This is a genomic window from Streptomyces sp. NPDC006208, from assembly GCF_040613775.1.
Classification (GTDB): Bacteria; Actinomycetota; Actinomycetes; order Streptomycetales; family Streptomycetaceae; genus Streptomyces.
Map to the genome: position 1 here is coordinate 1 of NZ_JBEXSW010000049.1, position 57,671 is coordinate 57,671.

47 protein-coding genes, 6 pseudogenes and 1 riboswitch are annotated in these 57,671 nt (G+C 69.6%); of the genes and pseudogenes, 23 read left to right on the forward strand and 30 right to left on the reverse strand.

Annotation, left to right across the window (positions count from 1 at the left end; genetic code table 11):
* Positions 1–316: 316 nt before the first annotated feature.
* Positions 317–973, reverse strand: coding sequence for a TetR family transcriptional regulator (locus ABZ208_RS31590; RefSeq protein ID WP_356912881.1), 657 nt, complete (start codon positions 971–973; stop codon positions 317–319).
* A gap of 76 nt (positions 974–1,049) precedes the next feature.
* Between ABZ208_RS31590 and ABZ208_RS31595 the strand changes: the two genes are divergently transcribed.
* The 5 genes and pseudogenes from ABZ208_RS31595 to ABZ208_RS31615 form a co-directional block, all read left to right on the forward strand.
* Positions 1,050–1,742: an NAD(P)H-binding protein gene (locus ABZ208_RS31595; RefSeq protein ID WP_356912882.1), complete on the forward strand. Its 693-nt coding sequence runs from the start codon at positions 1,050–1,052 to the stop codon at positions 1,740–1,742.
* Positions 1,739–2,143, forward strand: coding sequence for a TIGR03618 family F420-dependent PPOX class oxidoreductase (locus ABZ208_RS31600; protein ID WP_356912883.1), 405 nt, complete (start codon positions 1,739–1,741; stop codon positions 2,141–2,143). The genes ABZ208_RS31595 and ABZ208_RS31600 overlap by 4 nt, the downstream gene beginning before the upstream one ends.
* A gap of 31 nt (positions 2,144–2,174) precedes the next feature.
* A complete protein-coding gene (locus ABZ208_RS31605; RefSeq protein ID WP_356912884.1) occupies positions 2,175–3,047 on the forward strand; it encodes a haloalkane dehalogenase in 873 nt (290 codons plus the stop codon).
* 176 nt (positions 3,048–3,223) lie between these two features.
* A pseudogene (locus ABZ208_RS31610) lies at positions 3,224–3,424 on the forward strand (integrase core domain-containing protein); the annotation flags it as partial.
* 244 nt (positions 3,425–3,668) lie between these two features.
* A pseudogene (locus ABZ208_RS31615) lies at positions 3,669–3,782 on the forward strand (ATP-binding cassette domain-containing protein); the annotation flags it as partial.
* An 88-nt stretch (positions 3,783–3,870) separates the two neighbouring features.
* Here the strand turns inward: ABZ208_RS31615 and ABZ208_RS31620 are convergent.
* Positions 3,871–5,082, reverse strand: coding sequence for an aromatic ring-hydroxylating dioxygenase subunit alpha (locus ABZ208_RS31620; RefSeq protein ID WP_356912885.1), 1,212 nt, complete (start codon positions 5,080–5,082; stop codon positions 3,871–3,873).
* Positions 5,083–6,304: 1,222 nt separating this feature from the next.
* Between ABZ208_RS31620 and ABZ208_RS31625 the strand changes: the two genes are divergently transcribed.
* Positions 6,305–7,138 carry a PIG-L family deacetylase gene (locus tag ABZ208_RS31625; RefSeq protein ID WP_356912886.1) on the forward strand — a complete coding sequence of 278 codons (834 nt, stop codon included), beginning with the start codon at positions 6,305–6,307 and terminating at the stop codon, positions 7,136–7,138.
* 1,621 nt (positions 7,139–8,759) lie between these two features.
* On the opposite strand, the gene ABZ208_RS31630 is transcribed toward ABZ208_RS31625, so the two are convergent.
* From ABZ208_RS31630 to ABZ208_RS31660, 7 genes are all read right to left on the reverse strand, one after another.
* Positions 8,760–9,260, reverse strand: coding sequence for an ATP-binding protein (locus ABZ208_RS31630; RefSeq protein WP_356912887.1), 501 nt, complete (start codon positions 9,258–9,260; stop codon positions 8,760–8,762).
* A gap of 266 nt (positions 9,261–9,526) precedes the next feature.
* Positions 9,527–10,519 (reverse strand): hypothetical protein, encoded by a 993-nt coding sequence (locus ABZ208_RS31635; RefSeq protein ID WP_356912888.1) that lies wholly within the window; start codon positions 10,517–10,519, stop codon positions 9,527–9,529.
* 99 nt (positions 10,520–10,618) lie between these two features.
* Positions 10,619–11,542: an ROK family protein gene (locus tag ABZ208_RS31640; protein WP_356912889.1), complete on the reverse strand. Its 924-nt coding sequence runs from the start codon at positions 11,540–11,542 to the stop codon at positions 10,619–10,621.
* Complete coding sequence (gene nagB / locus ABZ208_RS31645) at positions 11,542–12,321, reverse strand: glucosamine-6-phosphate deaminase (RefSeq protein ID WP_356912890.1); 780 nt, start codon at positions 12,319–12,321, stop codon at positions 11,542–11,544. The genes ABZ208_RS31640 and nagB overlap by 1 nt, the downstream gene beginning before the upstream one ends.
* 1 nt (position 12,322) lies before the next feature.
* Positions 12,323–13,996, reverse strand: a complete 1,674-nt coding sequence (ptsP, locus tag ABZ208_RS31650) for a phosphoenolpyruvate--protein phosphotransferase (protein ID WP_356912891.1) — start codon at positions 13,994–13,996, stop codon at positions 12,323–12,325.
* On the reverse strand, positions 13,993–14,259 hold the full coding sequence (locus ABZ208_RS31655) for an HPr family phosphocarrier protein (protein ID WP_356912892.1): 267 nt from the start codon (positions 14,257–14,259) through the stop codon (positions 13,993–13,995). Before ABZ208_RS31655 ends, ptsP begins: the two co-directional genes overlap by 4 nt.
* A 39-nt stretch (positions 14,260–14,298) precedes the next feature.
* Positions 14,299–15,534 (reverse strand): PTS transporter subunit EIIC, encoded by a 1,236-nt coding sequence (locus ABZ208_RS31660; RefSeq protein ID WP_356912893.1) that lies wholly within the window; start codon positions 15,532–15,534, stop codon positions 14,299–14,301.
* Between the two features lie 308 nt (positions 15,535–15,842).
* Here ABZ208_RS31660 and ABZ208_RS31665 point away from each other — a divergent pair, with 308 nt between their 5' ends.
* The 7 genes from ABZ208_RS31665 to ABZ208_RS31695 all read left to right on the forward strand — a co-directional run bounded on the left by ABZ208_RS31665 (position 15,843) and on the right by ABZ208_RS31695 (position 21,475).
* Positions 15,843–16,571, forward strand: coding sequence for a GntR family transcriptional regulator (locus ABZ208_RS31665; RefSeq protein WP_356912894.1), 729 nt, complete (start codon positions 15,843–15,845; stop codon positions 16,569–16,571).
* Positions 16,572–16,731: 160 nt separating this feature from the next.
* On the forward strand, positions 16,732–16,962 hold the full coding sequence (locus tag ABZ208_RS31670) for a glucose PTS transporter subunit EIIB (RefSeq protein WP_328405211.1): 231 nt from the start codon (positions 16,732–16,734) through the stop codon (positions 16,960–16,962).
* Positions 16,959–17,423 carry a PTS glucose transporter subunit IIA gene (locus tag ABZ208_RS31675; protein WP_356912895.1) on the forward strand — a complete coding sequence of 155 codons (465 nt, stop codon included), beginning with the start codon at positions 16,959–16,961 and terminating at the stop codon, positions 17,421–17,423. Before ABZ208_RS31670 ends, ABZ208_RS31675 begins: the two co-directional genes overlap by 4 nt.
* Positions 17,420–18,166, forward strand: a complete 747-nt coding sequence (locus ABZ208_RS31680; protein ID WP_356912896.1) for an HAD family phosphatase — start codon at positions 17,420–17,422, stop codon at positions 18,164–18,166. Before ABZ208_RS31675 ends, ABZ208_RS31680 begins: the two co-directional genes overlap by 4 nt.
* Complete coding sequence (locus ABZ208_RS31685) at positions 18,163–19,185, forward strand: Gfo/Idh/MocA family oxidoreductase (RefSeq protein WP_356912897.1); 1,023 nt, start codon at positions 18,163–18,165, stop codon at positions 19,183–19,185. The genes ABZ208_RS31680 and ABZ208_RS31685 overlap by 4 nt, the downstream gene beginning before the upstream one ends.
* Positions 19,182–20,207 (forward strand): Gfo/Idh/MocA family oxidoreductase, encoded by a 1,026-nt coding sequence (locus ABZ208_RS31690; RefSeq protein WP_356912898.1) that lies wholly within the window; start codon positions 19,182–19,184, stop codon positions 20,205–20,207. The genes ABZ208_RS31685 and ABZ208_RS31690 overlap by 4 nt, the downstream gene beginning before the upstream one ends.
* 410 nt (positions 20,208–20,617) lie before the next feature.
* Positions 20,618–21,475: a hypothetical protein gene (locus ABZ208_RS31695; RefSeq protein WP_356912899.1), complete on the forward strand. Its 858-nt coding sequence runs from the start codon at positions 20,618–20,620 to the stop codon at positions 21,473–21,475.
* A gap of 533 nt (positions 21,476–22,008) precedes the next feature.
* On the opposite strand, the gene ABZ208_RS31700 is transcribed toward ABZ208_RS31695, so the two are convergent.
* The 4 genes from ABZ208_RS31700 to ABZ208_RS31715 form a co-directional block, all read right to left on the reverse strand.
* The gene (locus ABZ208_RS31700; RefSeq protein ID WP_356912900.1) at positions 22,009–22,788 is read right to left on the reverse strand and encodes a sugar nucleotide-binding protein; all 780 of its coding nucleotides are present in this window, start codon (positions 22,786–22,788) and stop codon (positions 22,009–22,011) included.
* Positions 22,789–24,179: 1,391 nt separating this feature from the next.
* Positions 24,180–24,737 (reverse strand): SRPBCC family protein, encoded by a 558-nt coding sequence (locus ABZ208_RS31705; RefSeq protein WP_356912901.1) that lies wholly within the window; start codon positions 24,735–24,737, stop codon positions 24,180–24,182.
* A 410-nt stretch (positions 24,738–25,147) separates the two neighbouring features.
* Complete coding sequence (locus tag ABZ208_RS31710; RefSeq protein ID WP_356912902.1) at positions 25,148–25,645, reverse strand: hypothetical protein; 498 nt, start codon at positions 25,643–25,645, stop codon at positions 25,148–25,150.
* 514 nt (positions 25,646–26,159) lie between these two features.
* Entirely contained in the window at positions 26,160–28,718 is a 2,559-nt protein-coding gene (locus tag ABZ208_RS31715) for a protein kinase (RefSeq protein ID WP_356912903.1), read from the reverse strand.
* 446 nt (positions 28,719–29,164) lie between these two features.
* On the opposite strand from ABZ208_RS31715, the pseudogene ABZ208_RS31720 reads away from it, so the two are divergent.
* A pseudogene (locus ABZ208_RS31720) lies at positions 29,165–29,797 on the forward strand (transposase); the annotation flags it as partial.
* Between the two features lie 146 nt (positions 29,798–29,943).
* Here the strand turns inward: ABZ208_RS31720 and ABZ208_RS31725 are convergent.
* Positions 29,944–30,789 (reverse strand): endonuclease, encoded by an 846-nt coding sequence (locus tag ABZ208_RS31725; RefSeq protein ID WP_356912904.1) that lies wholly within the window; start codon positions 30,787–30,789, stop codon positions 29,944–29,946.
* 454 nt (positions 30,790–31,243) lie between these two features.
* Here ABZ208_RS31725 and ABZ208_RS31730 point away from each other — a divergent pair, with 454 nt between their 5' ends.
* The 4 genes and pseudogenes from ABZ208_RS31730 to ABZ208_RS31745 all read left to right on the forward strand — a co-directional run.
* Positions 31,244–32,053 (forward strand): serine protease, encoded by an 810-nt coding sequence (locus tag ABZ208_RS31730; RefSeq protein ID WP_356912905.1) that lies wholly within the window; start codon positions 31,244–31,246, stop codon positions 32,051–32,053.
* Positions 32,054–32,427: 374 nt separating this feature from the next.
* Positions 32,428–33,063, forward strand: coding sequence for a ParA family protein (locus tag ABZ208_RS31735; RefSeq protein ID WP_356912932.1), 636 nt, complete (start codon positions 32,428–32,430; stop codon positions 33,061–33,063).
* On the forward strand, positions 33,060–33,326 hold the full coding sequence (locus tag ABZ208_RS31740) for a hypothetical protein (RefSeq protein WP_356912906.1): 267 nt from the start codon (positions 33,060–33,062) through the stop codon (positions 33,324–33,326). Before ABZ208_RS31735 ends, ABZ208_RS31740 begins: the two co-directional genes overlap by 4 nt.
* 72 nt (positions 33,327–33,398) lie before the next feature.
* Positions 33,399–33,509 (forward strand): annotated as a pseudogene (locus ABZ208_RS31745) (IS5/IS1182 family transposase); the annotation flags it as partial.
* 503 nt (positions 33,510–34,012) lie between these two features.
* Here the strand turns inward: ABZ208_RS31745 and ABZ208_RS31750 are convergent.
* The 16 genes and pseudogenes from ABZ208_RS31750 to ribB form a co-directional block, all read right to left on the reverse strand.
* A pseudogene (locus ABZ208_RS31750) lies at positions 34,013–34,373 on the reverse strand (3'-5' exonuclease); the annotation flags it as partial.
* A 209-nt stretch (positions 34,374–34,582) separates the two neighbouring features.
* Positions 34,583–35,746 carry an iron-containing alcohol dehydrogenase gene (locus ABZ208_RS31755; RefSeq protein WP_356912907.1) on the reverse strand — a complete coding sequence of 388 codons (1,164 nt, stop codon included), beginning with the start codon at positions 35,744–35,746 and terminating at the stop codon, positions 34,583–34,585.
* Positions 35,736–36,905 carry a phosphoglycerate kinase gene (gene pgk, locus ABZ208_RS31760; protein ID WP_356912908.1) on the reverse strand — a complete coding sequence of 390 codons (1,170 nt, stop codon included), beginning with the start codon at positions 36,903–36,905 and terminating at the stop codon, positions 35,736–35,738. The genes ABZ208_RS31755 and pgk overlap by 11 nt, the downstream gene beginning before the upstream one ends.
* Positions 36,902–37,981 (reverse strand): N-acetyl-gamma-glutamyl-phosphate reductase, encoded by a 1,080-nt coding sequence (gene argC / locus ABZ208_RS31765; RefSeq protein ID WP_356912909.1) that lies wholly within the window; start codon positions 37,979–37,981, stop codon positions 36,902–36,904. The genes pgk and argC overlap by 4 nt, the downstream gene beginning before the upstream one ends.
* 8 nt (positions 37,982–37,989) lie before the next feature.
* On the reverse strand, positions 37,990–39,015 hold the full coding sequence (locus tag ABZ208_RS31770) for an alcohol dehydrogenase catalytic domain-containing protein (RefSeq protein ID WP_356912910.1): 1,026 nt from the start codon (positions 39,013–39,015) through the stop codon (positions 37,990–37,992).
* A complete protein-coding gene (locus ABZ208_RS31775) occupies positions 39,009–41,483 on the reverse strand; it encodes an amino acid adenylation domain-containing protein (protein WP_356912911.1) in 2,475 nt (824 codons plus the stop codon). Before ABZ208_RS31775 ends, ABZ208_RS31770 begins: the two co-directional genes overlap by 7 nt.
* Entirely contained in the window at positions 41,470–42,378 is a 909-nt protein-coding gene (locus ABZ208_RS31780; RefSeq protein ID WP_356912912.1) for a phytanoyl-CoA dioxygenase family protein, read from the reverse strand. Before ABZ208_RS31780 ends, ABZ208_RS31775 begins: the two co-directional genes overlap by 14 nt.
* 14 nt (positions 42,379–42,392) lie before the next feature.
* On the reverse strand, positions 42,393–43,733 hold the full coding sequence (locus ABZ208_RS31785) for a condensation domain-containing protein (protein ID WP_356912913.1): 1,341 nt from the start codon (positions 43,731–43,733) through the stop codon (positions 42,393–42,395).
* A complete protein-coding gene (locus tag ABZ208_RS31790) occupies positions 43,726–45,465 on the reverse strand; it encodes a thiamine pyrophosphate-binding protein (RefSeq protein ID WP_356912914.1) in 1,740 nt (579 codons plus the stop codon). The genes ABZ208_RS31785 and ABZ208_RS31790 overlap by 8 nt, the downstream gene beginning before the upstream one ends.
* Complete coding sequence (locus ABZ208_RS31795) at positions 45,462–46,394, reverse strand: transketolase C-terminal domain-containing protein (protein WP_356912915.1); 933 nt, start codon at positions 46,392–46,394, stop codon at positions 45,462–45,464. Before ABZ208_RS31795 ends, ABZ208_RS31790 begins: the two co-directional genes overlap by 4 nt.
* Positions 46,378–47,199: a transketolase gene (locus ABZ208_RS31800; protein ID WP_356912916.1), complete on the reverse strand. Its 822-nt coding sequence runs from the start codon at positions 47,197–47,199 to the stop codon at positions 46,378–46,380. The genes ABZ208_RS31795 and ABZ208_RS31800 overlap by 17 nt, the downstream gene beginning before the upstream one ends.
* Before the next feature lie 47 nt (positions 47,200–47,246).
* Positions 47,247–48,113 (reverse strand): isocitrate lyase/phosphoenolpyruvate mutase family protein, encoded by an 867-nt coding sequence (locus tag ABZ208_RS31805; protein ID WP_356912917.1) that lies wholly within the window; start codon positions 48,111–48,113, stop codon positions 47,247–47,249.
* 9 nt (positions 48,114–48,122) lie between these two features.
* Positions 48,123–49,385 (reverse strand): MFS transporter, encoded by a 1,263-nt coding sequence (locus tag ABZ208_RS31810; protein WP_356912918.1) that lies wholly within the window; start codon positions 49,383–49,385, stop codon positions 48,123–48,125.
* Positions 49,386–49,506: 121 nt separating this feature from the next.
* Complete coding sequence (locus ABZ208_RS31815; RefSeq protein WP_356912919.1) at positions 49,507–50,763, reverse strand: hypothetical protein; 1,257 nt, start codon at positions 50,761–50,763, stop codon at positions 49,507–49,509.
* Positions 50,764–50,766: 3 nt separating this feature from the next.
* Positions 50,767–51,009, reverse strand: a complete 243-nt coding sequence (locus ABZ208_RS31820; RefSeq protein WP_356912920.1) for a phosphopantetheine-binding protein — start codon at positions 51,007–51,009, stop codon at positions 50,767–50,769.
* A 257-nt stretch (positions 51,010–51,266) separates the two neighbouring features.
* Positions 51,267–51,911: pseudogene (gene ribB, locus ABZ208_RS31825) on the reverse strand (3,4-dihydroxy-2-butanone-4-phosphate synthase); the annotation flags it as partial.
* A 285-nt stretch (positions 51,912–52,196) separates the two neighbouring features.
* Positions 52,197–52,327, reverse strand: a riboswitch (FMN riboswitch).
* 317 nt (positions 52,328–52,644) lie between these two features.
* Between ribB and ABZ208_RS31830 the strand changes: the two are divergent.
* The 5 genes from ABZ208_RS31830 to ABZ208_RS31850 all read left to right on the forward strand — a co-directional run bounded on the left by ABZ208_RS31830 (position 52,645) and on the right by ABZ208_RS31850 (position 57,595).
* Positions 52,645–53,316, forward strand: a complete 672-nt coding sequence (locus ABZ208_RS31830) for a DUF402 domain-containing protein (RefSeq protein WP_356912921.1) — start codon at positions 52,645–52,647, stop codon at positions 53,314–53,316.
* Between the two features lie 193 nt (positions 53,317–53,509).
* Positions 53,510–54,529: an alcohol dehydrogenase catalytic domain-containing protein gene (locus ABZ208_RS31835; RefSeq protein WP_356912922.1), complete on the forward strand. Its 1,020-nt coding sequence runs from the start codon at positions 53,510–53,512 to the stop codon at positions 54,527–54,529.
* A gap of 58 nt (positions 54,530–54,587) precedes the next feature.
* A complete protein-coding gene (locus ABZ208_RS31840; RefSeq protein ID WP_356912923.1) occupies positions 54,588–55,397 on the forward strand; it encodes an LLM class F420-dependent oxidoreductase in 810 nt (269 codons plus the stop codon).
* Positions 55,394–56,668, forward strand: coding sequence for an MFS transporter (locus ABZ208_RS31845; RefSeq protein WP_356912924.1), 1,275 nt, complete (start codon positions 55,394–55,396; stop codon positions 56,666–56,668). Before ABZ208_RS31840 ends, ABZ208_RS31845 begins: the two co-directional genes overlap by 4 nt.
* 342 nt (positions 56,669–57,010) lie before the next feature.
* Complete coding sequence (locus ABZ208_RS31850) at positions 57,011–57,595, forward strand: ABC transporter permease subunit (RefSeq protein ID WP_356912933.1); 585 nt, start codon at positions 57,011–57,013, stop codon at positions 57,593–57,595.
* Positions 57,596–57,671: the final 76 nt, after the last annotated feature.

Sequence of the window (57,671 nt, forward strand, 5' to 3'; positions counted from 1 at the left end):
CCATCGTCCGCGCAAGACCCATGGCTACCGCACTCCGGCAGAGGTCTACGCTGACCTCCTGAACAGCGGTGATGCGCTGACCGCTTGAGCTCGCCATCGATTGACGAGCGTCGCCCTCCGCGGCCCTCACACACCAATAAGCGAGGTGCTTTCGAGTCGTCGCGGTTTCAGGGTGGTCGGGCCCCAGCGCACGCAGTCGCGCCTGCTCAAGGGCCAGGGCATCAGCTACGGGGAGATCGGCGCCAAGACCGGCATCCCGAAAACCTCCCTGCACCGCTACCTACAGGGGGGAGCCGCACCGGATGTGCTGAGTTGGTCAAGGCCGGACGGCGCCTCCGCCGGAGGTCGGCGAGCCCCGACGGCCCGCTCTGGTGGTTGCCGCGGTTCGCGGTCTCGGGGTCAGTGCCGCGCGCAGCGCCGGGGTGAGGATGTGGCGGGTCTCGGAGGGGGTGAGGGCGGCGGGGGTGGGGAGGGGGTTGAGGTAGCGGGTGTAGATGAGGCCGCCGAGGATCGTCACCACGGCCGTGGCGCGGGCGGTTGCGTCCCGGCCGCCGAGAAATTCAACAAGCCGGGCCAGCAGCTCGCGTTCCAGGTATTCGCGGATCACCTCGGCAGCCGCCTCGCCCTGGGTGGTGAGCTGTACGACGTCGGAGTCCTCCCACAGGTCCGTCACCGCGTCGATCAGGCGGTCGGGGAGGGTGGCCGGGTCGCCGCCGAGGACGTCGTCCACCGCCAGCGCATTGGCGCACTGGAACTGCATCACGTCCGCGAACAGGCCCTTCTTCGAGCCGAAGTGGTACGCGATCAGCGCCGTGTCGACCCCGGCGGCCCCGGCCACCGCGCGCAGAGTGGTGCCCCGGTAGCCGCGCTCCAGGAACAGCGACCGGGCCGCAGAGACGATCGACTCGCGGGTCGGCGGGTTGCCGCGGGGGCGGCCTCGGGTGCGGGCGGGGGCAGGGGCGGCGTTATTCATCAGCGTTGAGCCTGCTTTTCGTGATCGGCACAGTCAAGGGCGTTCCGGTAACCACACGAAGGGATGACCCGACGCCATGCGTATCGCAGTCTTCGGTGCCAATGGACCGACCGGCCGCCACCTCGCCGACCAGGCCCTCGCTGCCGGCCACGAGGTCGTCGCCGTGACCCGCCGCCCCGGCTCCCTCCCCACGCGGCCCGGCCTCGCTGTGGCCGTCGCCGACGCCACCGACCCGGCGGCTGTCGACGCCGCGATCGGGGGGACGGACGCCGTCCTCTCCGTGCTGGGCGCGCGCTTCAGCAAGGAGACCATCACCACGTACTCGGCGAGCGCCACGGCCATCACCGGGGCCATGGCCCGCTACGGCATCAAGCGGTTGCTCGCCGTAAGCTCCAGCATCGCCGACCCGAACTGGCGTCCCACGGGCGCGCACTTCTTCAATCATGTGCTCGACCCGCTGGTGAACCGACGCCTCGGCCGCACCCTCCACGAGGACATGCGCCGCATGGAGGCCGTGATCCGTCGGACGGACCTCGACTGGACCTTCGTCCGGCCCTCAGGCCTCTTCGAGCACCCCGTCGTCACGGACTACCACACCGCCGAGACCAGCGCCGACGGCGTCTTCACCGCCCGTGCCGACCTCGCCGCGAGCATGCTGCGCGAGCTGGAGGAGAGGCGGTACGTCCGTACGGCCATGGGTGTCATCACCACGGCCGTGAAGCCGAACATCGCCAAGCTGATCTGGAACGAGGGCGTGAAGAAGAAGTGAGCCGGGCGACCGTCGAACTTCCGGTCGCCACACGGGCGTTCCTCACTCACCCCGACACGGCCACCCTCACCACCCTCCGCCCCGACGGCACCCCGCACGTCACCCCTGTCCGCTTCACCTTCGACGCGGCCACCGGGCTGGTCCGGGTGACCACCCGGGCGGGAGCGCGCAAGGCCCGGAACGTGGTGGCCGGCGGCCCGACGGCCCGTGTCGCGCTCTGCCAGGCGGACGGCTTCCGCTGGGTCACTCTCGAAGGCCGGGCCGCCGTCACCGACGACCCCGCGCGCTTGGCCGAGGCGGTCCGCCGCTACACCGTCCACTACGGCGCGGCCCCGCCCGCCCCGCTGGACCTGGTCGTCGTCGAGATCGCCGTCGACCGTGTCCTGAGCCTCAACCTCTGAATCCCCGTCCTGAAAGCGAAGTGACACCGCCGTGCCCCACCTCCCCGTCCTCGACTCCACCCTCCACTACCGCGAGTACGGCGACCCCGACGGGCTGCCGTTCGTCTTCCTCCACGGCAACCCCACCTCCTCCCACCTGTGGCGGAACGTCCTGCCGGGTGTGGCCGCGCCCGGCCGCCGCCTTCTGGCCCCCGATCTCGTCGGCATGGGCGACTCCGGCAAGCCCGACCTCGCCTACTCCTTCGACGACCACGCCCGCTACCTCGACGCCTGGTTCGACTCCCTCGGCCTTGCCGAGGCCGTCCTCGTCGGCCACGACTGGGGTGGCGCGCTCGCCTTCGACCGCGCCGCCCGCCTCCCGGGCCGCGTCCGCGGCCTCGCCTTCACCGAGACGATCATCAAGCCGCTGGTCGGCGACGAATTCCCGGCGGCCGGACGGAAGTTGTTCATCCTCCTGCGCACCCCCGGGGTGGGCGAGGAGATGATCCTGGAGAAGTCCATGTTCATCGAAGGGCTACCGGACACGCTCGCCACCCCGCTCGACCCTGCCGACCTCGAAGTTTACCGACGCCCCTTCCCGACCCCGCACAGCCGCCGCCCGATACTGGCGTGGACGCGCATGATGCCGCTGGACGCCGAGCCCGCCGACATCGTGGCCCGCATCGAGCACTACGCCGCCTGGCTGGCCGCCAGCCCCGAGGTCCCCAAGCTGCTCGCCGCGTTCGAGCCGGGCCCGGGCGCGATGACCGACCAAAGGGCCGTGGCCTGGTGCGAGGAGAACATCGCCGGCCTGGAGGTCTCCCGCCACGGCCTCGCCGGCCACCACTCCCCGGAGGACCGCCCCGAGGAGCTGGCCGCGGCGATCGACGCCTGGGCCGACCGCCACGGGCTGTCGCGCCAGTAGGTGTCCTCGATCACGATGGTGCCGATCGTCGCGCGGCCGGCTGGGCCGCCGGTGACGGATGTACGCGCCGCGATCGCCGTCACCATCAAACGCCTCAGCGAACGGGACCTCTCGGACGCCGCCTCCCGGCCGGCTCTGGCGGGGCGCCGAGCGGGGTTCCGAGGGCAGCTGCGAGCAAGGTCGAACGCCTCAACCGCACCCTGCTCGACCAATGGGCCTACGCTCGCCCCTACCGCTCAGAGCAGGAACGACGCGACGCCTTCCCACAATGGCTCCACTCCTGCAATCACCACCGCGGACACACCGCGCTCGAAGGCAAACCACCCGCCAGCCGCGTCCCCAACCTCACAGGGCAATTCAACCAGGGCGTTTTCTGATGGCTCTTGGACGGTGTCACGGAGCCAGATGACTATCGCGGCGACGGTCAGGGTTCCGTTGAAGATGTAGTCGCGCATGCCGTACCTACTGGCTACCGCGCGGAACTGCTTCCACTTGCTGACGCACCGTTCGACCGCGCTTCGGCGGCGGTACCGGGCCTTCTCGAAGGCCGGGGGACGGCCTCCGGCCCGGCCCTGCCGCTTGCGGGCGGCCCGCTGGTCCTCGGGCTGCGCGATGGTCGCCTACCCCGGCAGCAACGCCGAACCGTCCCTGTGCGAGGTCGACGTCACGATCCCTACCGGCAAGATCCTGGCGCTGTTGGGAAGCAGTGGCAGCGGGAAGTCAACACTGGTGAAACGGACGCGGTCGCCGAGCTACGGGTGTTCGAGCAGATCCGCAACCTCGCCGGCAAAGGCCAGACGATGATCCTGACCACCCATCGCATTCACCCGCCCGGCTGCGCAGCGGAGGACTCCGGGCCTGCCGGGACGCCCGGTCCTGCGGAGTGGTGGCCGGGTACCGGCGCCGGGCCGTCGCCCAAAGCGGTGCCGCACGCGGCAGCCTGGGGGCGGAGAGGGACGCCGTTGGCGCGCAGCACCTTGCGGACGTCCAGGATCAGTGGGAAGACCTCGTGATTGCGGTCCCCGCCCTGTTCCTCCCACGCCCGCTGCTCGGCTTCGACGGCCATGCGGTCCTCGGCGAACACGCGCTCGGTGAAGCGCCTGATGAGCGGCCAGGCCAGATGAAGAGCACCGGGAATCCCGGGCTTCTCGATCATGAGCAGGCCGTAGGTGTGACACGTGCGCTGCTCGGCGTCCTCGGGCACGTACGCGGCCCAGAGGAAGAAGGCCGGACGCTCGGCGTTCTCCGGGACCAGGTCAAGGGTCTGGTACGGGTATTCGGTGCGGATGGTCATGACGTCGCATGAGTTGCCGCCGATGCCCTCGGCGGCCAGCAGGCTGGCGCCGCGGTTCCGCTTCCCCCCGGCGTGGGTGAACAGGTATCTGGCCTCCACCGACCGCGGGCCGGTCCGGTATCCCAGCAGCTCGGGGTGGAGCCTGCCGACGACGCCCCGGTGCAGGAACTGGTGGTTCATGTCGAGCAGGTTCTCGTGCATGAACGAGTAGTGGCAGCGCACGGTCCGGGAGAAGGTCATGGTCTTGTGCTTCGTTGAGCCGAAGGCCGGCAGCTCGGGCAGCGCAGTGACCGCTGCTTTCTCCCGGTCGCCCGGGAAGACGAACACCAGGCCGTAAGCCTCGCGGACGGGAAAGCCGCGCACGCCGCGCGGCGGCTGGCCATCGCCCTTGGCCAAGTATGGGATCTGCGAGATGCGGCCGTCGCCGCGATAGGCCCACGCGTGATAGCAGCAGCGGAGTGTCTCGCCCTCCACGACGCCCATGCTCAGCGGCACCTGCCGGTGGGCGCACCGGTCCTCCAGCGCGTGGACGGCACCGCTCTCCCCGCGGTAGAGCGCGATGCGCTCCCCGGCGAACGCGGTCGCGAACACCCGCCTGCTGCGTACGCTCCGGGACAGCGCGACCGGGTACCAGAAATCCGGGTTCGCCCCAACGCGCCGGAGGTCAGCCATGCCGGAACTTGCATCGCGGTGCCCCGAGGGCCGACCGCTCCCGGTCCCGTCGGAGGTGGGCTCGGTCATACCTCTCCCTCGTGCGTGGAACAGCATCCTCCATCATGGCGTCCGCCGGCACCCACGCCCTGCCCAGCGTGTCGGACGGGTGAGCCGCCCATCACTGGCACTCGTTCATGCATGGGGGCCGATGTTCCAGACGGTGACCCCTGGCTTCGGCCGTGGTGACGGGTTCGCCCCCGGCGGTGGCGCCGGCGCTGCGGCGCGAAACACCGGTCGGCTCGAACCCGCGGGCGCATCGCCTGAGGTCAGTGCCGTCCGCACCGGGCAAGGACCGCTTCGGCTGTGCCGGTGACGGCAAGCCCCCGGCCTCTTCTCTTCTACGTACTGGACACCGCGAACAGCAATACGGGAAACGCGACGGGCGGGTCCTGCGGCAACACTGCAAGATCTACCAACTGGACGCGTCGGCGCAGGTGCTCACCGCGGCCTGCGAGACGTCTTGGCCCAGCTCTTCGCCTGGACCGGCTCGGCCTGCCCTATGACACGCAGGCCGCCCTCGCAGCCGCCGCCAGGACCGTCATCTTCGGCCCGGACCCCACCACCGAGAGGAGCGCTGCGGACCATGTGGAAACTGCCTGACGCGGACCGCGCCGCAGCCCTCCTGGAAGGGACCGTCCCCGGCGAAACTTGGGAGCAGGCCGTAACAGCGTCCCTCACTGCGCTATGCCATCGCGCTGCCAGGCAGCCAGCTGAACGCCACGCTCACGGGCTGGCGGACATCTACGCCGAGTTGGAGCCTGAGCCAGGCATGGCCGTCTTCGACGCCCGGCTCAAGGCGTACAACTCCGGGTGACCGCGGCAATGGAAATGACACCGCCGGGAGACGAACGCGCTGCCGCCTGGCGGGAGACACCGCGAGAAAGGCCAGGTCACAGCGTCAAGCTGTGCCACGGAATTTGAGACCCTACAGATCGTGTAGGATCTCAAGTTTCGTGTCGGAATCTCACGGCTAATGCCGGATGGAAGTCGGATCCGACGCGGCGCTGAGACATGCAGGGCGCGCCCGTACCTCGTTCGCGTGGAAACGCCGACGTCCGGAAGGCCAAGCGGCCGTCCCGGGAACAGCCGGTCCGGCCGGCACGGTTGCATCGACCGAGAGACCGGCGCCACACGGGAGGAGAACGCGGAGACCACCAGGTCGTCCACCCCACCAGGATCCGGGCCCCAGGATCGCGGTACGCCCGCCGCGCACGGGGACCACGACGTATTTTTGCAGGAGGACTGTCTCATGACTGACCGGCCCTTGACGCTCATGGCAGTACACGCCCACCCCGACGACGAGGCCACCGGAACCGGAGGGGTCCTCGCTCGGTACGCGGCGGAAGGCATCCGCACGGTTCTCGTGACGTGTACCGACGGCGGTTGCGGTGACGGACCGGGAGGTGTCAAGCCGGGCGATCCCGGGCACGATCCGGCCGCCGTCGCTTTGATGCGCCGTCAGGAACTTGAGGCGAGCTGTGACGTCCTGAAGGTCAGCGATCTGGAGATGCTGGATTATGCCGACTCCGGGATGACGGGCTGGCCGAGCAACGACGCCCCCGGGTCCTTCTGGCAGACCCCCGTGCAGGAAGGCGCGGCCCGACTCGGGGAACTCATGCGGTACTACCGACCTGATGTGGTCGTCACCTACGACGAGAACGGCTTCTACGGCCACCCCGACCACATCCAGGCCCACCGCATCACGATGGCGGCGCTGGAGATGACCGCGCTGACACCGAAGGTTTACTGGACCACGATGCCCCGCTCGATGATGCAGCGGTTCGGCGAGGTCATGCGCGAGTTTCATGAGGACATGCCGGAGCCGGATCCTGCCGAGGCCGCCGCGATGGCCGAGATCGGCCTCCCCGATGATGAGATCACCACGTGGGTGGACACCACCGCGTTCAGCGGTCAGAAGTTCGACGCGTTGGCGGCGCACGCCAGTCAGGGCGAGAACATCTTCTTCCTCAAGATGGGCAAGGAGAGGTTCGGCGATTTGATGGGCATGGAGACCTTCGTCCGTGTCCAGGACTTCACCGGCGCGGCCGTACCCGAGAACGATCTCTTCGCCGGACTGCGCTGATCCGGCCGTCCGACCGGCCGGGAAGCTCATCGACCGCACGGCGCGATCGAGCGGGTCACACACCCGGAGGCTTGTCCACGCGAGTTCCGCTCCGGCAGCCCGCATCCACGCTCTCACCGATAGCTTCGACGCGTGCCCGCACTGCCGACCCGACACCGCGCTCGTCCCCGAACCATCTGGCAACCGCACAGGTTGGGAGACCTGCGGGCTGCCGACTCGGAAGGGACGCGACGGCCCGGGTCACAAGCCCGGCGGGCTGCTCCGATCAAGGCAGACCGCCGAGGAAGCGGCACGAAGCTGAGGCTCCGACGTCCGACACACCATGAGGCAACGGAAGAAGCAGCACGTCACGAGGGCGTTCTTCGACACCAACCGCGAGAACCTGCAGAAGCGATCCGCACCGATGCGTCCGTGTCTGTCGACCAGGGAGTCCCAACTCTACGGGTGCCTTCAACCGTTTCCCGGCCTGGGACGTGGCCTCCTCATCCCGGGTGCGAAGAAGGGCAGGCAGCGATCGAATCCGGCGGTCCCTGGGGGCTGCGCCAGGTCCGGTCTTCATCGCTCTGCTGCCCCAGGCGACGTAAGGTCAACTTCCGTACGCCTGGCAAGTTTCGGCAAGTCCAAGTGCTCGATGATCCGCGCGGGCCGAACACCTACCAGGTCCGAACAGTGGACCATCAGCACACCTTGATGTGCCTCGACCATGCGGCCCAGCTGCGAGACGCGTTGATCGTCGCCGACGAGCAGTTGCTGTCCCGCAGTACGTCGGCTGCGGTGGAGATCCGCAGAGGCCGGGTCCACCGTTGCGCAAGCGTGTGGGGGGCGCCGACGCCGGACCAGCAGCTCCTCCGTGACCGTCACACATGCACACCCCAACCCTGAGACTCCTCACTCAGTTGAACACAGGAGCGAGTGGGGCGACGAGCGGCACGGGCCGATTTCAAGGCTGTGACCGCGCTTCCGTGTTGACCACGCCTATGAGGGGACGGGGAGTCGGTGAGCCGTTCGCCCTGGACGACGACGTCGCCCGTCCCAGCAACCTCGCACAAGGTGGGGCACTGGAGAGTCACGGTGAACTCCGTTCTGGCTGGTCGGGGCACCAGTCGGCCAATGGCCGGTCGGTCAACGGCAATTGCGCGAGAGCGCGAGGAGCTGCTCGCCGGGCGGTTGCGCGCAACAGAGCGCCGTGCCCCGCGAAGGCCCACGGGCGTCCCCGTGCTTTGGCAGGAGGCGTCTGGGGCTACCGCCGTCAGTTCAGTACCTTCACCTCTCGGACGTCAACCGTGAACGGCGTTTGCCGTACCTCGGTGAATTGTCCGGCGTCCCGAGAGCCGCAGCGGTCCATTCCACGGTCCATGTGGCCGTGGCCGTCCCGGAGTACTTCCCGCCCGCCCGGCATGCCCCCTTGCCCGGGGTGGCGCTGAGCACGAACGTTTCCGACCTGGTCGGTCAGGTCATCGGCCACGACAGCGGCACGCCAATAGCGGCGGCACTTCTCGGGCTTGGAGGCCTGCATGGACGCCACAGCGGTACTCGCATGGGCAACCGGGGCTACTCCCTACCCGACCAGCCGTCCGGAACAGGGAGAGGTGCCACTCTCGCAAGGCCGGCAGCGTGCTGATCAGGGGTGCAGCTCTGCCCAGCGGGTGGCCCCGCCTGCGTGCGTAACCGTGCCGTGGCGAATCGCCATGGCGGCCACGATCTGCATGCCACGACCATGTTCCCCTTGCTCGTCGGCTTTGGGCGGTGGATCGGCTTGCGGACCGCCGTCAGTGACTTCGATTCGCAGGACTTGTCGCTGGATGCAGCGCACTCGCAGAGCAGTCGGTGGCAGGGCGTGGAGTACCGCATTGGTGACGAGCTCGGAGATGATGAGGAGAGCGTCGTCGCGTGCCGCAGGCGACAGTTTCAGGTCGGTGAGGAATTCCTTCGCAAGGCGCCGCAGCCGGCTGACGTCCCGGGCACCGGCACTTACCAGTGCGAGGTGGGGGTCTCGCGGGTCGTCTGCCGCGTTCCCGTGACTTTCGCAGAAGAGCTGGTCGGTCCTTGCGGCCCTGCAATCCGGGTTCAGTGCGAGCAGTTCGACCGGCCCTACTGGTTCAGGGGGTGCTTGAGCAGTCATCACAACCTCGGGTTTCCGCGGATGCGACGAGCGGTCGTCGCGGCCGCCGAGCGATGGCCCATGAACTGGTAATTACCAGATATGACCAGTTTGGGCCGCAGTGGGTGGGGTTGTCAATTTCGATTTCGCGGAAATCGGCCCGAATCTTGTGCGTAATTCGTGGCGGAGCGGGCATGTCGCTGCCGATCCTGTTGCGCCTTGCGGCAGCACCGTGGGCGGACTTCCCGGGAAGGACCGTTGCGGTGTCCCGGGCTGCGTATGCCGAGTCACCGTGGTGAGCGCCGGTTCCTGGCCCTGAACGCCCGAGAGTGCCATTCCTGGACCTCTTTCAGGGGGGCGCCGTCCAGTTCCCAGGGCCAGGAGGCGGCGACCGCTGCGGTTGCCTCGAAGACCGGCCATGCTTCCTGCAGGCGTGCGGCTCTCGTCAGCACGTAGGCGAGAAGGTTCAGATCGAGAAGGGCTGCTGCATGCCTGAGAAAGCCGGGCTGTGTCCAGCTGGCCAGGGCTTCGTCGACGAGGGCGCGTTCGTGGGGCTGATCCCAGTGTCGGCGTGCGGCAAGTGCCGTGATGCCTCCTGCTGACAGAGCCCTTCGGTACCGGCTCAGGCCGGCAGTGAGGCCTACGGCTGCTACGGGAGAGCCCGCGGGAGCGGAGACAGCGACTGAGTCGGTGAACTGAACGGTCAGGACATGGGACCCGCACTCCTCCGGGGAGACGTACTGCAGCATCTGCCAGTGAGCTTCCCGGTTCCATGGATCGCGCGATTTCACGGCGTTCCATATGGGCTGCACTTGGGCCCCGGGCGCCCGCACCAGCCGGTAGTAGCTCAGGATGGCCACCCACGGGGCAGGGTCCTCAGGTGCCAGTTCAGCGGCATCCCTGCACAGGGCGATCGTGGTGCTGAGATCGCCGGTGGGGCCGCCTGAACGGGCCTGGGCGATGCCGGCGAGGGCCTGCAGGAGCATGGCGTCGGCACTGGCGGGATTCCAGGTGCGCCAGTGGCCGGCCAGGACGTGCGCTTCGGGGAGGTTGCTGAAAACGAGCAGGCGGTGCATCCGCCGGTCCCAGTCCTTCCCCGGGTCGCGCAGTGCTTGCTCTATCGGATAGGTGAGGGCGCCGCGGTCGTTGCATTCGGCCAAGTTGTTGCCCTGGGCCGCTATCTGGGCTTCCAGATGTGTCAGGGCGCGGGCGAGGGGCTCGTCGTCGAGCTCGGGCTGCAGCCTCCGGGGAGGTCGGTGGCTGCGTTTTCGGGGCCACACGGGTGACGTGCTCCTTTCATGCGGGGCAGGCGTACAGCTGCGATGTCGGCACTGCCGGAACTGGCGGTCGCACCGGGCGGGACCGGCCGCGGGCCGGGCTCAGCATGTGGTCCGTAGGTATGCGCGTGCGCCTGCAGCCTCGGCGGCCCGTAGAGCCGCGCCGAGGAGTCCCGCGTCCGCGCCCAGCGGCGAGATGTCGACCGCGGGGGCGGTGCGCCAGGCGAGTCCGCTCTGCAGGGAGTGCCGTACGGGCTCCGCGAGCGCATCTCCGGCAGCGGTCATGCCGCCGGCCAGGACGATGCGCTGCGGGTCCAGCAGGAGTGTCGCGGTGACGAGCGCTCTTCCCAGAGCGTCGGTTCCCTCGGCCCAGAGCCGTGCGGCCTCGGGGTCGGTGTCCTTTTGTGCGGTGATGTCGGCGGCGTTGTCGGCGGTGCCTCCGGTGCGGCGGTAGCGGCGGACCAGGGCGCCGGCTGCTGCGTATGCCTCTACGCAACCGTGTTGACCGCAGGCGCAGAGCTCACCGTCGGGGTGGACGGGGATGTGGCCGAATTCGCCGGCGAAGCCGTGGGCACCCTCCACGAGTTGTCCGTTGCTGACGATCCCTGCGGCGATGCCGGTGCCGAGTACGACGACGAGCAGGTCCTGTACGTCGGCGCCGAGTCCGAGCCGCTGCTCGGCGAGGCAGGCTGCCCGCACATCGTGTTCGAGTGTGACGGGGATACGGAGCCTGTCTGCGACCGCCGCGGCAAGGGACGTGTCGCGCAGTCCCAGATTCGCGGCGTACCGGACGACGCCGGCGCCGGCGTCGATGAGCCCTGGGGCGCACAGGCCGACGGCTGCGGTACGGACACGCACGAGAGCAGTGGCTGCCCGCACGACCGCAGCGACCACCGCTTGGGGCCCTTCGCTGGACGGGGTGGCCAGCCGGAGGGTCTCCTCGGTCACCCCTTGCGCGTCGAACCGCGCGGCTTTGATGGTGGTGCCGCCGAGATCGACGGCGACCACATCGGCGGGGCGGCTCATCAGTACCCCTGGCCGGCGGGCTTGCAGCGGGCGACCTCGCGGTAGTAGGGCTGTTGTTCCAATCGGGCTGCGGCGAGCTCGTCCACGACCACCGTGACATGCGGATGCAACTGAAGGACGGAAGCGGGGCACATCGCGCTGACGGGTCCTTCGACGGCGGCGGCCACCGCGTGGGACTTGTGCGGGCCGGTGGCGATCAGTACGAGGTGGGATGCCGCGCCGATCGTGGCCAGCCCCTGGGTGATGACATGCCTTGGCACCTCGTCGATTCCGCCGAAGAAGCGTGCGTTGTCGCGGCGGGTGGCGTCGGTGAGGGTCTTGATCCGGGTGCATGAGACGAGCGAGGAGCCCGGCTCGTTGAATCCGATATGGCCGTTGACGCCGATCCCGAGGATCTGCACGCCGACCGGGCCCGCTGCCATGAGGGTGCGCTCGAAGCGGCGGGCCTCCTGCCGCGGATCCGATGCCGTTCCCTGGGGGGCGTGGACCCGGGCGGGATCCAGGTCGACGTGGTCGGCCAGTTCGCGGCGGATCACCTCGAGGAAGGACTGCGGGTGGGCGGGTCGGAGCCCTATGTACTCGTCGAGCAGGAAGGCGTCGACGCCGGCGAAGCTGAGGGCCTCGTGGCGGCGGCGGCGGACCAGGTCGCGGTAGATGCCCAGGGGTGAGGAACCCGTGGCCAGCCCCAGGGTCCTGGTACCTGCGACGATCGCGCGGTGGATGATGCCGGCGACGGTGCGGCCTGCGTCTTCGGCGTCGGGGCGGATCACCACCTCCACGTCAGGCCTCCTGCCGTTCGCTCGCTGCGCCGAGGAAGGTGCCACTCATCCGCCGTGCTGTGCGGGGTTCCCCGGCGCAGAGCGCGCTCGCGGCCAGCTCTTTGCACTCGCGCAACGTGAGCCGGGCGAGTGCATCGCGCACGGCGGCAACAGCCGGGGTGGCCATGGAGAGGCTGCTCACGCCCAGCCCGGCCAGGACGGGGGCGAGGCGCGGGTCGGCCGCCGCCTCACCGCAGACACCGACGGGGCGGCCGAGCGCCCTTGCCGCGCTGCACACCTGGGAGATGAGGGTGAGAAGGGCCGGCTGCCAGGGGTCCAGAAGGTGGGCGAGGGTGTGGGCCGTGCGGTCTGCGGCGAGGGTGTACTGGGCCAGGTCGTTGGTGCCGATACTGGCGAAGTCGACGTACCGCAGTAGCTCGTGCGCGAGAAGGGCTGCCGACGGTACTTCGATCATGATGCCGACGGTCTGTACTCCGTGGCCGCGGGCCAGGTCGGCGAACTGTGCGGCTTCCTGTGCGGTGGAGACCATGGGTGCCATGACCTTCATCTGCACGCCGGTCTTTTGCTGTGCCGCCACGAGTGCCTTGAGCTGCGTTTCGAGGATGCCGGGGTCGATCGTCGAGGTGCGCAGGCCCCGGACGCCCAGGGCCGGGTTGGCCTCGGCAGGAAGCCGCAGGAAGGGCAGGGGCTTGTCGGAGCCGGCGTCCAGGGTGCGGACGATCACGGCGCGGCCCGTGAAGGCCGTGAAGACCTGGGTGTAGGCGTGGATCTGCTCGTCGACGGTGGGCGCCTCGCGGCGGTCCAGGAAGAGGAATTCGGTACGGAACAGGCCCACGCCTTCGTTGTCGGCCCTGGCTGCCCGGGAGGCATCGCGGGGCGTGCCGATGTTGGCGAGGAGCGCGATGGCGTGCTGGTCCGCGGTGCGTCCGGGGCCGTGTGTACGAGGCTGCTGCCGGGAGCGTGCGCGTTCCAGGGCTTGCTGCCGGCGTTCGGACGAGGGGTGTGTTTCGACGGTACCGGCTTCGCCGTCGAGGATCACGGGAGTGCCGTCGGACAAAGCGGCGGCTTCACAGCAGCCCACGACGGCGGGTAGTCCCAGGCTGCGCGCGAGGATGGCTGTGTGACTGGTCGGGCCTCCCCTTTCGGTGAGCAGCCCCACCGCTTCGCTGTCGGCCAGGCCCGCGGTGTCGGCCGGGGAGAGGTCTTCGGCGGCCAGGATGAAGGGGTGGCCCGGTCGTGGGATGCCGGGCATGGGCACACCCAGCAGGAGCGCGACCGCGCGGTTGCGTATGTCGCGGAGGTCGGTGGCTCGTTCGGCCATGTAGCCGCCGAGGCTCTCCAGTTGACTGCAGTAGCCGTCGGCGGCGAGGGAGAGGCTGTGTGCGGTGGGCAGGCCCTGGCCGATGTGGTCGGCGGCGGCCTGGACCAGGGCGGGGTCGCCGGCCATGGCGGCACCGGCCTCCAGGATGGCGCCGGTCGTTCCGCTCGCCTCGATCGCGGCCAGCTGCTCGGCGACCTGGGCCAAGGCTTGCCGCACACGCTGCACTTCGTGCTCCAGGTCGTCACCCGGGCTCCCGCAGGGGTCGGTGATGACCGGCGGCGTCATACGGATCAAAGGTGCCGACGCCAGTCCCGGGCTGACGCCGTAGCCGGTCATCGTGGTGGAGGCGCTCACGCGTCGAGCTCCTTGCTCAGCAGGGCTGCCAGCTCTTCCAGCGCAGCCTCCGCGCCGTCACCCTCTGCGGTCAGGGTGACCTGGTCGCCGTAAGCTGCGCCGAGCGTCATGACGCCCAGCATGCTGTCGGCGGCCACCGGGGGCTTGCCGTCGACAGCCACGGTCACGCGGACCGTTTTGTGGGCGGCGGCCTGGACGAAGGTGGCGGCGGGGCGGGCATGCAGGCCGCTGCGTGAGCCGAGGATGACGACGCGCTGTGCCATGGACGGTTCCTTTCGACGGGTGGTTCGGGGACGTGGCGGTCAGATTGCGGGTTCGGGACGGCGCTCCTCGGCTGCGTCCGGGTTTTCTTCCTCACGGCCTGGGGTGCGCAGGTTCCAGCGGCGGATGACGAAACGGAACAGGACGAAGTAGAGGGCGGCGTAGGCGAGGCCTATCGGGATGAGCAGGAGGGGGTTCGTGGCCTTGCCCCAGTTGAGGACGTAGTCGATGAGTCCGGAGGAGAAGGTGAATCCGTGGTGGATGTCGAGGGCGTTGACCAGAGCGAGGGAGGTGCCGGTCAGCACGGCGTGCACGAGGTAGAGGGGCCAGGCGACAAAGAGGAAGGCGAACTCGATCGGCTCGGTGATGCCGGTGAGGAAGCTGGTGAGTCCGGCCGAGAGCATGATGCCGCCGACGGCTTTGCGGTGCTCGGGGCGGGCTTCGCGCCAGATGGCCAGGGCTGCGGCCGGGAGGGCGAACATCATGATCGGGAAGAAGCCGGTCATGAAGATGCCGGCCTCGGGGTCGCCTGCGAAGAAGCGGTTCAGGTCGCCGTGTGCACCGTTGTAGTCGCCGATGATGAACCACACGACGGAGTTGAGGATGTGGTGCAGTCCAAGGGGGATGAGCAGCTTGTTCGCGGTTCCGTAGATGCCGCCGCCGACGATGCTGTTCTCGTCGACGGCCTCGCCGACGGCGGTGAGGCCGTTGTTGAACAACGGGTAGACCAGGCTCATCAGGACGCCGACGACGAGTGCGGTCACCGCGGTGAGGATGGGGACGAGTCTGCGTCCGCTGAAGAAGCCCAGATAGGGCGGGAGTGCGGTGCGATAGAAGCGCTGCCACAGCATCGCCGAGAGCAGCCCGATGACGATGCCGCCCAGGACCCCGAAGTTGACCAGCGCCTGCTCCCCGGCCAGGTCCTTCTGACCTTCCAGGACGACCGGCGACATGGCCTTGAAAACGCCTTCCAGCACGAGATATCCCACCACCGCGGCCAGGGCGGTGGAACCGTCGGCCTTCTTCGCGAATCCGATGGCGATGCCGACGGCGAAGATCAGCGGCAGATGGGTGAAGAGCGCTCCACCGGCGGCGGAGATGACGTGTGCGGTGTCCTGCAGTGCAGGGAAGCGGCCTAGGACGTCGTCCTGCCCCAGCCGGAGCAGCAGGCCCGCTGCGGGGAGCGTGGCGATCGGCAGCATCAGGCTGCGGCCGAGTTTCTGCAGGCCTGCCAGGCCCGGGCGGCGGCCGGTGGATGGGGATGCGCTGGTGCTCATGACGACCTCAAAGGTGTGCAGGAGGGGCAGGAGAGCAAGGACGAGCCGGGTGGGGACACAGCCCGGGGATGGCTTCAAGAGAGCCAGTGGACATGACCAGTACTATCTGGTCATGACCAGTTGCCCTCAATATGGTCCCGCCGTCACACAGGTGTCAATGCCTATGGCGTCAGACAGGGGAAAACCCTCGCCTGCAGGCCGCCACCGCCCCCGGGCGGCCATTTCGCTCCGGCGAAAAGATGCGTGATGCATACTGGTCATAACCAGTGGGGTCGCAGACACACCCCCGGATCGAGATTGGGGCCGCAGTGACCGCACAGCAGATTGCCGCCAAGGGCATGGTGCCCAAACACGCACAGCTCCGCGCGATCCTGGTCGACATGTGCACCAACCAGCTCTCCCCGGGCGACGCGCTGCCCAGCGAGCGCCAGCTGTGCCTCGACCACGGAGTCAGTCGCGTGACGGTACGCGAGGCGCTCGGCCAGCTCGTGGCCGACGGCCTGGCGGTCCGCGTCCACGGGCGCGGGACGTTCGTGGCCGAGCGGGCGCACCGTTCGGAACTCCGCCTGGCCTCGTTCCACGAGGACATGCGCCGCCTGGGCCTGGAGCCGGGCACCGTGGTGCTGTCCATCGACCAGGACGCCCCACCTCCCGCCACCGCCACCGCACTCCAGATGAACGAGAAGCAGCAGGCATGGCATGTACGCCGCCTGCGCCTGGCCGACGGGACCCCCATCTGCGTCGAGGACGCGTGGTACAGCGCCGACCTCCTGCCGGAGCTGGACAGCGTGGACTTCACGATCTCGGTCTACGACACCCTCGCCTCGCGCTTCGGTCACCCCATCGACCGTGCGGAGCAGACGGTCGGGGCCGGGCCGGCCTCCTCGGAGACCGCCGCACTGCTGGGCATCCGCCCAGGCGCCTCCGTCATGATCTTCGACCGCATCGCCTACAGCGGGGACCGGCCCATCGAGCACGCCTACTCGTGGTTCCGGGCCGACCGCTACCAGCTGCACATGACCCTGACCGACCAGTGACAGAGCCGCCCCCGGAAACCGGGGGCGGAGGTTGCTGAGTTGACATGCGCATGACATTCCATCATTGCACGCCGGCGCGCGAGTGAGGTATCTTGTGGTCATGACTGGTAATAACCAGTAGCAACTGAGTCGCAACGTGATCCATTCGGAGGGGGCACCCATGTCCAAAGCGCAGCTGATCGTCGAGGGGCTCGGCGGGGCCGGCAACATCGCCGATATCGAGGCCTGCATCACCAGGCTCCGCACCGAGGTGAACGACACGGGCGCCGTCGACGTCGATGCCCTCAAAAAGGCAGGAGCTCTCGGGGTGCTCGTTTCGGCCGGCGTCGTGCAAGTCGTCGTCGGCGCCGAGGCGGACGCTCTGGCCGAGGACATCAAGGAGATCCTGTGAGCCTCGCCGTATACGCCCCGCTGACCGGTGATCTTGCAGCACTCGGCAAGGTGCCCGACCCGGCCTTCGCCGCTCAGATGCTCGGCTCAGGACTGGCGATCGAACCTTCCCAGGAGTCCGGGCCTCTCGATGTCGCGGCACCCGTCGCCGGCGTAGTGGCCAAAGTGCACCCGCATGCGTTCGTGATCAAAACCCGCTGCGGCACAGGTGTTCTGGTGCACGTGGGCATCGACACCGTTCGACTGAACGGAGAAGGCTTCCGCACGCATGCGACCGAAGGAGAGCAGGTCGAGGTAGGCCATGCCATGCTCACCTTCGACCCCGCCGTGGTCCGAGCACATGGCCTGTCCTCGATATGTCCTGTCGTCGTGCTCGACAGCCGGCCCGGCTCGTCGCAGCCCCCCGCCGTCACCGGCCCGATCCGCGCAGGGGCGCTCTTGTTCAGTTGGACCGCGTCGTGACGGGCGTGCGCAGCGGTCTGCGAAAAGGGCTCGCCGGCACGGCCTGCAAGGCAGTCCTGATGGATCTGGACGGGACGTTGGTGCTCAGCGAGGACGTGCACCGGCGTGCCTGGCAGGCATTCTTCGACACATGGGCAGTGAAGATCACCGAAGCCGAGTACGAGCAGCACTACATGGGGCGACGCCCCGCCGACGTCATCACGGGCATGCCAGGACCTTGGACGGGGACAGACGCGGTCGCCGCGCTGGCCACCATGACCGCCTTCACACTGGATCACGCCCACAGCGTTCAGGTGGTGCCCGGCGCCACCGAGCTCATCCGGCAGCTGCGCACGAAGTACCTCCTGTCCGTGGTCACCAGCGCCGGAGCCCAGTGGGCCCGGCACATCCTCGAAAACGTCCTCGACGTGCGCGGCCTGGTCGACGTCGTCGTCACCTCCGAGGACATCACCTGCGGCAAGCCGTCCCCGGAGGGCTACCTGAGGGCCTGCGCCGCCCTGCGGGTCCGGCCTGAACAGTGCCTCGCCTTCGAGGACTCGCCCTCGGGGGTCCGCGCGCTTGTCGCTGCCGGGGTACGCGACATCGTCGGTGTCACAACGACCGCCACCGCGGCCGACCTCACCCACGCCGGAGCGCGCTGGACCGTTCCCGATCTCACCCCCCGCAGCATGCAGCACATACGCGGCTCCATCAGTACGAGGACAGGGGCCCCGGCAAGCAGCGACACGGAGGCCGAAGCGTGAACAGACTCGACGTGGCCCTGATCGGTGCCGGCTTCATCGCCCGCACCCACCTGCCCGCCTGGATCGCCCTCGGGGCACGGGTGCGCATTTTCTCCACTGACGGCCAAGCCGCCCAGCTCGCCGAAGAGTTCGCAGCCACCGAGGCTTCCACTTTGGACGAGGCACTGGAGTGGGCCACGGTCGTCGACATCTGCACTCCCACCACCACCCACCGCGACATCGCCCTGGCTGCCTTCGAGGCGGGAGCGGACGTACTGTGCGAGAAGCCCCTGGCGCTCGCCCCAGCTGACGCCCTGGAGATGGCGTATGCCGCACAGAAGGCAGGTCGTCAGCTGTACCCCGGACACGTCGTCCGGTTCTTCCCCGCCTACGTACGGCTCCGGGACGCCCTCAACTCCGGTGCGCTGGGCCGTGTCGCGGTGGCCCGCTTCACCCGCACCGGCCGCTATCCGACATGGAGCACCTGGTTCGCCGACCCCACACTCTCCGGAGGCATCGTCACCGACCAGATGCTCCACGACATGGACATCGCCAGGTGGCTGTTCGGAGAGGTGGTCAGCATCCACGCCACCCAGCGCGGACACCTCAACGCCCAGGCGCCCGAGGGCCCGGTGGCCACCGGCAGCGCCACCCTCACCCACGCATCCGGCGTCATCACCCAGGTTCTGGGCGTATGGGGCCCACCTGCCACCCCCTTCCGCTACACCTTCCATGTCGCCGGCTCCAACGGCACCCTCACCCACGACTCCCTCGCCCACCCGTCGCTGCGCCTGGTCGGGCAGGGGGGCACCGAAGCGGACGGTGTACCCACCGGCGACTTCGGTGAAGACCCGTTCACCACCCAGATCCGCGAGTTCGCAGCCGCCTTCAAGGGCGGGCCCGCCCCAAGGGTCGACGCATCGGACGGGGTGGCGGCCGTCCGACTCGCCGCTGCAGCCCGCCAGTCCGTAGCAACCGGCCTGGCAATTGCAGTCGAAGGCTCGTGTCAGCAAGAGCCCGTGGAAGGAAACCGCCCATGAAGGTCGCCGTCCTGTCCTTCGCCCACGTCCACGCCGCAACCTACATCGAGCTGCTGCGCGACCGCACAGACATCGAACTCGTCACCACCGACCCCGATGCCCCGCCCGGCGACCCGACCCGCGGCAAGGCCCTGGCCGATCAACTCGCCGTCACCTACCGGGCAGGGTACGAAGAGGTCTTCGCAGAGCGCCCCCAGGCGGTCATCGTCACGAGCGAGAACGCCCGGCATTGGCAGCTCGTCGAACAGGCCGCTGCGGCAGGCGCACACATCCTGTGCGAAAAGCCCCTGGCCACCACGCAAGAAGACGCACGAGCCATGATCGACGCCTGCGAGCAGGCCGGCGTCAGCCTCATGACCGCCTACCCCGTGCGCTTCCACCCGGCCTTCACAGCCCTGCGGCACACCCTCGCCGATGGCACCCTCGGATCTCTCCTCAGTATTCACGGCACCAACAACTCCAGCCCCCCGAGCCTGGAACGGCCCTGGTTCGCCGACCCGGCCCTCGCGGGTGGCGGCGCGATCATGGACCACACCGTCCACATCGCAGACCTCCTCGACGTCCTCCTCGACGGCGAACAGCCCACCCAGGTCTACGCAGTCGCCAACACCCACCTCACCCCAGACGACACCGACGAACCAGCGGTGGAGTCAGCCGGTCTGCTCACCCTCACCTACGCCCGCGGACTCGTCGCCACCATCGACTGCAGCTGGAGCCACCCGGCCTCCCACCCCACCTGGGGCGGCCTGACCCTCACCTGCGTCGGCGAACGCGCCCTGGCCGAGTTCGACGCCTTCCCACCACTGCTCAACGGCTACGACACCACCCAAGCCACTCCACGCTGGGAACCCGCCGCCACCGACCTCAACGCCGCCATGCTCGACAGCTTCCTCACCGCCGCCCGCACCGGCCAACGAGCCCACCCCGACGGACACACCGGACTACGCACCCTGCAAACCGCCCTGGCCGCCTACGAATCCCTGCACACCGGCCAGCCCGCGACCCCTTCCGGTACCGCCTGACAACCCCAGAGACCGGCCCGAAGACGAGCAGCCGGCAGAGTGCATGTCCCCTCTGCTGGTGTGCCGAACCTGGTTCCGCCGTCGGCATGCCCAAGCAGGTCTGCCACCCGAGGTGAGGAGCACACCCAGTCATGAACAGACGCGGCTACCTAAAGATCGCGGCCGCCGCCGGTGTACTGACAGCCGCAGGCATGGAGACCGGCTGCGCGCCCGACGCCCGGACTCCAGCCAATGCCGTCCCGTCAGCCACCCCAAGCACTCGCCCGCCGAACTCGACGGCGCCTGCGCCCACGCCATCTAGCACGAGCACCACTGCCAGTACGCCCCCGGCATCCAGCTCGGCTCCGCCGTCCAGTCCCAGTGCCGCGTCCAGCACGTCGTCTTCGACCGGTTCAGCCCCCGTGGAGAGATTGAACAACCGCACAACCCAGTCCGCAGCCATCTGCTACGACAACACCTTCGAGAACCTGTCGTCCTACGCCCGACCAGGCGGCCTGGTGGTAGCCGGCCGCACCAACTACGCCCACCGTGTCTTCAAAGACATCTCCGCCGCCGGCGGCACGGTCCTGGTCTACCTCGACTGCGTCATCGAAGGTGAATACGGCCGCTACCACGACCTGTTGTTGAACGCCTCCGAATTCGGGCCCGCCGTACCCCGGTGGCCCGGCCTGCCCAAGGCGAATCAATGGGGCTACCTCACCGACTTCCGCGTCGGCAGCGTGCTTCAGTCCAAACTTGCAGGTGTGCTGGAGAAGATGGCCGGCGAGAACCCCCACATGGGAGGTTGGTTCGCCGACGACCTCGGCACCAGGTCCCACTACCCCGGCGTCCCCTGGACCGAGATGTCCCCCACCGCTCAGCTGCAGTACCGCGACGGCGCGATCGCCTTGGCCAAGACCTTCAGGCGTGTCGCTGACAAGTACGGGCTGATATTCCTGGTCAACGGCTCATGGTCCGGCAGCTCCGGTGGTGGCTACCCCGACACGCGCAAGCACGGCTGCGCCCTCGCCGACGGCGGCGTCATCGAGCACCATCCTGCGGACGCCTTTCACCTCAATTACGCGACGTCGACGCAGTGGGCTGCGCATTCGGCGGTTACGAACGGTACGTCGTTCCAGTACGTGATTGCCCGAACGGATGCAGAGCGAGACGCGTGGCGCAGGTCTGGGGCATGTGCCTTCGTGTCTACCCAGAACCATTACGGACGGGCCCCGGCACCGTACTCCCAGTTGCGCCCTACCGGGCTACCCCGTCGGGTAACACGATAGGCCCGGCGATTTGGACGCGGTCCGGCTGCTGTGCGAGGCGTCCGGGCGCACTTTGTACTCCGTGCCGGCGACCGCCGCGTCCTGGCTGAGGGCCGCGCTACGGCTGCTGAACAGACTCGTTGCGAGTTGCGGAACTCGATCCCATGGTCGGGTGGTGCCTACGTGGCCTGACCGTGCGCGTGAGAACGAAGCGGGCGGGGCGGACGCCTGGAGTGCGCCTCCCGAGGTGCTGATGCACGAGGACGGGGACCGGGGCGCGGGAACACGTCGCGCCGGGCGAGGAGTTTGCGCCGATTCGGAGCCACGCGCTGACCCCGTCCCTGGCCACAAGGTTCCGGCGGCCTTCAAAGTTGCGGTGATGTTGCCGAGTTTCTTGATGTCCACGTGCACCAGTGCGCCCGGGCGGTCGCGTTCGTACTCCGCCCGGTCGAGGCGCCCTCCGGGAGACAGCGACGCACGTCTGGGGCCGGTGGGCCGGGCGGTCAGATGGGGGCTGTGCAGAACTGTCGGGCACCGCGCAGTGTGGTGCTCAGTTACTGCTGGGTGGCCTGGCTGTCGAGGCGTACGTCGAGCGCGCCGGGCAGTGTGCTGTGGGCCCGCGTGCCCTGGGGCAGCCGGGAGGCGTCGAGACCGTCACGCCTGGCGATGAGGACGCCGAGTTCGTGGCGGCTCAGGGCGTCGGGCCCTGCGAGATGGTGGATACCAAACGCGTCGCTCGATGCCAGTTCCAAAAGGGCGGCGGCCAGGTCGGCGACGTGCACGGGGCAGCGGATGTCGTCGGTGAACAGGACGCCGTCGCGCGAGCCTGTCGCGAGTTCGTGCACGGCGCGTTCGTGTACGGAACGCCCGTTGCCGACGATCAGCGATGTGCGGGCGACAACGGCCTGCAGGTGAACGGCGAGGACCCCGGTCTCGGCTGCCGCTTTGGCTGCTCCGTAGGGGGTGAGGGGGTCAGGGAGGCAGGTCTCGTCGTAGTGGATTCGGGCACCGGAGAACACCGCGTCGCTGGACACGTGGACCAAGCGGCTTCCGTGCTTCGCTGCGGCCTTCGCGAGCCGGACGGGGCCCTGTGCGGTGACCGCCCAGTCGGCCTTGGCGCTCGACGTGTTGATGACGAGTTGGGGACTGACCTCGGTCATGACGGCGTCGAGGCGTTCCGTGTCCCTCAGGTCGAGGGGGTACCACATGGTTCGGGAGGTGTCGTGTGGCTCGGTCGCGTGGTACGTCGCGGCCGTGGCGTGTCCGACAGTTCGTGCCTGTCGGATCAGCTCGGCCCCCAGGAAGCCGCTGCCCCCGATGATCAGAGCTGTCATGTGCGACACGGTAGACCGGTCCCGGTCGGCCGTGGGAGGGCCCGGTTCGTTTCCCGGGTCGCCCGAGTCGGTGGACGGTCCGGCCCACCGCGCGCCGGGCTCGACGGCGAAGGCGGTCGCCCCGGGTTCGGGTGACCGCCTTCGCCGTCAGGGTATCCGTTCCGGCCCCGCTCGCCCCGCCCGTGGGACACGGCGCATGCGCGCCGCGCCCCGCCCGGACGACGGCTCCGGGACCACACCGACCGCGCAGCCAGGGCCAGAACAGCCGACGCCCCCGACACGGACCAGCACCGCGAAACACGGACCGCTGCCGGCACGGACCCGCACGACATCCGCACCGGACCAACATGCCGAGGCCGGCGCACCAGCACCCATGAACGTCCCTGCCGGTCAAAGAGCCGGGCAAGCCCCTGCCACGAGAGAAGCAAGCCCCCACCACGACGGTCGGGCAAGCCTCGGTGAGGTACCGGGCAAGCCCGCAGTCCGTCGCGGTGGCCGACCGGCCACCGCGACCGTGACCGATCACGCCGCGACCATCGGTCGAACCACAGGTGAAAGACCGTGACCTTGGGCCTTCCCGTCTGCGCGCCTCGCCCTCGAGCGCCGTGATCCAGTCGAAGCCCGGAGATGCCCGTCCAGGCTCCTCGGCCACGGACGCCCGCGGCCGGGGCAAAGTGGCACGACGGCCTGTCCCCCGGCCGCGGGGCAGGTGAACAGGCGTCAGCCATTTCGACGCACTTCCTGCGGCCGGGGGCCGGGCGTCAGCCGGCCCACGTCGGGAGCCGGCATTCGTACCTCCGGGGCCGCAGGTCCCCCTCGACGGGCTCCCCGTTCCCGCAGAGAGTGACCGTGTCGCCCGTCGCGGTACACGGGTCGACACGGGTGCCGACCCTGACGTCACCGACGGCGCACAGGCCGACGCTGCTGTTCCTCCCGCGTGCGTGGAGGACCACGTCGACGCCCGGTTCGACACCGACCCTGCCGGCCGTGGACCACGAGGTCGACGCCGACCACCGGCTGCGTCTGGCTCTGGGCGCGCCGGTGATCCCCTTCGACCTCGACACGGCGCCCATGGGCGCCACGCGTGCAGCGCAAGTCGCAGGGCCCGCCGCGGCGTTCCACCGTCCAGCACCCGGTTTTCGCAGCGGGCGGCAAGGGTGGCCGATCGGTCATGGCCGGCAGCACGACGCAACAAGGCGCGCAGGATGGCATCGGTCAACCCGTCGGTCAGGCGACGACCACCAGGATGGCGCACCGCCGCACCGCCGCGAACCCAGTCACGCCACCGGCCCCGGCACCAACACCGTCGACCCGACAATCGGCCACCAACCAAGCCCCCTGCGACCGACCGATGCGACCCTGGCTCGATCCGCTTCGAGGGACATCGGAGATCAGGGGTTCTCCCCCGGGTGGCCGGACATTGCTGCCGCATCGCGTTCCGCAAGCCTCTTCAGCGTCAGCAGCTGCTTGCGCATCATGACGACATCACCCCAGGCCAGTAGCCGGCGCTGCATCCTGTGAACCGGTCCGGGCCGTTTCTCGACATCGACGGCCACGACCAATCGGCAGCCCCGCGGCGCCGCTTCGAGGAGATAGGTGACGGCCATCTGCCCGTATCGCCGTGCGGGCTCCTCCGGCAGTACCCCTGTGATGTGCCGACCGGCCTCGAACCGGGCGATACGGAACGGCATGAAGGGCTGACCGGCCTCGAGCGGAACCACGTCGTCGGGCAGCCGGTCCGGACTCCTGTTCCCCCGGAAGTCGATCCAGTCGTAACTGTAGGGCGCCTGGCGCAGCTGCTCGACCCAGCGGAAGACAAGCTCCGGCGGTGCGGCCACGTGCACGGCCCGCGTCCAGCGCTCGTGCGGACCGTCCATGAACTCGTCACAGGGGTAACGTGCGTGCCGTTCGTCAGGGGAGGCGCCCCACACCGTTCCGGTCAACTCCATGTCCCCGAGCGTACGCTGCCCCTGACCGCCACCCGTCAGGAGGCAGGGGAATCGACACAACCCCGGCCCGAAGCCCCTCGCAGGGCCAAAGAGCATTTCGTCCCGGCGCGAGTGTCACGGGGGGTGTTCCTGGCCGGAGCGTTGCCGGAGGCGGCCGCCGCCACGGCGGCTTTCGACCACGGTGCCCGGCGTCGTCATCGCCACCGCAACGAGTGCCACGCTCCCGATCCGGCAACGGGAAACTGCCTACGTCCAGAGGCGGTTCAGGCCGTGGCCGGCCCCCGTGGTCCGCTCCGGTCGGGCGATACGGCACCTCAGCACGCACAAGGCGCGGCAGGCAGTCGCCCACCCGAGGAGCCTCAATGATGGCCGGCCCGGGAACAGGCCAGGTGGCGGCGATCCCCGGGACATCAGGCAAGCGGCTCACGCAGCTTGTGGATCTCGGGGCGGGCCAGGTCCACGAGGTCGTCTCTCAGCATCGTGTTGAAGGCCCGACGAGCGGCCAGCGCTTGCTCATCGACTTCCAGGCCGCCCCGCAGTTGACGCACGTAGGTCTGCCGAACCAGGTGCTCCGCCGGAAGGTAGGCGTCCTTCAACCACCGGTACAGGTCGTCCGAGGCCAAGAGCAGCAACCGCCGATAGGCTTCGTCGCGGGCCCGGACACGGCGGTTCAACTCCTCCTGTTTGTCCTCCCAGCCTGACTCCTGGATGTAGGTGAGCCAATCCATCCACAGGCCCGTGGCCAGCATGAAGCCTTCAATGCAGGTCAGACGCCGCTCTTGAGCCTTCTCCAACAGACTCGCCCGCAGCCGTAGTCGTTCCACCGACCGCGTGGCAAACGCCGTCAGGAGGCCACCGACCACCGCAGCAACAGCCGCGATGACGGCCGGCATGATTGCAGCCTCCATACTTGCCCTCCCCCACGGAAACCCCCGCGGCTTCGGCCGGCCCCGTAGGTGACCGTCTCAGTTTCCGTCTCATTCAGCCGGGTTCACGGTGGATCAGGCAAGACCCAGAGCGGACCGCCACGGCGCAGGATGCCGTCTCTCCTGATGAAGTCTCTGGCGTCACTCCGCCGACCTCTCTGTGGGCAAGGTTCCGGCGCACCATCGGAATGACATCAGCCACCAGTTGCGCCCTCGACGCTTGACAACCGTCATTGGGAATCAGTCACACCGGTGTGAGTCAGCGTCCTGTTTGGCCGGTCTGCACAGGTAGGTGCTCAGCCGTGGGGTCGGGTCAGTAGAACCAGACGACGAGGCGTACGTTCTCCGCGCCGTGGACTTCGCCGCAGCGGGGCCCTGGCGATCTCGTCGGGCGTGACCTTCTTGCTGCCCATCAGCACCGGGCGAATCAAGGGGACTCGCCAGACACGTACGACTCCAGCTCAGATCACCCGCACGTGAATCCGGGGCGGCTCCGTCACCGCATCTGCTGGTTGCGCCAGACCTCAGCCTCCGGAGTGGCCGCTAGCGCGCGCAGGAAGTCGGCCGGCTCCTGGTAGCGGTCTGCTGGGTCGCGGGCGAGGCATGTGATCACCACTTCGCGTAGTTGCTCGGAACCCGTGAGGTCATCAAACGAAATGGCCTCGCGGAGGACGCAGTAAATTACCTCAATCGCGTTAGCGCCAGTGTGGGTAGGGTGGCCCGTAAGGCACTGGTACAGCACCGCCCCGAGCGCGTAAATGTCCGACCTGATGTCCGCCTCGGCGGCTGACCGTAACTGCTCGGGAGCCATGTAGGCCGGCGTGCCAAGCATAAAACCGGATTCCGTGTCCCTGTCATTCTCATCCACACCTGTCCAGCGGGCGATTCCAAGATCGACAATCACGGGTCCGCGCGTCGGGTGGGCGATGATGTTGGACGGTTTGAGGTCGATCCGGCACAGATTCAGAGAGTGCAGGTATACGAGCGCTTCGCCGAGACTCCTTCCCTGCTCAACGACACTCACGGGGGGCAGTTGGTGGTTCTCATCTAGGATTTTGTCGAATGTGCGGCCATCGAGAAGCTCCATGATCAGCGCCCACTCGGGGTCTCCCTCGATGATCGCGATGGTGCGTGCGATGTTGGGATGCCGCATTTGCATGCCGATCTCAGCCTCGCGGCGGAAGCGGACCAACATCAAAGGTTCCACTCGCAGATAGCTGTGCATCATCTTGATCGCCACGTCCTCACCGGTCCGCAGATCACGGCCACGGTAGACGGCGCCCATGCCTCCGTTCCCGATCAGATCGTGCGCTTCGTACCGGCCGGAAAGACGTGTGATCGGCGGTTCGAGGCCGCGCGGCACCCGTGCAGACGCAGCGTCCTGACGCGCTTGGCTGAGGGCGAACGTGGTGTCCCAGTCACGCAACGCCGGCGCTGGCATGCCCACATCGGCCCGCTCGGTCTCGTTGTGACGCGCAAAATTCGCCAACCTGCGAGAATATGTGTCCGCGAGCCTGTAATAGGTGATTCCGGCGGATTCTGGGTTGCCGTAGAGGGTGGCGTTGGGACGGTCCGCCTCGTTCACCACCTCCAGGACGCCGCCGCGCACGAGGTGACGCAGGAGCTGTTCCACCGTGGGAGTGTCGATCCTCAGCAACGGGTCAAGCTGGCCATCATCCGTAACGTCCGCTGCCGTGAACACCCTCCCGCGGCTGCGCAGTGCCCAATCCGCAACGTGATAGCCGCGGAGCCTCCACCGGTCGTCGTCGATTGGTACTGGAGCCAGGATGCCCGTTGCACCCGAGGGCGCACGTCCTGACACGATTCCATCCAGGTGGCTGTAGAACAAGATACGTTGCCAGTCCACCTCCCCGACACGCAGCGCGGGTTTGCCCGAACTATCCCAGATGATCAGAGAGTTAAACTCCTGCAGCAGCCGACGTGGGACGCCTCGCGACTTGAAGCGCAGATAGGCAATCAGTAGTGCCAGTCGTGTCGGCTCGCCTTGAGGGCCACTCAAGTCCAACGTCCGGTCCGGCTCCGGGTCCGTGGAGACTGACGGCATCGGTGGCAGTCCGCGCTCTACCCGTCCGCGTTCGGCCAGTTCTTGGACCAGGATCTCTGGCGCCCCCCAGAGGCACGGTACGTACATCCGCCATGCGAAGACGCTCTCGTACAAGCCATTACCCCGGTCCACGTCCTCAAGTGCCCGGTCGTGGAGATCTGGCCCGGCAACCAAGATGAAGTGGGCGCCTCGTGTGGTCAGGACGCTCTTGAACGAGCCAAGCAGTCTTTCCAGGTCGGTTATCGCGTCTTGCGCGTTGTCGGTCAACTTATCGACCTCGTCAAGCACGATGACCGGATGGACCCGCAATCGAGGCTTGTGGCGGCGCAGGCGACCCTTGACCGCAGGTCGGCCGTGTCTGCCGCTGAGCAACTGGATGATGCGCATGAGATCGTGCTCAACATCCGTCTCCGAGTAGGCCAGGAACGAGGCCTCCGTCGTACGTGTACTCATCCGCTTGCCCGCGAGGCTCAGATTTGGCGCAACGGAGGCAAGTGGGCCCTGCTGAGGGCCCATCCCCAAGGTGCCGCCGCGCTCGCTGCCCTCTGATTGTGTCTGCGTGAAGGACAGCGATGTGCGGGTGTAGGAAAGTAGAAGCGACTCCTGGACGTCCGGTGGCAACCGTGGAAAGAGACCTCGGTCGTCCAACGCCTCGAAGATACGCCGAACGACAGCGAACAGCAGCTGGTTCGCCTCCATTTTGCGCGCGATGCTCAGATACACCACCAGCAAAGTGTCGCGATCGGAGCCCTCGCCCGATCCCCCGCCGGTCGGCTCTGACGCTGCCTGCGCGAGTGCTCGCATGACGAGTGTGGTCTTGCCTACCCCGCGGAATCCGGTAACCAGGAAGGCGCCACCGTGCGAGTACGTCAACCGCTCACGTAGTGACGTAACGAGCTCATCATGGCCGAGCACAGGAATTGAGGCATCCCCCACGGGCAACGGCTCGTGGATGAACCGGAAATCCTGGTGCAATGGCACATGCAGCACAACGCCCCTCCTTAGCCACACTCAAGAAGCAGCGTAAGGCACCGGGACTGCTCACGCTGAGCCCCATGTCTCAGGGACCAGCTTGTTCACCTCGTCCGCACGGTGTTGCGGCTATGTGCTCGCCCTGGCCCGCACCGGTGCCCATCGCACGGTACTGAAGCACGACATCGGACGCCGACTCTCGGGCCATCAGAACGAGCCCCGACCTTCAGCGCGCCATAGGACACACCTGCGCTTCCATCACACTCCGTTACAGCTACAGCAGGCGGCTGCCTGCCGCCGACAAACACCCTCGCATCGCCCCTCGAAGACAGGACAACTCTTTTACCCCCTCTTGAACATGTCCGCACCCGCATAAGCCAGCACGATGACGCGGGTCCCTCGGGCCGCGGCAAGCCGTGGTGCCCGCGCGGTGAACCAGCGTTCGGCGGGCGCGCCGGAACCGGATCCGCCAAAACCAGGCGGGACAGCTCCTGGTAGCCCTGTTCACTGGGCTGAGCCCGCGTCAGTTCGGCAAATGGATCACCGCCTTGCGACGCGAGGGTGCGGATCCGGTCCGCAAGGGCCGGCCGTGGAGCCTGCCGCTGGAGGACCGCGTGCTGCTGGTCGCCGCCTACTGGTGGACGAACCTGACCCTGTGCCAACTGGCGCCGCTGTTCGGGGTGTCCAAGTCCGCAGCCGACCGCGTCATCGACCATCTCGGACCCGCGCTCACCCTCGAGCAACGCAAACGGTTCCGCATGGACACCGTGCTGATCGTGGACGGCACCCTGGTGCCCACCCGCGACCACAGTGTTGCCGAGCAGTCGAAGAACTACCGGTACTCGACCAACCATCAGGTCGTCATCGACGCCGACACCCGGCTCGTCGTCGCCGTCGGCAGGCCCCTGCCCGGCAACCGCAACGACTGCAAGGCATGGGAGCTCTCCGGCGCGAAAGACGCCGTCGGCCGCACCACCGTCATCGCCGACGGCGGCTACCGCGCCGGCCTGGTCATCCCGCACCGCCGCGAACGCGGGCAAGCCGAACTCCCAGCCTGGAAAGAGGAACACAACGCCTCCCAGCGCAAAGTTCGCGCCTGCGGAGCCGGCTGCTCAACACGGGGCGAAACGCCCCTGGGGCCCACGGCTCGCCGCCGCAGGCCCCAGGCCGGCACCCGCCCTTGCCCGCCGGATCCGATGCCGGCCAGGACAGGTCAGGTCAGGTCAGACGGAAGAGTTCACGCCTACTTCCATATCTCCTGCACCCACTCGGGGTGGTCTATGAACGGGTTCCGGTTGTGCTGGAACTTCTCGAAGATGGTCTGGTTGCGCTTCTTCTCGAAGTCGTCCGGCGGGTCCTGCGCGTTCCACTCCTTCAGCACGGACAGGCGGCCGATGTGGGGCGCGGAACCGTTGTCGACGTTGTCGTTGGGTTCAAGGTCGGCGAAACCGTCGCCGCCGTCGTAGCGGACGGCCATGTACAGGATCATGCGGGCGACGTCGCCCTTGTCCGCGTCGCGGGGCTCGAACGAGTCGCCGTCGGTGCGATTGCCCGGGGCCTCCTCGACCTCCTCCCCGCCGGCGTCGAAGTCCTTGTTCCCGCGCGTGCTGTTGACGGTCACGTCCGTGGGGCGCAGGTGGTGGATGTCGGTGCCGGGACCGGCACCGGTGCCGAAGTCGCCGTGGGACTTGGCCCACACATGTTCGCGGTTCCAGTCGTCGTCTCCGGCGCCGTTGCTGTCCTTGCTCTGGGAGCGGTCGCTGTAGAAGAGGATCACGTTCGACGGGTTCGCCGGGTCCTCGTCCGTGTCCTTCAGTGCGTCCCAGACCTGGTCGTAGCTGAGTCTGGTCTGGTCGCTGACGATGGTGTGCAGAGCCTTTTTCAGTTCCGGGCCGGTCTTTCCCAACGCGTCCTTGTAGTACGTGTCGTCGTACGCGCCCACCGCGCCGGCGGACCGGCCGGCAGTGGGGGTGGGCGTGGGGGGATTCTGGGTGGCCATCGCGGCGGCCGGGGCGGCGATTGCGGTCACGGCCACGGCGACGACGGCCAGGCGCCACGGTTTACGGCGCTTGAGGCGGTGGGTGGACATGGTGTGGGGGGTGTCCTCTCCCTGATCGGGCGACCGGCGGCACAGCTGTCGTACACGCCGACGCAAAGCAACAGGTGTTCGATCAGGGAGCTTTCCATGCCGTCGCCCCCACCGCGTGGACAGGCTGCGCCCATCGTGTGCCGACACCGTGAACACCGCTGAAGCGCAGCCCTGTACCCCGGCGGCAGCCAGCCAATCCTCTGTTGCAGCGATGCGCAACAGCACCGGCCATAAAGGGAGTTGGACCGTCAGCGCTCTTGATGCCCCGCGCAACTGTTCCCCATAATCGCTAGGCGCTTTGCGAACTCATCCCCCACTGGGTTCGGACGCACCACTGCGTGCTGCCATGACACAACGGCAGTGTGCGGACGTTCTGCCATGCCGTCGTCGGCGTGGTGCGCCGATTCTCGTGGGCCGGGTTCGAAACGCGTGTCCCCCCACGAGAGGAAGTCCGTTGACCAACCACCTCAAGCACCTCAAGCGCGCCGCCGCGGCCGGTGCCGTCGCGCTCGCGGCCCTCAGCCTCCAGCCCGCCGCGGCCCACGCCGCCTCTGAACCGACCCCACGCGGTGAGATGGGCCCGACCGTCGTCGGCGGCACGAAGGCCGATCAGGGTGAGTTCCCGTTCATGGTACGGCTGTCCATGGGCTGCGGCGGCTCGCTGTACGCCAAGGACATCGTGCTCACCGCCGCCCATTGCGTCGACGGCAGCGGCCCCAACACCGGCATCACCGCAACAGCCGGCGTGGTCGACCTGGAGGACCCCAACGGCATCAGCGTGAAGTCCACCGAGGTCCTCCAGGCCGCCGGATACAACGGCAAGGGAAAGGACTGGGCACTGATCAAACTCGAGAAGCCGATCGACCTGCCGACCCTGCCGATCGCAGCGGACGACAAACTCAACAACGGCGAGTTCGACATAGCCGGCTGGGGTGCGGACAAGGAGGGCGGCAGCCAGCAGCGCTACCTGCTCAAGGCGAAGGTGCCGTTCATCGACGACGCCACGTGCCAGAACGCGTACGGCGATCAGCTGACACCGGGCGAAGAGCTCTGTGCCGGTCTCCTGGACACCGGTGGTGTCGACACCTGCCAGGGCGACTCCGGCGGCCCCATGTTCCGCAAGGACGAAGCGGATGCCTGGACCCAGGTCGGCATCGTCAGCTGGGGCGAGGGCTGCGCCCGCCCGGGCAAGCCCGGCGTCTACACCGAGGTCAGCACGTTCGCCGAGGACATCAAGAAGGCGGCCGAAGAACTGGGCGGCTGACCTGACCGGCCCGCAGTCGTAGGCCGGATTCGCAGGCGGATCCGTAGCCCGTATTCACAGGGCACTCCCGCCAACGCACCCCGCTGCCGAGCCCCTTCCCGCTCGGCAGCGGGCCCGCCCGGAGTTCGCCTGAACGCGCATGACACACAAGTGAGCACCGGCCGGCCCGCCACCGCCCCGCCGTCGGCTCGCCCCAGGCCTGCGCCGGAGGCACCCCGTCACCCCGGGCGAGCGGCAGCAGCGGCATGGTCATCAGCCCCGCGCGGCTCGACCACCGGCATAGGAGCGGTTCCTGACTGCTTGCGAGTGAACGATGAAGCTCCCGCAGTCGCGTCGAAGCCATCCGGCCGATCATGCCTCTATGGTTGGTTCTCATGCCGCTAAGCTTTGCCTTTGTGAATCTCAAGCCTGGAGTCGGCAAGACGACCAGTGCCGTATGGCTGGCCCACGCGCTTCACGAGTCGGGCTACTCGCCGCTTCTGGTCGATGGCGACCCAGCCGCCTCCGCGTTGCGCTGGAGCGAATTGGCCGACGGCTTTCCGTTTCCCGTCATCGCTTTGCCGGTGGGTGACGTGCACCGGCGCGTGAACGACTTCCTGGACAATCGGCAGGCTGTGGTGCTGGATGCGCCGCAGTTGGAGGACCATCCTCGCATCGCCCGCAGCATCATGAGGTACGCGAGTGAGTGGATCGTCCCGGTGACCCCCGCCCCCATCGAACTGGACCGAATGGCACCCATCCGCTCCGAGATGGACGACGTGCAGTCCCTGCGCGCCGAGCCGGCCCGCACTGCAGTCCTCCTGAATCGGACCAATCGTCCCGACGCCACACGCACCGGCCCCGATGCCGACGCTCGTGAGGCGCTCACCGAGTTGGGGTTCGTGGTACTGGACACCCAGATCGCGCGGCTCGAGTTGTACGCCCAGTCGTTCGGGAGTCCGGTGCAGGCCAAGGGATCGGCGTACATGGACCTCGCCGAGGAACTCATCAAGCGTCAGGAAGAGACATGACGGAGCGCAAGGACAGGTACCGCGCCGCGTTGCAGCGCGGAGAGGACACCGCTACCCGGTCCTCCAGAATTATCACCCTGAACAGCAGATACGTCCGGATGACCATCGAAGTGGACCCGGACCTGCAACGCGACCTGACGCGATGGGCCAGTCTGCCGGTCTCAGCGCTGGTGCTCGCCGGCACGACCGTCCTGCGAACCTTGACCGGCACCGCCACAGCTGCGCCCGAATCCGCGGAGGGCGCACCACATTCGGGGCGGTAGATACCCCAGGTCGCCGTAGGGCGCTCGAAAGAGCAGCGGCAGTTCGGCGAAAAAGGGGGAAAGTACCGGACGGAGGAACCGGACGATCACGCCCCCGGTCGATCCCGAGGCGGGCTGACGACGAAGATCCACCTCGCCGCCGACGGCAGGGGCCGCCCGGTGGCGGCCCTGGTGAGCCCGGGATGGTTTCCTTTCTTGGGGCCCATCTGGACGATCCGTGCGAACCGACGCACGATCTTGGGATCAACCCCGCCGGCTGGGCTCGAGGCACTCTTCGTCCCCAGTGGAAAGCCCCTCCAGGGAGCTGCGCTCATCGGCGATTGGTCTCCACCGCCAGGAGGCGGACCGATGCACGTGAACGGCGTGCGTACGCCCAGGAGGTCGAGCCGGTGCGCGGGGCGCGCCGTAAACGTCCATGCCGGCGGAGGCAGGCCAGTGGTGCCTCAGACGCTCGGTCCTTGCGTGAGCCGGTCGAGCTGCAACTGTGCGGTCGTCAGCGGCCGGGACCCCGGTGGCGACGGCGCCACGAACGCCGACGCCGCATCCGTTGTGTCATCGACCGAATCCTGTGCCGAACACCCGGTGCCGACAAACGCCCCAGCAGCCGCCACCGCACCCCCCACCTTCCAGCCCTTCGCCCACACTGCCACTGCCCCCTGATCAGATTCGTCCGAGACGGGCAGACGCTACGGGCCGAAGGCCCCGATGTCGAGGCGGGCTTGGGCTCGGGTGACGGCTACATGGGCGAGGCGTGCTTCGGTGTCGTCGATGGGGCCAGGGGTGGGACGGCCGTCGGCGTCTCGTTCGTCGGTGTCGTCGGGCGGGGGTGAAGTCGGGGGCGATTCTTACGGTGTTCCACTCACGGCCTTTGGCGCGGTGGGCGGTGGAGATGGTGACTTGCGCGGTGTTCTCGGGTGCGAGTTGGTCGACGGGGGCGAGGACGGTGTCGGTGCCGTGCTGGTCGATGAGGTCGACGAAGGGTTTGAGGTAGCGGCCTGCGGGGTCGGTGTCCGCGTGCTCCTGGAGGTCACCCCACGTGGGGAACACCCTCGCAGGCGTGCAGCCGACCTCGATGCGGTGCACCGCCCTGCGGACCGTCACCGGGTGAACCTCCAGGATCGAGGCAAACCGTCGACGCGGCAGCCCCTCAACCTCCCTCTGCTGATCCGGCGCAAGCACCGGCATCAGCAGTCTCGGCACGGCGGAACCTCTCCCCCAACTGGTACTCCCACCACACCCGACTTGTACAAGACCGCTCAGCGGAGGGAGTCCCGGTAGATGCCGCGTAGGAGCCCGCTGTCGATCTGCGGGTGGGGATCGTTGTCGAGATTGCCGCTGATGCCGGCGAGGCAGGTCTCGATGTCGCGCTCCGTGAATCCCCGGTCGGCCAGGGAGCCGCCGAGACCGGTCTTCTCGGCGAGCGCCCCGATCGCATCTGCGGCGTCCCGGTGACCGAGTGCGTCGGCTACGGCGTCGAACGCCTCGGACGCATAGGGGTAGGCGCTGCGCAGCCAGGCGGGGTAGAGCAGTGCGAGGCCCCGGCCGTGGGAGAGCTCGATCCGGCTGACCGAGCCCATGGCCTGCTGGAGCCGGTGCGGCAGGCAGGTGCTGACGGTCGCCACGTTCACACCGCCGAGCAGTGCTGCCAGCGCCAGGTTCTCGCGCACCTGGGGCGATGCCTCGCCGCGGGCGACCGGGGGCAGGTTGTCACGCACGAGGGCGAGGGCGCGCCGGGAGTACGCCCTGCTCTGTTCGGTCGCCCGCCGGGCCACGGCTCCTTCGACGGCGTGGGCGAGGGCGTCGAATCCGCTCTCGACGGCGACGGTGGTGGGCAGGTTCTCGGTGAGGTCGGGATCGACGACCGCGACACGGGGTGCCACTGCGTCGCCGCGAATGCCGGACTTGAAGCGGCGGACCACGTCGGTGACGATCGCGCCCTTGGTGACCTCCGAGCCGCTGCCTGCGGTCGTCGGCACGGCGACGACGGGCAGGGCGGGGGCGGAGGCGGGGAGTGTGTGGCCGATCAGATCGCGCACGGTGTCGGCGCCCACGGCGACCGCGACAGCCTTCGCCGCGTCGATGGCGCTGCCCCCGCCGAGGCCGATCACCAGGTCGCACGAGTGGACGCGGGCCAGGGCGAGGGCATCGTCGACCTCGTCGGAGCGGGGGTTGGCACTGACCCGGTCGAAGACGGTGACGGCGACGCCTGCTGCCCGAAGCAACGCCTGTGCCCGGTCGAGGTGGCCGTGGCGCCGCATCGCGGTGCGGCCGCAGACGAGCAGGGCGTGGCCGCCCAGGGGTGCGGCCAGGGCGCCGAGTCGGTCGAGGGTGCCGCGGCCGAAGACCACCCGGGTGGGGACGGGCAGGTCGAGTCCGGTCTCCGGGTCGAGGCCGGCCGCAGCGAGGGGGTCAGTGGTCATGGTGTCCGGCTCCTCGCCGTTCGTTGTCCATCAGGGCCTCGAACACCGCGCAGGTGCCCTCGACCAGGTACTGGAGTGCCGATCCGCCACCGGTGGAGCGCGGGCCGTCCCAGGGCAGCTCGGCGACGGTGTCCCCGCCCAGCAGCAGGGTGCTCGCCCGGGCTCCGGCACGGGCACCGAGCACGGCGGCGGCCGCGTGGCGGTTGCCCTCCGCGTACCGACCGGGGGTGCCCGCGACCAGGACGCGGTCCGCGCGGCGGAGCAGGTCGAGTGCCCATGGCTCGATGTCGAAGTCGACAACGGCGCAGTCGGCCGGGACGCTGTCGACCGGTACCCGCCGGGTGGCGCCGTCCGGGCCGGCGACGACGAGCGTGCGCGGAATGTGGAGGCCGTGCCCGCCGGTGCGGGCGAGCACGTCCCGGGCGACCTCCGCACAGCGTTCGGGTGCGCTGCCCAGGGCGGACCGGCCGGTCGGGTGACCAGCGGCCGCCAGCAGGGTGTTGAGCACCACTCCGCCCGGGATCACCAGGTCGTGGGTACGGGTGAGGCCGGCGAGACCGATGAGGGTCTTCTCCGGCTTCACCCCGCCCAGGACGCCCACCGAGCGGCCGTCCGCCGTCGCCGCCCAGGGGTCGAGGGCATGCGCCTCGTCGACCAGGGCGGCCGCGGCGTAGCCGGGCAGATGGTCGAGCAGGCCGGTGTTCGATGCGTGCCGGCGGTGTGCCTTGGAGAAGCCGCCGACGGCGACCCGGTCGCCCAGAGCGGCCAGCGCACGGGCGAGTTCGGGGTCGCCACGCTCCTCGCCGGGGTGGAGGCGGGTGTTCCCGAACAGGGCGATCTCGCCTTCGCGCAGTTCCTCCGCGCAGGCCCGGGCGAGGGCTGTGGCGTTCTCCGGCACATATCGCACCGGCTGCCCGAGCCGCCGGCCGAGGTAGTCGGCGATGTGCCCGAGGTGGCGTGCTGTGCCGTCCTTGGCGCTGCCCTGGTGGCTGAGCAGCGCCACCCGGGCCCCTGCCGCCGACAGCCGGGCGAGGTCGGCGAGTTCGACGTCGATGCGGCCGGTGTCGGCGAGCGCCGGGCCGACGTTGAAGCCTGCCGAGTAGATCCAGCGCTCACCGGGCCGCAGTCGCTGCTCGGAGAGCAGCCGTATCCCGTTCACAGGCCGTAGTGGCCCAGACCGGCCCGCTCGTCCAGTCCGAACATCACGTTCATGTTCTGGATCGCCGAACCGGCCGCGCCCTTGACCAGGTTGTCGGTCACCGCGATCACCTTGGCGAAGCCGCGGACGGGGTCGTAGTCCACCCCGATGTGGCAGAAGTTGGAGCCTGTGACGGCGTTCAGACTCGGGTAGACCCCGTACTCCTTGGAGTTGAGGCGCCCCTGCTTGGCGAACGAGTTGACCTGCACGAAGTGCTCGTCGGCGTAGTGGTCCCGGTAAAGGTCCAGCAGCGCCGCCCGGTCGACACCGGTCCGTGCGTCGGCGCGGATGCGCACGCTGGCCTGGATGTAGATGCCGCGGATGAAGTTGCCGTGGGCCGTGGTCATGTCGACGCACAGTTCGCGGCCGGCCAGCGGTGCCAGGTGGGTCTCCAGCTCAGGGGCGTGGCGGTGCCCTTCCAGGCTGTACGGCAGCATGGAGGCGAAGGCCTCCGCGTGCATCACGTCGGTGACCGGCTTGTTGCCCGCCCCCGAGGTGCCGTTGACCGCGGCGAGGTGGATCGCGGTGTCGAGGTCGGCGAGGCCGGAGCGCAGCAGCGGCGCCAGCCCGAGCACGGTGGTGATCGCGTAGCAGCCGGGGTTGGCCACCAGCCGGGCGGCGGCGACCTGTTCGCGGTACAGCTCGGTGACGCCGTACACCGCCTCGGGCAGCCATTGCGGGCTGGCGTGCGGCTCGCCGTACACCGCCTTGTAACGGTCGGCGTCGGCGAAACGGAAGTCGGCGCTCACGTCGACCGCCTTGACCCCGCGCTCCAGGAAGTACGGGGCGGATCGCATCGCCTCGCCGGACGGGGTGCAGAAGAACACCACGTCGAGCTCGTCCGCGCGGTCCCGGAGCTGCTCGACCGTGAGAAACCTCAGCCCGCTGCCGAGCAGGTTGGGATGGACTCGTTCGAGCTCCTCGCCGTTGCGTGCTGTCGGCAGGATCGTGCCGGTGGCGGGGTGGTTCAGCAGCAGGCGGCACAGTTCGCCACCTGAGTGGCCGGTCCCTCCGACGATGCCGATGTTCAGCGTCATGCGTCCCCTCACGGAATGATGATGATCTTGCCGGTGGCCGGCTCGCCGGCCGCCATGAGCGCCATCGCGGCGCCAGTCTCGGACAGGTCGAACCGGTGGGTGACCATGGGCAGCGGGTCGATGGTGCCCTCGGCCAGCCAGCCGATCACGGTGCGGAAGTCCTCGGCGGTCGACAGCGAGGAGCCGAGTACCCGGACCTCCTTGCCCACCAGGGCATTGAGGGCCACGGTCGGCGGCTGGTCGAAGAAGCTCACCACGACGACTGTGCCGCCGGGGCGCACCGCCTGTACCGCCTCGTCGAGCGCACCGGGGTGGCTGGACGCGACGACCAGGACGTCGGCCCCCGGTCCGTGGAGGCCTGGACCGGCGTCGTCGGCCAGCACGTCCAGGTAGGCGTCCGCGCCCAGTGCGGCGGCCCGCCGGCCCTTCTCCGGCCCCAGGTCGGAGCAGACGATGTGGCCGAAGCCCAGCCGCCGGGCCGCGATCAGGCAGCCGAGACCGATGTTCCCCGCGCCGATGATCCGCAGCGTCCGCCGCAGGGGCGGTCCGGCCAGGGCGACGGCGTGGAGGGCGATCGAGAGCGGTTCGACCAGCGCGCCGAGCGTGGGGTCGGTGCCGGCGGGCAACCGGTGGACCATGGCGGGCCGGAGCATCACGTACTGTGCGAAGGATCCGTCCCAGCCGAGGTGGCAGAGGTTGCGCTTGTCGGTGCAGAGGTTGGTGCGTCCCTGGGCGCACATCCCGCAGTCCCCGCAGTGCGAGTACGCGGCGGCGCACACCAGGTCACCGGCCGCGAAGGGGCCGGCGGCCCTGACGACGGTTCCGCACAGCTCGTGGCCGAGGACCGTCGGCGCGGTCTTGTACGGGTGGGCGCCCCGGTAGGTGGCCAGGTCCGAGCCGCAGATCCCGGTGGCGAGGACTCTGACCAGCAGCTCGCCCTCGCCGACCGGGGGCAGTGGGGTCCGCCGGGTCTCGATGCGGCCGTAGTCGGCCAGCACCGCGCTGACCATGGGTTCCTGCTGGTCCGTCAGCATGCGGTGGCCACCTCCCGCCCGGCGAGGGCGGCGTTCACCGAGTCGACCAGGATGCGTCCGATCCGGGCCTGGGAGTCCGCCGACATCGCGCCGATGTGCGGGGTGATCACCACGTTGTCCAGCTCGTGCAGCCGGTTCGGCCGGCCTTCGTGCACGACGACGTCGAGCCCTGCGCCCGCGATCGAACCACTCGCGAGCGCGTCGTACAGTGCGGCCTCGTCGACCACCAGCCCCCGGGAGACGTTGACCAGCAGGCCTGTCGGTTTCATGACGGACAGTGCGTCAGCGTCGATCAGGTGGTGCGTGCGGTCGGTCAGCGGCACTGCCAGGCAGACCACGTCCGAGGCCGGCAGCAGCTCCTCGAGCGCCGTCAGCTCGTATCCCTGCTGCGCCACTTCGTCGCGCCGCTCCTCGGTGGCCCGTTCGCCGTTGACCAGCACCCGCATGCCGAAGGCCCTGGCGAGTGCCGCGATCCGTGAGCCGATGCGGCCGAGGCCGACAAGTCCGAGGGTCTTGCCCGCCAGCTCCGCGCCGGACAGCGCAGCCTTGTTCCACACACCGGACCGGACCTGCCGGTCGGCGAGGGCGATGTGCCGACCGACCGCCAGCATCAGCCCGAAGGCAAGCTCCGCGACCGCCGGGGCAGAGACGGCGGGGACGTTGAAGACGGTCACGCCCGCCTTCCTGGCCGCCTCGAGGTCGATGTTGTCGACCCCGGAGCCGGCCCGGGCGATCACCTTGAGCCGGTCGGCCGCTGTGATGACGTCGGCGTCGAGCCGGACGCCGCTGCGCAGCACGATCACCTCCTTGTCGCGCACGAGCTGCACCAGTGCGTCGGCGGGTGGTCGCAGTGCCACGGTCACGTCGTGACGCCGGCGCAGCTCGTTCAGCGCCGCGCTGTCGATGGGGTCGACGACCAGGATGCGTGCGCGCGGCGCGGCGGCCTCGACCGCGGACTCCGCGAGGGCGCGCCGGTCGAGTTTCCCGGACGAGGTCAGCGGCAGTGCGCCGACGCGGTGGAACCGGTTGGGCACCAGGTGCGCCGGCATCGTCGTGCGGGCGTGCCGGCGCAGGGCCGCCACGTCCAGTTCGCCGGGTTCGGCCGGGACGACCAGGGCAGTGAGCAGGTCGTTGCCGGCGTCGTCGCGGGTGACCAGCGCGGCCGCGTCCGAGATCTGCGGAGCGGCCCTCAGGCCGGCCTCCACCTCGCCGAGTTCGACCCTGTGTCCGCGCAGCTTGACCTGCTGGTCGTTGCGGCCCAGGTAGGCCAGCCGCCCGTCGGGCAGTCGGCGCGCCAGGTCGCCGGTGCGGTAGAGGCGGCGGCCGTCGATGGTACGGAACCGCTCGGCGGTGAGCTCGGGCCGGTTGAGATAGCCGGCGGCGACTCCGGCTCCCGCCACCCACATCTCGCCGGGCTCGCCGTCCTCGACCAGCCGCAGCGCGTCGTCGCGCAGTTCGATCGACAGGTGGGGCAACGGGCTGCCGATGGGCGAACTGACCTCCCCGGCCAGGTGCTCGGCGGTCAGCCGCAGATGAGTGGCGTGCACGGTGATCTCGGTGATGCCGTACATGTTGACCATCTCCGGCGCCGGCGCCGGAGCGGCGGCGAGGAACGCACGGACCACGTCGAGGTCGACGCTCTCGCCGCCGAAGACCACATAGCGCAGGGCCGAGGCGGGGGCACCCGAGTCGGCGTACTCCCTCGCCAGATAGCGGAAGGCGGACGGCACCTGGTTGAGCACCGTGATCCGCTCGTCGGTCAGCAGCCGCAGGAACTCCTCGGGTGCCCGGGCGGTCTCGGCGGACACCGTGACCGCGGTGCCGCCGGTGGCCCAGGCGCCCCACAGCTCCCAGACGGAGAAGTCGAAGGAGGCGGAGTGGAACAGGGTCCACCGGTCGTCGTTGCCCAGGTCGAACAGCGGCAGGGTGGCCCGCAGCAGGGCGAGCACATTGCCGTGGGTCACCACGCAGCCCTTGGGCAGGCCGGTGGATCCGGAGGTGTAGATGACGTAGGCCGGATCGTCCGGACCGGGCGGTGCCGCCGGGGCGGCCCCGGACGCCGGGGTGACGTCCGGGTCGATGACCGTCAACCGGTCCAGCCCGCACACCGCGGCCCGGTCGGGGTCGCCGACCAGGGCCGCGAGCCCGGCGTCGTCGGCCATGTACCGGAGCCGCTCCGCCGGGTAGGACGGGTCGAGCGGCACATACGCCGCCCCGGACTTCAGCACACCGAGGATCCACGACGGCGCCCGCAGGGAGCGCTCCAGGAGCACCCCCACGAGGTCGCCGCGGCCGATGCCGGCCGCGGTCAGCAGTGCGGCGACGGCCTCGGCCGACCGTTCGGTCTCGGCGTAGCCGGCCTGTCGGCCCTCCCCTGCCACCGCGGGCGCGTCACCGCGTTCGGCGGCGACACGGGCGAACAGATCGGGGAGCGAACGCAGGTCCGCGGGCAGTTCACTCCCCGCCACGGCTGCCACCGACTGCCATCACGTCGCCCTGGTCGACCGGCTTGTAGTAGTCGGTCGGGTGGACGTTGTCGCCGAAGTCGCCGAACATGCGCCGCAGTCGCGGTGACATCCGCTCCAGCACCTCGGCCGGCTGCTGGATGTAGTCGTGCGGGCGGTGCCACAGGTGCCCGTAGCGCAGGATGAAGGTCTTGCGCTCCTGGGTCTTGTTCGGCGCCACGGCGTGCCACAGCGAGTACGGGAACAGCAGCACGTCACCCGGGGCGGCCTTGACCTCGATCGCCTCCTCGGGCAGTTCGCCGCGGCGCAGCGGCTCGTCGAGCTCCTCGATGTAGCACAGCGCGGTCCGGTCGGTCGGCACCCGGCGGTGACTGCCGGGGATGAGCAGGAAGTTGCCGCTGTCGGACTGCGTGGTGTCGGTGAAGAACACCTGCGCCTTGAGCTGGAGGCCGGGGCTGCCGTGAGCGAGCCGCAGGCGCTGGAGGTACTCGCCGCCGTCGGTATGCCAGTACTCCAGGGCCTCGTCCTGGAGCGAGCGGACGAAGATCTCGGTGCCCAGGAGCTGCACACTGCCGGTGAGCAGTGTCATGAGCGGGCCGACCAGCTTGGGGTGGTCGAGGAAGTAGTCCATACCGGTGGTGCGGGCGACCGCGTCGCGGACCCGGACGGTGTGCGCGCGGTCGGTGAAGCTGGCGTGGTTCTCGATGGTACCGGCGCCCTGAGCGATCACCTCGTCGATGACGGCGAGGCCGCGCTGCACCTCCTCGGGCGTGAACAGCCCCTTGAGGTGGATGTAGCCGTTCTGCTCGTAGTCCTCGAACTGCTCGTCGGTGAGCGGCGTCCAGTCCTGTGCGATCTCGGTCTTGACGGTCGACTCGCGGATCGTCGCGACATGCATGGCGGAACCTCTCGTCAGTGGTTGCGGGTGGTCGGGGCCGGGACGCCCGATGAGGGGCGCAGCTCCTCGGCCCAGCGGTGCAGCTGGAGCTCGACGGTGTCCCACAGCGCGAGCACGTCGGCGGTGGTGTACCAGTCCGTCTTGTGCATCACCGCGACGGTGATGCCGTCCTCGTCCTCGTCCCAGAACGTGGCGATCGAGGCGTCGTGCCAGCCGACGGACACCTTCAGCGGCGAGGTCGCCACGCCCGGGAAGTCGATCTCACCGACGCTTCGGCGCATCGCGATCGGCCGTGCGTTGAAGGTGACGTAAGGAACGGTGGACTGCCGGCCGAGCGCCTGCGAGTCCATCAGGTCGATCAGGGCGGGCCATGGGAGGTGGCTGTCGTCCAGGGTGACGAGCACCCGCTCGCGGAAGTGGCGCAGGTACTCGGGTGCCGTGGAGAACCGGCCGGGCTCGCTGGCCAGCACCGTCTTGCTGGCGAACCAGCCCGCGGTGTGGGTGAGTCCGGGCAGTTCCCGGTTGGCGGTGGACAGGGTGGTGGCGACCGCGGGCCGGTCGGACAGCTTGAACAGCGCCTGGTGGAGCGCGGCGTGCATCAGGTTCAGGCCGGTCAGGCGCAGCGGGCGGGCCGCTGCGGCGAGATCATGACACAGCTGCTTGGGCAGCCTTCGGGTGAACTCCGCGTTGCGTTCGTAGCGGATGCCCGTGGCACCGGTGAACCCGTTGATCGGCATGGCCGGGATCGCGCCGATCCCGTCGAGCCGCTCGGCCAGCCGGGACAGTGCGGACCGGCCGTCGGCCGACGCGGCTGTCGTGTTCTGGCGCCGCACGAACTCCTGGAAGGTGAGCTCGATCGGGGGCAGCTCCGGCACCGGCGCGCCGGTCTCCTGCCCGTACAGTGCGGCGAGGTCACGGATCAGCACGTTCAGCGACCAGCCGTCGCTCACCAAGTGCTCGGTGACCAGGGCGAAGTAGGTCTCCTGCGAGGAGCGCGGGAGCACCACGAGCCGGGCCACCGGCCCGTCGACCAGGTCGAACGGCTCGGCGACGGCCGCTCGGACGGCCGCCAGGTCGTCCTCCTCGGTCGCGCCGGCCGGCAGCCGCAGCATGTCGCCCGGGTGGGCCGCCCCGACGTGCCACAGCGCGGCATCGGTGTCGAAACCGCTCAACAGCACCGGGTGCCTGATCTGCAGCGCGTGCCAGGCGCGGTTGAGCGCTTCGAGGTCGAGCGCGCCGTGCAGTGTCAGCGGCAGGTTGCTGTGATGCGGGTTGAACACGCCCCGCTCGGCGTCCTCACGGGTCTGCCCGAGCCGGTGCCGGTGGTTCCAGGAGGCCTTGAGCGTCTCACGCATGGTTGAGCTCCCTCTCCGTGACGAGGTGGGCGACCGACGCGCCGTCGTGGGCGCGGAGGCCGCCGTCGGCACGCAGGGGCCGCAGCAGCTGCTGCTCGGGGTCGCAGATCACCTCGACCAGCGCGGGTCCGTCCTCGGCCAGCACCGCCGCAATGTCGGCGTCCAGCGTGTCGGTGCGCGACAGGGTGCGGTACGGCAGCCGGAAGGCGGCGGCGACCGCACGGAAGTCGAGCGTCTCCGGCTCGGGCAGCTCGGGCCCCCCGGTGAGCGCGGCCTGCGACTCGCGGATCGAGGCGTAGCCGCCGTTGTTGAGCACGAACACCTTGATGTCCAGTGCGTACTGGCTGATGGTCGCCAGCTCCTGGATGTTCAGCTCGATCGCGCCGTCGCCGACGATCACCAGCACCTGGGCCCGCGGCTGGGCGAAGGCGGCGCCGACGGCCATCGGGACCGCTGCGCCCATGTTCAGGAAGGCCGCGGAGGTGATCTCCCGTTGGGAGGTGGTGAACTCCAGGGTCTGGCCGGTCACGTAGTAGGCGCTGCCGGTGTCGACCACGAACACATGGTCCGCTCCGGTCTGTGCCTCCAGTCGGCCGATGAAGCGGTAGGAGTTGATCGGCCCGCCGGGCGGGTGCTCGCCGACGGTGGGGTGGGCGGCCTTGAGCTCGGCGCAGTCGGTGAGCCACGCCTTGTGGGCGGTGGGGACGTCCGCTTCGGCGGCCTCCGCCCGGAGTGCCTCGACCAGCAGGCCGACGTCCATGCAGACCGGGAAGTCCACCCGGACGCCCTTCTTGGCCAGCTGCGAGGGGTCGATGTCGACCGCAACCACGGTGGCGTCCGGGTCGAAGGCGTCCGCGTCCTCGCCGACGAAGGCGGTGGAGAGGCTGGAGCCGAGCGCGATCACCAGGTCGGAGCGACCCATGATCAGGCCGGGGTACAGGCGTCCGCGTATGCCGCCCTGCCCGAAGCAGAACTCCGAGTCGTACGGCAGCAGGTCGGTGCCCAGCCGCGAGGTGACCACCGGGATCCGCAGCCGTTCGACGAGGTCCCTGAACGGCGCGACCGCGTCGGCCTGGCGGATGCCCTGCCCTGCCACGATCAGCGGCCGTTCGGCCGAGCGCAGCATGGTCATCAGCTGCCGGGCGGTCTGCCGGGCTCCGGCCCCGCGCGGTTCGCCGGCGGCGGGGAGCGCGCCCTGGAGGGCGTCGGGGTCGACCGTCGCCGCCTGCACGTCGAGGGGAATGTCCAGCCAGACGGGGCCGGGCCGGCCGTCGAGGGCGTGCCGGACGGCTTCGTCCAGGTGCATCCGGATGTCGGTGGGGCGTTCCACGACCGCGGCGTACTTGGTCATGCTGCGGGCGCTGCTGACCACGCCGAAGCCCTGGACCCCGAAGGAGCGTACGCCCTCGTCCATGTGCCGGGTCTCGACCTGCCCGGAGACGACGAGCACCGGAACGCCGTCGGCGTAGGCGTCCACCAGGCCGGCCAGCGCGTTGACCGCGCCGGGTCCGCTGGTCACCAGCGCGACCCCGAGGTTGCCGGTGAGTTTTGCCGCGCCGGTCGCCATCAGCGCAGCCGCCGTCTCGTGGCGGGCGCAGATGCTCACCAGTCCGGGCTGCTGGGCGAATGCCTGGTCGAGGTGGATGGAACCAGTGCCGGACAGGCTGTAGCAGGTGTCCACACCCAGCGCGTGCAGATAGGAGGCCACGTAATCGGCCACGCGCACCGTCATGACAGCCACTCCCGTACCCGCTTCGCCACGCCCTGCGCGGTCAGGCCGAAGTGCTCGTAGAGGTGCTCGGCCGGTCCGATCGGGGCGTACTCGTTGGGTACGCCGATCTGCAGCACGGGCACGGGGTGGGTGCGCACGACTGCTTCGGCGACCGCGCCGCCCAGTCCGCCGTTGAGCACGTGGTCCTCGGCCACCACGAGGCGCCCGCTGCGGGAGGCCGCCCTGCCGATCGCCTCCGCGTCGATCGGCTGGACGGACCCCAGGTGCAGGACGCCGGCGTCGACGCCGTCCGCCGCGAGCAGATCCGCGGCCTCCACGAGCCGACCGGTGAGCAGTCCGGTGCCGACGAGCGTGACGTCGGCGCCGTCCCGGAGCTGGACGGACCCGCCGTAGGCGAAGCTGTGGTCCGCCGGGAACAGCTCCGGCGTGTCCAGCTTGCTGACGATCCGGATGTAGACCGGACCCTCGTGGGTCAGGGCCTCGCGCAGGGCGGCCACGGTGTCCGCCGGGGTGGCGGGGGCCAGCACCGTCATCCGGGGTATCGACCGCATCCAGGCGAGGTCCTCGACCGCGTGATGGGTGCCGCCGAGCGCGCCGTACGCCAGGCCGCTCACGAACCCGCAGAACACCACGTTCGCGTTGGTGTAGGCGGCGTTCTTTATCTGCTCCAGGGCGCGGGCGGTCAGGAAGCAGGAGGCGGAGTAGACGAACGGGCGCAGGCCCGCGTTGGCCAGACCGATCGCCACGCCGACGAGGTTCTGCTCGGCGATGCCGACATCGACGAAGCGGTCGGGCAGTTCGGACTGGAACCCGAGGGCGGAGTGGGTCTCGGCGGAGTCGTTGTTGACGATGCAGATCCGCTCGTCACTGCGTGCCATGTCGAGCAGCGCGGCCGAGAAGGCCGTGGCGCAGTCAGTTGTGGATGCCATGCTCAAGCTCCCGGAGTGCCTGGTCGAGAAGGTCGGGGGTCAGCCGGCGGCTGTGCCATTCGAGGTTGCGCTCCATGAAGGAGACGCCCTTGCCCTTGACGGTCGAGGCGATCACGCACGTCGGCCTGGACTCCTCCAGCGGCGCGCCGCGGAGGACTTCCAGCAGTTCCTCGACGTCGTGGCCGTCGACGGTCCGCACGGCCCAGCCGAAGGAGCGCCACTTCTCGTCGAGCGGCTCCAGGGCGTTGATGTCCTCGGTGCTGGCGCCCTTCTGGGCGAGGTTGCGGTCGACGATCACAACCAGGCTGCTCAGCTTGCGGGACGCCGCGAGCATCGCCGCCTCCCAGTTGCTGCCTTCCTGGAGCTCGCCGTCGCCTGTCAGCACGAAGGTGCGGCGGTCGGAGCCCTGGACCCGCGCGGCGAGCGCGGCGCCCGCCCCGAGGGACAGGCCGTGGCCGAGCGACCCGGTGTTGAACTCGATGCCGGGCACGCGGGTGGAGACCACCGTGCTCAGGCGGGAGTCGGCGCCGCCGAACGTCGCCAGCTCCTCCTCGGGCAGGATGCCTTTGAGGGCGAGGACGCTGTACATGGCGGCCGAGGCATGCGCCTTGCTGAGGATGAAGCGGTCCCGGTCCGGATCGTCCGGTCCGCCGCGCAGCACGCCGAAGTACAGCGCGCAGAGGATGTCCATGGCGGACAGGTCCGCTCCGATGTGGCCGGTGCCGGCCGTGCTGACGGTGGTCAGCGCGAGCGCTCGGGCCCGTGCCGCCTGACGGCGCACCAGGGCCGCGTCTTGCGACGACAACGTGTGGTCCTTTCGCTGGTCGGGTCGCGGTTGCGGAGAGCCGGCCATCAGGCCGTGAACTCCTGCCACTGGTCGAGCCGTTGGAGTTCGAAGACGTCCTTGACCCCGGCGATGCTGCCCTCCAGGTGGGCCGAGTGCCCGGTCTCGTAGATCGAGCCGAGGGCGGTCCGCAGGGAGGTGATGGTGGCCCGCAGTCCCTGGTTGGCGTAGATGACGGCCGAGACGCCCGCGGCACGGGCCTCGTCGGCGTGCCAGTCGGGATAGGTGGTGGGCACGACCACCACCGGCAGGCGGTCGTCCCACTGGTCGAGGAACGCGATGACTTCGTCCTTGGTCGCCTGCTTGGAATGCACCAGCACGGCATCGGCACCGGCGTCCGCGTAGACGGCGCAGCGCTTGAGCGCCTCGTCGACGCCGAGACCGCTGATCATGGCCTCGGTGCGGGCGATGACGAAGAACTCCTCGTGGTGCTGGGCCTTCTTGGCCGTCTCGATCTTGTGGGCGAAGTCGTCCACGTCGAGCAGGCTGTGGTCGGCCGCCGCGAAGCTGTTCATCTTCGGGAAGATCTTGTCCTCGATGCACACGGCGGTGATGCCGGCCCGCTCGTACTCGGCGACCATGTAGGCCACGTTCATGCTGTTCCCGAAGCCGGTGTCGCAGTCGGCGACCACCGGGACGGACAGCGCCTTCTGGATGTTGGCCGCCGCCGCCAGGTAGTCGGTCATGCTCAGCAGGCTGGCATCGGGCAGGCAGCGTGCGGCGGAGATCTCGAAGCTGGAGGCCCAGACGGCCTGGAAGCCGACCTGTTCGGCGATCACGGCGCCGAGCGGGGAGTGCGCCCCGGCGATCCGGCTGAGCGGATGCTCGGCGAGCACGCTGCGGAAGGAGGGATAGTTACGGTTGGTGGGACTCACGTGGTGCTCCTACGGTGAAGGTGTGGGGGCAGGGCTCGGATACTCATCTGACGGTTTGTCAGAGGCGAAGGCCCACATGGCGATGAGACCGGAAACCAGGAACACGGCGGCCAGCAGCAGCCAGCCGGCGGTCCCCATGCCGAGCGGGAGCATGATGACGAGGGCGGGTCCGAAGAACTGCTGGAGGCCTCGGCCGAGGCCGAACACCCCCTGGTACTCGCCCATCCGGCCCTCGGGCGGAAGGGTGAAGGACAGACCCCAGCCGCCGGCGGACTGGGCAAGCTCGCCGATGGTCATCACGACCGTGCCGGCGATCAGGAGGACGACGGCCCAGGTGGTCGTGGTGCCGCCCGACCCGGCGAACAGGCAGCAGGCGATCGCCATCAGCAGGCCGGCCCGCAGCAACAGGCGGCCGGAGCCGGACACGGTGTCCGACCCCTTGCCGACGGCGACCTGGAGCAGCACGACCAGGACGGTGTTGACCACGGTCAGCACGGCCACCAGGGCGACCGGCGCGTCGGTGCGGTTGACGATCCACAACGGTACGCCCACGGCGAGCACGGGCTGGAACAGCTCGAGGATCCCGGTGAGCACGGTGGCGAGCAGGAACCTGCCGTCCCGGAAGGCCGCCCAGGACCGCCCCTTTGTGGCCGGCACCACCTCGGGACCACTCGGCCGCAGTCGAAGCGCGACGATGCCACAGGCGAACTGCAGCGCCGCGTTGACGATCACCACCAGGACGAAAGCGGTCCGCGAGTCGGTGGCGAGCGCGACTCCGGCCAGCCCCGCTCCGCCGGTGAAGCCGAGGTTGAACAGACTGCGCATCCTGGCCCGGACATTCGCTGACCTGGCGGAGCCGAACAGGGCGTGGGTGAGGGCCGCGCGCAGCGGGCTGCCGACCGTCTCGCACACGGCGATGGCGCACGCGATGGCCGCGAACGTGGCGATGCCGTCGACGAAAGCGTAGCCGACGAAGAGTACGGCCAGCAGGAAATAGCTCGCCGCCAGTGGCCGGCGCGCGCCGAACCGGTCCGCGACCTTGCCGCCCGGGACGGTGGCGAGGAACCCGCAGAGGCCGGCCACGGACATGGCGACCGAGACGCTCTCGGCGGACAGGCCGACGGTCCTGGTGAAGAAGATGGCGCCGGACGTCAGGAAGAGGCCGGTGCCGAGCGACTGGGCGAGCGTGAGGACACCCATCCGGCGCTCGGCGCCGGGCGCCGGGACGAGATCCTTCAGGAACCCGGTTGCGGCCGCGCTGAGGCTAGGCATGAGCCTTCCAGGGTCGATGACGGAATGGATATGACGGAACATCGGAACGGGTTGGTCGCAACGCCGTTCGCCGGGCGGGGACGGGCCCGCGGCGGACGGGTCCGAAGGAACCGGGCCCGTTCTACGGGTTGACGAGCAGGTCCCGGGCGGTCCGCAGGACGCGCCGCCCGTCGACGGTGAACTCGTACGCGAGATGGCCAACCGCCTGCTCCACCAGCGCGATCATGCCCTCGTGGTCGTCGGCCGAGCCGCATGTGATGTCGAGGAGTGCGGTGCCGGTGCCGCCGGCGAGCAGGGTGCCGGGCCGCACAGTGTGGCGGTAGGCGGTGATCCCGGGCAGTGCCCGCACCGCCGCGGCGCCGTCGACACGTTCCAGCAGGCCGCCGGAGGTGGGTCCGGGTGTGTAGTACTGGAAGTGGACCCGCTCCGGACGTACGGGGGTCAACGGGACGCTGCGTCCCAGGGCCAGCTCGCCCGCCAGGGCGACGAGATCGAGCCCCGCGGCACGCATGGCCAGGTCGGTCTGGTCCCCGCCGAGCCGTCCGTTGACCTCGATCAGGCGGGGCCCGGCGGGCGTCAGCTTGATCTCGGTGTGGACCAGGCCGTGGGTGACGCCCAGTGCGCGCAGTGCGCCATCGGCCAGAGCGACCACCTCGGCCTCTTGCTCCGGCGGGAGGGGCGCGGGCCAGAACTGACCCGATTCCCGGAAGGGAGGTGCCAGCGGCAGCTTGCCCGTCACGGCGAAGTGACACGTGCCATCAGGGGTGACGGCGCTCTCCACGGAGACGTAGTCGCCGAAGGGGGCCCAGTCGGCTCCTTCGAGGAACTCCTCGACCACCAGAGCCGGTTCGCCGCGCAAGAACTCCCCGGTCACGGCGGCGCCGCGGTCGGCGTCCGTCACCCGGACCGTGTTCCGGCTGCCTTCGCCGCGCACCGGTTTGACCACGGCGGGCAGCCCCACGTGTGCCAGTGCGTCCGGCCATTGTCCGGCGGTGGTGACGACCGCGCTGCGGACGGCGTCCACGCCGGCCTCGTGCAGCCGACGCCGTTGAACAGCCTTGTCGGTCAACCGCTCGACGGTTTGCGGGGTGTTGAACGGAAGATCGAGCCGTTCCGCGAGTAACGCGGTGTCGGTGAGCATGCGTTCGCTGAAGGTCAGGATGCCTTTTGCCCCAACGGCGCGCAGTCGGGCGGCGACCGCGTCGTCACCGTCGGCCAGCGGCACAAGAGCAGCGCAGTTCTCCTCCAGGAGCGGGCGGACCTGGCGGGCGTGCCCGGAGTCCGCGAGTACCACCACCACGGGCTCCGATGTGCCCAGCCGGCCGATGATCTCACGTGGCGAGGCCGCGCCCTGGTCGTAGACGACGACGATGGCCATCGGTCAGACCCGTTCGAACAGCTGGGGATCCTTGACCGCTTCGGCCAGCTCGCGGAGCGTGCTGCGGCGCAGAACTGCGGACCGCGGCATCGCAAGGCCGGACTCGATGGCGCGGGTGGAAATCGCCAGCGCCAGCAGCGAATCGCCGCCGAGGTCGAAGAAATCGGCGTCGACATCGTCGACCGGAATGCCGAGTACCTCTTCCCAAATTCCTCTGAGTATTTCTATAGCGCCCTGTTCGAGCATGCCCGTTCCTCCCCCTGACTCGTGGTCATTTTCGAGTATTGGATGACCGCAGGCGCAATGTCAAAGCCTGCGGGAACTCTTGGCGAATTCATTAGTATTCGCAATTCTGGGCACGGCGGAACGGGGCCCGGCAAATGCCCTTCAAAGAGCTGCGGGCCTGCCGGGCCCGTGGTCCTTCCCCCGTGGTGCTCCCCCGCCGATCAGCCCAGGGCCGCTCCCGGCCGAGCCGCTCGCACGGGAGCCGACCCCTCGATCCGCCGCAGATGGTCGATCAGGGCGGCGATGGAGATCAGCGCAAGCCCGTGACGCTGCGCGAAGTCGCGCAGCTCCGGGAGCCGCGCCATGGTGCCGTCGGAGTTGGCGATCTCACAGACGGCCGCCGCCGGGCGCAGCCCGGCGAGCCGGCACAGATCCACACCGGCCTCGGTGTGACCGGGCCGCACCAGCACGCCGCCTTCACGCGCCCGCAGCGGGAAGATGTGCCCGGGCCGCACGAAGTCGTCGGGCGAACGCTTGCGGTCGGCCAGCAGACGGAGGGTCAGCGCCCGGTCCGCGGCGGAGATCCCGGTGCTGATGCCGGCGGCGGCGTCGACGGAGACCGTGAAGGCGGTGCGGTGGCTCTCAGTGTTGCGGGGGACCATCTGATCCAGCTCCAGCCGGTCCAGATCGCCTCCCGGCATCGGGGCGCAGAGCAGGCCCCGGCACTCGGTCATGGCGAATGCGACCAGCTCAGGGGTGGCCAGCTCGGCTGCGAAGACGATGTCGCCCTCGTTCTCGCGGTTCTCGTCGTCGACGACGACGACCGCCCGGCCCGCGGCGATCTCCGCGACCGCGTGGTCGATCGGATCGAGCGGCCGAGTGTCCCCGGCGACGGGAGACGGTATCGATTCGGTAGTGGTCATGCCCGTGGTCCTAGCGTTCGGTGGAAGCAAGGTCGGGGCGCGCGGTCGACCAAGCGGGCCACACGCGCCCGGCACACGGCACTACGACCGGTCGGGCGGGGCTGCACGCCGGCAGTGGCACTGCCCGGCAAATGGCCCATCGAAGTCTCTCCTCGCGCTGGCGGCGCGGACTTCCGGGGCCTGGGACACGGGCGAGCGTAAGGACACGTGACTCTTCCCGTCGGGCGCCGCAGCCCCCGTGAGGACGTGCGGAACTTCCACAGCGATCGGGAACGACCCTGCTCGCCGCGCACTGCCTCCCTTCCGGACTTTCACCGTCGGTCCAGGAATTTCACCTGGTCAACCGGCCGCTGGAGGCGGTCGGGTCGCGGACTGTAACCGCCGGTTCGGAATTGCACCGACCCCGGAGTGCGCAAACGTTCGTATTAACTTTCGTCAACCTTGCACACTCCACGTGATCTTGACAAGGCATCGGCAAAATCGAGTCACTGTGGCCTGCATCACGCGCCGGTCGGCGGGTGAACGACGCGCCGCTCGAAAGGAGTTGCCAACGCCTCGAGGCTGTGCCTACGATCCGGACGCCACTAACTACCCGTCAGTACAGGTCAGACCGGCACCAGTTGCCCGCTTCAGTGGACAAGGGACGGGCGGGTGAGTTCGGCGCCTCTCCGGCAAAGGGGCATTTCGGGTCCGCGTAATGCCGGATCGGTGAATACGGGGGAGCAATACTTCAATGCGCAACAATTCCGAGGGCGCGCTACGCGCAGCCGTGCCCACCGATGACGAAGCCGGGACCCCGGAGCCCGGCCGGTTCGCACCCGGCACGACCGTCCTGCGCCGGGAGGTCCTCGACGGACGGACGTGGCTGAGCTACCCGGTCCGGGTGGTCGCCGACCGGTCCGACCTGCTCGCGGTGCATCTGGCGCGCGGCACCCGGCTCTCCTTCGGTGACGGGGACTTCACCTGGGGTCCCCACCCCTGGCGCGACGTGGCCGACCACTGGCGCAGCCGCGGCGTCCTCCAGCTCCAACGCCCCGGCGACGCCTACGCCGTCTGGGTCTTCCGGGACGACGCGACCGACGAGTTCGCCGGGTGGTACATCAACTTCCAGGACCCGTACCGCAGGACCGCGGCGGGCTTCGACACCCTGGACCACGAACTCGACCTCTGGGTCCCCGCCGACGGAGGGCCGTACCGCTGGAAGGACGTGGACGAGTTCGAGCACCGCGCCCGCAGCGGCGGCTTCACGCCCGAGCAGGCAGCCGCGGTGCGCGCCGAAGGTGACCGGGTCGCCGAACTGCTCGACCGGAACACGCCTTGGTGGGACCAGGACTGGGCGCAGTGGCAGCCCCCTGCCGGCTGGGAGACACCTCCCGTGTGGACGGGTGCCCCGACCGCTCGCTGACCGCGCGGTCCCGAGCTGTCTCCGGCGTGCGCCGCACAGGGAACTCCCCTGCATCGCAGGCCGGTTGGAGTCCTGCCGGCGAGCGAAGCCGCCCGCACTCCGCGCCGCCGGGCGTTCAGGCAGCCCCGTTGCACTCCCCGGCGGTCCTCGGAACGCCCCTCACAGCACAGCACGACGAAAGGAACCAGGACCGATGCGCATCGCGTTGGTTACCTCCCCCGGCTCGGTGGAGATGAGTGACACCCCGGTCCCCGAGATCGGCGAGGACGACGTGCTCGTCAGGATCGCGGCCTGCGGCCTGTGCACCATGGAGGCCAAGCTCTACACCGGCGAGATGCCCGTCTACCCGGTCGCCGCCGGGCACGAGGTGTCCGGCCGCATCGAGCGGGTCGGTGCGCGTGCCGCCGCCCTCGAGGACGCGCCCGCCGTGGGCGACCTGGTCACCGTCGACCTGCTCACCCGCTGCGGCACCTGCCGCAACTGCCGCGCCGGCGACAGCGCCGTCTGCGCGTCGCCGCAGGGCAGCCTGCTGCCGGACGGCAGCATCAGCATGGGCGCGGGCCTGTCCGAGTACGTCCGGGTGCCGGCCGCGCACGCCTGGCCGGTCGGTGACGCCGACCCCGTGCACGCCGCGATGGGCGAGCCGCTCGCCTGTGTCGTGCACTCCTTCCGCAGGGCCGCGTTCCGGCCCGGCGACCGGGTCGCCGTGGTGGGCGCCGGGTTCATGGGACGTCTCCATCTGCTGCTCGCCCAGCATGAGCAGGCCCGGTCGGTCACGGTCGTGGAGACCGACGCCGAGCGCCGGCAGGCCGCCCTCGCGGCCGGTGCCGACCAGGCGGTGACCCCGCAGAATGCCCGCGAACTGCCGTCCGCCGACGTCGTGTTCGTCACCATCGCTTCCCCCGAGGCGATTGCCACGGCGTTCCGGGCGGCCGCCGACGGGGCCCGGATCGTCCTGTTCGGCGGCTCGCACGACACCCCGGACGCCGTGCTGCCCGGCTACGAGGTGCACCGCCGCCAGCTCACCGTCACCGGCTCCTACAGCCAGGAGCCCGCCGACTGGCGTACTGCCGCCGCGCTGCTGCGCAGCGGCGTGCTCGCGAGCCGGCTGACGCCGTTGATCACTTCCCGCCACGAACTGGATGACGTGGAGAAGGCGCTGGCCGAGAGCTCCCGATCGCCGGTGTACCGGGTCTTCGTCGAGCCGCGCTGACCCGCGCCGCCCGATCCCCACCCGCCAAGCCCGGCACGGCCGTACCAGGAGACACCCGATGACCACCTCCCCCACCAGCCGCCCCGCCCTCCGGATCGGCGCCCAGCTCCACCCACAGCACTGCGACCTGCCCGACCTGCGCGCCGCCTGGCGCGCCGCCGACGACCTCGGTGTCGACTCGCTGTGGACATGGGACCACTTCATACCCCATACCGGCGATCCCCATGGCCGCCACTACGAGTGCTGGACGCTGCTGGCCGCCATGGCCGTCGAGACCCGGCATGCGACCATCGGTTCCCTCGTGACCTGCACCGCCTACCGCAACCCGCACTTGCTGGCCGACCAGGCGCGCACCGTCGATCTGCTCAGCGGCGGCCGACTGGTGCTCGGTGTGGGCGCCGGCTGGTTCGAGCAGGAGCACCAGGAGTACGGCTACCCCTTCCCCGGCCCGGGCGCCCGGGTCGACGCCTTCGAAGCATCGGTGACGGCCATCCGTGAGCGTCTGGGCCGCCTCAACCCGGCACCGCCCGGTCCGCTGCCGCTGCTGATCGGCGGCGGTGGCGAGAAGCGCACACTGGCGGCCGTCGCGCGGCACGCCGACCTGTGGAACTGGTACGGCTGGGACTCCACCGACCCGGTGGCCGAGTTCCGCCGCCGCAACGGCCTGCTCGACCAGTGGTGCGAGCGGGTCGGCCGCGATCCCCGCGAGATCGGCCGTACCGTCATGATCGACACCCCGCAGACCGGACTGGCCGGGGACTTCGCGGCGGCAGGCGCCACGGAGATCATCGTCTCGGTCCCCGGTCCGTTCGACCTCGCCCCGGTCCGCGAACTCCTGCGCCTGCGTGACGCGTTGGCCGCGCAGTGAGCCCGGCCCGGCGAGTCGGCCGGGCCGGGCTGTCGGCGGCGGACGCCGGGCCTGCGCCTGAGCGCCTCGGCGGGCTGTTCCACGCGCTGATGGCGGGTCTGCTGGTGTCCAGCGCCGGCATCGGCCTGGTGTTCCCGCTGACCAGCATCTTCATCAGCGACCAGCTCGGACTGGGCGTTGCGGGCGCGAGCAGCTACTTCGTCGCCATGGCCGTCGCCGGGTGCGCCGCCGCGGTGATCGGCGGCCCCCGGGCCGACCGCGGCAGCGCGGCGGCGGTCGGAGCCGTCGGCACGTTCTCGCTCGTGCTCGCCTACGCGCTGCTGGGCGCCGCCCACGGCATCGCACCCGTGACCGCATCGGGCGTGCTCGCGGGCATCGGCTACGGCCTGCAGTACGCGGCGATCACCGGCGTCGTCAGCGCCCTGGTCCCAACCGCCCTGCAACGCCGGGCCTTCGTCCTGCGCCATGTCATGACCAACGTCGGCATGGGAGCGGGCGCCACCTGCGGTGGTCTGCTGCTCGCCGGCGCCGCCCGCTCGACCGGGACACTGCGGCAGCTGTACGAGGCGGGCGCGGCCGGCTCGGTGCCGCTGGCCCTGGTCTTCCTCGTGGCGCATCGGATGCACCGCGCCCGGCCGGCCAAGCCGTCACCCGGGTCACCGGCTCCGGGGGGCGACAGCTACCGCGCTCTGGTCCGCAGCCGTCCGCTGGTACTGCTGCTCCTCGGTCAGGCCCTGTTCGCCGCGGCAGGCTTCACTCAGATCGAGGCCACCGTCCCGCTGCTGCTGCATCACGGCATGGGCATCGGTCTGACCGGGGTCAGCATGGTGACTGCCGGCAACGCCTTCGCGCTGCTGCTGCTCCAGCATCCAGTCGGCGCGCGCTGCGAACGGGTCGCGGAGACCAGCGCGCTGATGGCGGCGCCGCTGCTGTGGTGCGCGGCGTTCGGCGCCGGCGCACTGGCCGCAGCCTCCGGCACCGGCGCCGCGAGGACGGCCCTGCTGGCCGCGTTCGCCACCCTCTTCGCGCTCGGCGAGATCGCGTACTCCTCGGCATTCTTTCCTCTGCTGGTACGCCTGTCCGGCCCGGCCTCGCTCGGCCGGGGCAGCGCGCTGTCCTCACTCGCCTGGAGTGCCGGTACGGCGGCAGGGCCGCCCGTGGGCATCGCGGTCGTGACGATGACCGGCACCACCGCCGGCTGGCTGGCCCTCGCCGCGGGAGCCGTGGCCATCTGCGGCACGACGCTCCTGCTGCGCCGCCTGGAGCCATGAGCTCACATCGACGGCCGGGCCGGCGCAGCCCGCAGAACCGACCGCCCCACCGCAGGGGAGACGAAAGGAGCAGCAGTGCCACAGCCGAAGACCACGACCGCGGCCCCGCGGACCACGGCGGCAGCCGCCACGGCCGACCGACCCGCACGAGCGGCTGCCGCGCCCGCCCCGGCCGGACGACCGAGGGGCCGGACGGGCGCCGTGCTACCGCCGCTGGTGTTCGGCGCGTTGCTGCTCGGTGCCTGGGAGGCGGTCACCAGGACGGGAACAGTGTCGGCCTTCTTCCTGCCCGCGCCGGGCACGGTCGCCCGGGGATTCGCCGACGCGGTGGCACAGGGCGGGCTGCTCGACTACACCTGGCAGACCGTCGTGGAGAGCGCGGCCGGCAGCGGCCTGGGCATCGCGGCCGCCCTTCCGCTCGGATACCTGATGGCCCGCAGCCCGCTCGCCGCCAAGGCCCTGCAGCCGTACATCGCCGCCTCGCAGGCGGTGCCCGCCGTGGCACTCGCACCGCTGCTCGCCCTCTGGGCCGGGTACGGACTGCTGCCGATCGCCATCCTCTGCGCACTGATGGTCTTCTTCCCGATGCTCGTGAACACCGTGCTCGGCCTGCGGGAACTGGACCCCGAGGTGCTGAATGCGGCCAGGGTCGACGGCGTCGGCCGCTGGGGAATGCTGCGGCACATCGAGTTCCCGCTTGCCCTGCCGAGCATCCTCGCCGGAGTCCGTACCGGCTGCACCCTGTCGATCACGGGGGCGGTGGTGGGCGAGTTCGTCATGGGCGGCGAGGGGCTCGGCCAGCTGCTCGCCGTCCAGCGCGGCCAGGCGGACTCCACCGGACTGTTCGTCACGCTGCTGACCCTCACACTGCTGGCCGCCGTCACCTACGGCGCGGTGCGCCTGGCCGAGCTGGCGGTCGACCGCTAGCGCCGCCCCGCCTGCGGTGCTGTTCAAAAAGCCATGACGCCCTATGACAACGCACGACACGACACGAACAGGACGC

What these genes read in the sequence shown, in the direction of transcription:
- ABZ208_RS31590 (WP_356912881.1), bottom strand. Translation starts at nt 973, where the DNA reads ATGAATAACGCCGCCCCTGCCCCCGCCCGCACCCGAGGCCGCCCCCGC.
- ABZ208_RS31595 (WP_356912882.1), top strand. Translation starts at nt 1,050, where the DNA reads ATGCGTATCGCAGTCTTCGGTGCCAATGGACCGACCGGCCGCCACCTC.
- ABZ208_RS31620 (WP_356912885.1), bottom strand. Translation starts at nt 5,082, where the DNA reads ATGACCGAGCCCACCTCCGACGGGACCGGGAGCGGTCGGCCCTCGGGG.
- ABZ208_RS31625 (WP_356912886.1), top strand. Translation starts at nt 6,305, where the DNA reads ATGACTGACCGGCCCTTGACGCTCATGGCAGTACACGCCCACCCCGAC.
- ABZ208_RS31630 (WP_356912887.1), bottom strand. Translation starts at nt 9,260, where the DNA reads ATGACTGCTCAAGCACCCCCTGAACCAGTAGGGCCGGTCGAACTGCTC.
- ABZ208_RS31640 (WP_356912889.1), bottom strand. Translation starts at nt 11,542, where the DNA reads ATGAGCCGCCCCGCCGATGTGGTCGCCGTCGATCTCGGCGGCACCACC.
- ABZ208_RS31655 (WP_356912892.1), bottom strand. Translation starts at nt 14,259, where the DNA reads ATGGCACAGCGCGTCGTCATCCTCGGCTCACGCAGCGGCCTGCATGCC.
- ABZ208_RS31660 (WP_356912893.1), bottom strand. Translation starts at nt 15,534, where the DNA reads ATGAGCACCAGCGCATCCCCATCCACCGGCCGCCGCCCGGGCCTGGCA.
- ABZ208_RS31670 (WP_328405211.1), top strand. Translation starts at nt 16,732, where the DNA reads ATGTCCAAAGCGCAGCTGATCGTCGAGGGGCTCGGCGGGGCCGGCAAC.
- ABZ208_RS31690 (WP_356912898.1), top strand. Translation starts at nt 19,182, where the DNA reads ATGAAGGTCGCCGTCCTGTCCTTCGCCCACGTCCACGCCGCAACCTAC.
- ABZ208_RS31700 (WP_356912900.1), bottom strand. Translation starts at nt 22,788, where the DNA reads ATGACAGCTCTGATCATCGGGGGCAGCGGCTTCCTGGGGGCCGAGCTG.
- ABZ208_RS31705 (WP_356912901.1), bottom strand. Translation starts at nt 24,737, where the DNA reads ATGGAGTTGACCGGAACGGTGTGGGGCGCCTCCCCTGACGAACGGCAC.
- ABZ208_RS31710 (WP_356912902.1), bottom strand. Translation starts at nt 25,645, where the DNA reads ATGGAGGCTGCAATCATGCCGGCCGTCATCGCGGCTGTTGCTGCGGTG.
- ABZ208_RS31725 (WP_356912904.1), bottom strand. Translation starts at nt 30,789, where the DNA reads ATGTCCACCCACCGCCTCAAGCGCCGTAAACCGTGGCGCCTGGCCGTC.
- ABZ208_RS31735 (WP_356912932.1), top strand. Translation starts at nt 32,428, where the DNA reads ATGCCGCTAAGCTTTGCCTTTGTGAATCTCAAGCCTGGAGTCGGCAAG.
- ABZ208_RS31740 (WP_356912906.1), top strand. Translation starts at nt 33,060, where the DNA reads ATGACGGAGCGCAAGGACAGGTACCGCGCCGCGTTGCAGCGCGGAGAG.
- ABZ208_RS31755 (WP_356912907.1), bottom strand. Translation starts at nt 35,746, where the DNA reads ATGACCACTGACCCCCTCGCTGCGGCCGGCCTCGACCCGGAGACCGGA.
- argC (WP_356912909.1), bottom strand. Translation starts at nt 37,981, where the DNA reads ATGACGCTGAACATCGGCATCGTCGGAGGGACCGGCCACTCAGGTGGC.
- ABZ208_RS31770 (WP_356912910.1), bottom strand. Translation starts at nt 39,015, where the DNA reads ATGCTGACGGACCAGCAGGAACCCATGGTCAGCGCGGTGCTGGCCGAC.
- ABZ208_RS31780 (WP_356912912.1), bottom strand. Translation starts at nt 42,378, where the DNA reads ATGCATGTCGCGACGATCCGCGAGTCGACCGTCAAGACCGAGATCGCA.
- ABZ208_RS31785 (WP_356912913.1), bottom strand. Translation starts at nt 43,733, where the DNA reads ATGCGTGAGACGCTCAAGGCCTCCTGGAACCACCGGCACCGGCTCGGG.
- ABZ208_RS31790 (WP_356912914.1), bottom strand. Translation starts at nt 45,465, where the DNA reads ATGACGGTGCGCGTGGCCGATTACGTGGCCTCCTATCTGCACGCGCTG.
- ABZ208_RS31795 (WP_356912915.1), bottom strand. Translation starts at nt 46,394, where the DNA reads ATGGCATCCACAACTGACTGCGCCACGGCCTTCTCGGCCGCGCTGCTC.
- ABZ208_RS31810 (WP_356912918.1), bottom strand. Translation starts at nt 49,385, where the DNA reads ATGCCTAGCCTCAGCGCGGCCGCAACCGGGTTCCTGAAGGATCTCGTC.
- ABZ208_RS31815 (WP_356912919.1), bottom strand. Translation starts at nt 50,763, where the DNA reads ATGGCCATCGTCGTCGTCTACGACCAGGGCGCGGCCTCGCCACGTGAG.
- ABZ208_RS31820 (WP_356912920.1), bottom strand. Translation starts at nt 51,009, where the DNA reads ATGCTCGAACAGGGCGCTATAGAAATACTCAGAGGAATTTGGGAAGAG.
- ABZ208_RS31830 (WP_356912921.1), top strand. Translation starts at nt 52,645, where the DNA reads ATGCGCAACAATTCCGAGGGCGCGCTACGCGCAGCCGTGCCCACCGAT.
- ABZ208_RS31835 (WP_356912922.1), top strand. Translation starts at nt 53,510, where the DNA reads ATGCGCATCGCGTTGGTTACCTCCCCCGGCTCGGTGGAGATGAGTGAC.
- ABZ208_RS31840 (WP_356912923.1), top strand. Translation starts at nt 54,588, where the DNA reads ATGACCACCTCCCCCACCAGCCGCCCCGCCCTCCGGATCGGCGCCCAG.